The organism is Mammaliicoccus sp. B-M6, assembly GCF_022386965.1.
In the GTDB taxonomy this organism is placed as follows: Bacteria; Bacillota; Bacilli; order Staphylococcales; family Staphylococcaceae; genus Mammaliicoccus; species Mammaliicoccus sciuri_A.
Genome location: NZ_JAJNHJ010000021.1, coordinates 1 through 43,211, shown reverse-complemented (window position 1 = coordinate 43,211; position 43,211 = coordinate 1). Strand labels below are relative to the sequence as shown.

At 31.8% G+C, this 43,211-nt stretch carries 46 protein-coding genes and 3 pseudogenes; 33 read left to right on the top strand and 16 right to left on the bottom strand.

Annotation, left to right across the window (positions count from 1 at the left end; translation table 11 throughout):
- The 3 genes and pseudogenes from LQ693_RS09015 to LQ693_RS09005 all read left to right on the top strand — a co-directional run.
- Window positions 1–398: pseudogene (locus LQ693_RS09015) on the top strand (phospho-sugar mutase); the annotation flags it as partial.
- A gap of 236 nt (window positions 399–634) precedes the next feature.
- Window positions 635–988 carry a hypothetical protein gene (locus LQ693_RS09010; RefSeq protein WP_204170237.1) on the top strand — a complete coding sequence of 118 codons (354 nt, stop codon included), beginning with the start codon at window positions 635–637 and terminating at the stop codon, window positions 986–988.
- 73 nt (window positions 989–1,061) lie between these two features.
- Window positions 1,062–3,227, top strand: a complete 2,166-nt coding sequence (locus tag LQ693_RS09005) for a bifunctional glycosyltransferase/CDP-glycerol:glycerophosphate glycerophosphotransferase (protein WP_204170236.1) — start codon at window positions 1,062–1,064, stop codon at window positions 3,225–3,227.
- 235 nt (window positions 3,228–3,462) lie between these two features.
- On the opposite strand, the gene LQ693_RS09000 is transcribed toward LQ693_RS09005, so the two are convergent.
- Window positions 3,463–4,260 carry a glycerophosphodiester phosphodiesterase family protein gene (locus LQ693_RS09000; protein WP_204170235.1) on the bottom strand — a complete coding sequence of 266 codons (798 nt, stop codon included), beginning with the start codon at window positions 4,258–4,260 and terminating at the stop codon, window positions 3,463–3,465.
- A gap of 227 nt (window positions 4,261–4,487) precedes the next feature.
- Between LQ693_RS09000 and LQ693_RS08995 the strand changes: the two genes are divergently transcribed.
- Together LQ693_RS08995 and LQ693_RS08990 are read left to right on the top strand one after the other, a co-directional pair.
- A complete protein-coding gene (locus tag LQ693_RS08995; RefSeq protein ID WP_239703170.1) occupies window positions 4,488–4,643 on the top strand; it encodes a hypothetical protein in 156 nt (51 codons plus the stop codon).
- Between the two features lie 15 nt (window positions 4,644–4,658).
- Window positions 4,659–5,489 (top strand): annotated as a pseudogene (locus LQ693_RS08990) (accessory Sec system protein Asp2); the annotation flags it as partial.
- 38 nt (window positions 5,490–5,527) lie between these two features.
- Here LQ693_RS08990 and LQ693_RS08985 read toward each other — a convergent pair.
- Complete coding sequence (locus LQ693_RS08985) at window positions 5,528–6,427, bottom strand: macrolide 2'-phosphotransferase (protein ID WP_204170234.1); 900 nt, start codon at window positions 6,425–6,427, stop codon at window positions 5,528–5,530.
- 41 nt (window positions 6,428–6,468) lie between these two features.
- A complete protein-coding gene (locus LQ693_RS08980; protein WP_204170233.1) occupies window positions 6,469–7,071 on the bottom strand; it encodes a DJ-1/PfpI family protein in 603 nt (200 codons plus the stop codon).
- Between the two features lie 157 nt (window positions 7,072–7,228).
- Here LQ693_RS08980 and LQ693_RS08975 point away from each other — a divergent pair, with 157 nt between their 5' ends.
- From LQ693_RS08975 to LQ693_RS08955, 5 genes are all read left to right on the top strand, one after another.
- A complete protein-coding gene (locus LQ693_RS08975) occupies window positions 7,229–7,930 on the top strand; it encodes an alpha/beta hydrolase (protein ID WP_204170232.1) in 702 nt (233 codons plus the stop codon).
- Between the two features lie 218 nt (window positions 7,931–8,148).
- A complete protein-coding gene (locus tag LQ693_RS08970) occupies window positions 8,149–8,520 on the top strand; it encodes a GntR family transcriptional regulator (RefSeq protein WP_025905784.1) in 372 nt (123 codons plus the stop codon).
- Complete coding sequence (locus LQ693_RS08965; protein WP_107572838.1) at window positions 8,507–9,388, top strand: ATP-binding cassette domain-containing protein; 882 nt, start codon at window positions 8,507–8,509, stop codon at window positions 9,386–9,388. The genes LQ693_RS08970 and LQ693_RS08965 overlap by 14 nt, the downstream gene beginning before the upstream one ends.
- Window positions 9,381–10,064, top strand: a complete 684-nt coding sequence (locus tag LQ693_RS08960) for a hypothetical protein (RefSeq protein WP_107566004.1) — start codon at window positions 9,381–9,383, stop codon at window positions 10,062–10,064. The genes LQ693_RS08965 and LQ693_RS08960 overlap by 8 nt, the downstream gene beginning before the upstream one ends.
- A 133-nt stretch (window positions 10,065–10,197) precedes the next feature.
- Entirely contained in the window at window positions 10,198–11,217 is a 1,020-nt protein-coding gene (locus tag LQ693_RS08955; RefSeq protein ID WP_198471549.1) for a DUF418 domain-containing protein, read from the top strand.
- Between the two features lie 43 nt (window positions 11,218–11,260).
- Here the strand turns inward: LQ693_RS08955 and LQ693_RS08950 are convergent, their stop codons facing one another.
- Complete coding sequence (locus tag LQ693_RS08950) at window positions 11,261–12,076, bottom strand: MerR family transcriptional regulator (protein ID WP_107572836.1); 816 nt, start codon at window positions 12,074–12,076, stop codon at window positions 11,261–11,263.
- 153 nt (window positions 12,077–12,229) lie between these two features.
- Between LQ693_RS08950 and norA the strand changes: the two genes are divergently transcribed.
- Window positions 12,230–13,375: a multidrug efflux MFS transporter NorA gene (gene norA / locus LQ693_RS08945; RefSeq protein WP_103361931.1), complete on the top strand. Its 1,146-nt coding sequence runs from the start codon at window positions 12,230–12,232 to the stop codon at window positions 13,373–13,375.
- Window positions 13,376–13,831: 456 nt separating this feature from the next.
- Here norA and LQ693_RS08940 read toward each other — a convergent pair whose 3' ends face one another.
- Together LQ693_RS08940 and LQ693_RS08935 are read right to left on the bottom strand one after the other, a co-directional pair.
- Window positions 13,832–14,977 carry an aminotransferase class I/II-fold pyridoxal phosphate-dependent enzyme gene (locus LQ693_RS08940; RefSeq protein ID WP_107565296.1) on the bottom strand — a complete coding sequence of 382 codons (1,146 nt, stop codon included), beginning with the start codon at window positions 14,975–14,977 and terminating at the stop codon, window positions 13,832–13,834.
- Window positions 14,970–15,875, bottom strand: coding sequence for a PLP-dependent cysteine synthase family protein (locus tag LQ693_RS08935; protein ID WP_103361933.1), 906 nt, complete (start codon window positions 15,873–15,875; stop codon window positions 14,970–14,972). Before LQ693_RS08935 ends, LQ693_RS08940 begins: the two co-directional genes overlap by 8 nt.
- Before the next feature lie 217 nt (window positions 15,876–16,092).
- Between LQ693_RS08935 and LQ693_RS08930 the strand changes: the two genes are divergently transcribed.
- The 4 genes from LQ693_RS08930 to mhqD all read left to right on the top strand — a co-directional run bounded on the left by LQ693_RS08930 (window position 16,093) and on the right by mhqD (window position 18,797).
- On the top strand, window positions 16,093–16,524 hold the full coding sequence (locus LQ693_RS08930) for a MarR family winged helix-turn-helix transcriptional regulator (RefSeq protein ID WP_103361934.1): 432 nt from the start codon (window positions 16,093–16,095) through the stop codon (window positions 16,522–16,524).
- A gap of 72 nt (window positions 16,525–16,596) precedes the next feature.
- Complete coding sequence (mhqE, locus tag LQ693_RS08925; RefSeq protein WP_239732974.1) at window positions 16,597–17,559, top strand: ring-cleaving dioxygenase MhqE; 963 nt, start codon at window positions 16,597–16,599, stop codon at window positions 17,557–17,559.
- 21 nt (window positions 17,560–17,580) lie between these two features.
- Window positions 17,581–18,186 (top strand): flavin reductase family protein, encoded by a 606-nt coding sequence (locus tag LQ693_RS08920; protein ID WP_239703167.1) that lies wholly within the window; start codon window positions 17,581–17,583, stop codon window positions 18,184–18,186.
- Between the two features lie 20 nt (window positions 18,187–18,206).
- Complete coding sequence (gene mhqD, locus LQ693_RS08915) at window positions 18,207–18,797, top strand: methylhydroquinone degradation carboxylesterase MhqD (protein WP_107565295.1); 591 nt, start codon at window positions 18,207–18,209, stop codon at window positions 18,795–18,797.
- A 184-nt stretch (window positions 18,798–18,981) separates the two neighbouring features.
- On the opposite strand, the gene LQ693_RS08910 is transcribed toward mhqD, so the two are convergent.
- Entirely contained in the window at window positions 18,982–20,277 is a 1,296-nt protein-coding gene (locus LQ693_RS08910) for a YhgE/Pip domain-containing protein (protein ID WP_239703166.1), read from the bottom strand.
- A 158-nt stretch (window positions 20,278–20,435) separates the two neighbouring features.
- On the opposite strand from LQ693_RS08910, the gene LQ693_RS08905 reads away from it, so the two are divergent.
- Window positions 20,436–21,050: a TetR/AcrR family transcriptional regulator gene (locus tag LQ693_RS08905; protein ID WP_103361939.1), complete on the top strand. Its 615-nt coding sequence runs from the start codon at window positions 20,436–20,438 to the stop codon at window positions 21,048–21,050.
- A gap of 49 nt (window positions 21,051–21,099) precedes the next feature.
- On the opposite strand, the gene LQ693_RS08900 is transcribed toward LQ693_RS08905, so the two are convergent.
- Window positions 21,100–21,666, bottom strand: a complete 567-nt coding sequence (locus LQ693_RS08900; protein ID WP_037589350.1) for an ATP-dependent Clp protease proteolytic subunit — start codon at window positions 21,664–21,666, stop codon at window positions 21,100–21,102.
- Window positions 21,667–21,749: 83 nt separating this feature from the next.
- Window positions 21,750–23,072, bottom strand: a complete 1,323-nt coding sequence (gene merA, locus LQ693_RS08895) for a hypothiocyanous acid reductase MerA (RefSeq protein ID WP_103361940.1) — start codon at window positions 23,070–23,072, stop codon at window positions 21,750–21,752.
- Window positions 23,073–23,269: 197 nt separating this feature from the next.
- On the opposite strand from merA, the gene LQ693_RS08890 reads away from it, so the two are divergent.
- From LQ693_RS08890 to LQ693_RS08860, 7 genes are all read left to right on the top strand, one after another.
- Window positions 23,270–24,067 (top strand): SDR family oxidoreductase, encoded by a 798-nt coding sequence (locus LQ693_RS08890; RefSeq protein ID WP_037589348.1) that lies wholly within the window; start codon window positions 23,270–23,272, stop codon window positions 24,065–24,067.
- Between the two features lie 27 nt (window positions 24,068–24,094).
- On the top strand, window positions 24,095–25,978 hold the full coding sequence (locus LQ693_RS08885; protein ID WP_103361941.1) for a BglG family transcription antiterminator: 1,884 nt from the start codon (window positions 24,095–24,097) through the stop codon (window positions 25,976–25,978).
- 2 nt (window positions 25,979–25,980) lie between these two features.
- Entirely contained in the window at window positions 25,981–26,451 is a 471-nt protein-coding gene (locus LQ693_RS08880) for a transcriptional regulator GutM (RefSeq protein ID WP_049319612.1), read from the top strand.
- Window positions 26,439–26,990, top strand: coding sequence for a PTS glucitol/sorbitol transporter subunit IIC (srlA, locus tag LQ693_RS08875; RefSeq protein WP_025905738.1), 552 nt, complete (start codon window positions 26,439–26,441; stop codon window positions 26,988–26,990). Before LQ693_RS08880 ends, srlA begins: the two co-directional genes overlap by 13 nt.
- An 11-nt stretch (window positions 26,991–27,001) precedes the next feature.
- Window positions 27,002–28,012, top strand: coding sequence for a PTS glucitol/sorbitol transporter subunit IIB (gene srlE / locus LQ693_RS08870; RefSeq protein ID WP_025905737.1), 1,011 nt, complete (start codon window positions 27,002–27,004; stop codon window positions 28,010–28,012).
- 18 nt (window positions 28,013–28,030) lie between these two features.
- Window positions 28,031–28,381, top strand: a complete 351-nt coding sequence (locus tag LQ693_RS08865) for a PTS glucitol/sorbitol transporter subunit IIA (RefSeq protein WP_025905736.1) — start codon at window positions 28,031–28,033, stop codon at window positions 28,379–28,381.
- 235 nt (window positions 28,382–28,616) lie between these two features.
- Window positions 28,617–30,035, top strand: coding sequence for an MFS transporter (locus LQ693_RS08860; RefSeq protein ID WP_037589343.1), 1,419 nt, complete (start codon window positions 28,617–28,619; stop codon window positions 30,033–30,035).
- Between the two features lie 44 nt (window positions 30,036–30,079).
- On the opposite strand, the gene LQ693_RS08855 is transcribed toward LQ693_RS08860, so the two are convergent.
- The 3 genes from LQ693_RS08855 to LQ693_RS08845 all read right to left on the bottom strand — a co-directional run bounded on the left by LQ693_RS08855 (window position 30,080) and on the right by LQ693_RS08845 (window position 32,891).
- Window positions 30,080–31,483, bottom strand: a complete 1,404-nt coding sequence (locus tag LQ693_RS08855; RefSeq protein ID WP_275584180.1) for a DHA2 family efflux MFS transporter permease subunit — start codon at window positions 31,481–31,483, stop codon at window positions 30,080–30,082.
- 174 nt (window positions 31,484–31,657) lie between these two features.
- Window positions 31,658–32,095, bottom strand: coding sequence for a MarR family winged helix-turn-helix transcriptional regulator (locus LQ693_RS08850; protein WP_232173647.1), 438 nt, complete (start codon window positions 32,093–32,095; stop codon window positions 31,658–31,660).
- A 10-nt stretch (window positions 32,096–32,105) separates the two neighbouring features.
- A complete protein-coding gene (locus LQ693_RS08845) occupies window positions 32,106–32,891 on the bottom strand; it encodes an arylamine N-acetyltransferase family protein (protein WP_119651205.1) in 786 nt (261 codons plus the stop codon).
- Window positions 32,892–33,001: 110 nt separating this feature from the next.
- Between LQ693_RS08845 and LQ693_RS08840 the strand changes: the two genes are divergently transcribed.
- From LQ693_RS08840 to LQ693_RS08805, 8 genes are all read left to right on the top strand, one after another.
- A complete protein-coding gene (locus tag LQ693_RS08840; RefSeq protein WP_119651220.1) occupies window positions 33,002–33,817 on the top strand; it encodes a metallophosphoesterase in 816 nt (271 codons plus the stop codon).
- 43 nt (window positions 33,818–33,860) lie between these two features.
- Window positions 33,861–34,295: a DUF3995 domain-containing protein gene (locus tag LQ693_RS08835; protein WP_119651204.1), complete on the top strand. Its 435-nt coding sequence runs from the start codon at window positions 33,861–33,863 to the stop codon at window positions 34,293–34,295.
- Window positions 34,296–34,452: 157 nt separating this feature from the next.
- Window positions 34,453–35,925 (top strand): BglG family transcription antiterminator, encoded by a 1,473-nt coding sequence (locus LQ693_RS08830; RefSeq protein ID WP_119651203.1) that lies wholly within the window; start codon window positions 34,453–34,455, stop codon window positions 35,923–35,925.
- A complete protein-coding gene (locus LQ693_RS08825) occupies window positions 35,926–36,390 on the top strand; it encodes a PTS sugar transporter subunit IIA (protein ID WP_119651202.1) in 465 nt (154 codons plus the stop codon). It begins immediately after the preceding gene.
- A 12-nt stretch (window positions 36,391–36,402) separates the two neighbouring features.
- Window positions 36,403–37,269, top strand: coding sequence for a ketose-bisphosphate aldolase (locus LQ693_RS08820; RefSeq protein WP_119651201.1), 867 nt, complete (start codon window positions 36,403–36,405; stop codon window positions 37,267–37,269).
- Window positions 37,270–37,281: 12 nt separating this feature from the next.
- Complete coding sequence (locus tag LQ693_RS08815) at window positions 37,282–37,590, top strand: PTS fructose transporter subunit IIB (protein ID WP_049319624.1); 309 nt, start codon at window positions 37,282–37,284, stop codon at window positions 37,588–37,590.
- 23 nt (window positions 37,591–37,613) lie between these two features.
- Window positions 37,614–38,708 (top strand): PTS fructose transporter subunit IIC, encoded by a 1,095-nt coding sequence (locus LQ693_RS08810; RefSeq protein WP_239703165.1) that lies wholly within the window; start codon window positions 37,614–37,616, stop codon window positions 38,706–38,708.
- A 14-nt stretch (window positions 38,709–38,722) separates the two neighbouring features.
- Complete coding sequence (locus LQ693_RS08805; RefSeq protein ID WP_049319626.1) at window positions 38,723–39,238, top strand: D-lyxose/D-mannose family sugar isomerase; 516 nt, start codon at window positions 38,723–38,725, stop codon at window positions 39,236–39,238.
- A 228-nt stretch (window positions 39,239–39,466) separates the two neighbouring features.
- Here LQ693_RS08805 and LQ693_RS08800 read toward each other — a convergent pair.
- The 4 genes and pseudogenes from LQ693_RS08800 to LQ693_RS08785 all read right to left on the bottom strand — a co-directional run bounded on the left by LQ693_RS08800 (window position 39,467) and on the right by LQ693_RS08785 (window position 41,205).
- Window positions 39,467–40,093: pseudogene (locus LQ693_RS08800) on the bottom strand (ABC transporter substrate-binding protein).
- Between the two features lie 13 nt (window positions 40,094–40,106).
- A complete protein-coding gene (locus LQ693_RS08795; RefSeq protein WP_233670660.1) occupies window positions 40,107–40,487 on the bottom strand; it encodes a substrate-binding domain-containing protein in 381 nt (126 codons plus the stop codon).
- Between the two features lie 13 nt (window positions 40,488–40,500).
- Window positions 40,501–41,043, bottom strand: coding sequence for a DUF5694 domain-containing protein (locus LQ693_RS08790; RefSeq protein ID WP_345772880.1), 543 nt, complete (start codon window positions 41,041–41,043; stop codon window positions 40,501–40,503).
- Between the two features lie 3 nt (window positions 41,044–41,046).
- Window positions 41,047–41,205 (bottom strand): hypothetical protein, encoded by a 159-nt coding sequence (locus LQ693_RS08785; protein WP_160166431.1) that lies wholly within the window; start codon window positions 41,203–41,205, stop codon window positions 41,047–41,049.
- Between the two features lie 143 nt (window positions 41,206–41,348).
- On the opposite strand from LQ693_RS08785, the gene LQ693_RS08780 reads away from it, so the two are divergent.
- Together LQ693_RS08780 and LQ693_RS08775 are read left to right on the top strand one after the other, a co-directional pair.
- Window positions 41,349–42,398 carry an ABC transporter permease gene (locus tag LQ693_RS08780; RefSeq protein ID WP_119651198.1) on the top strand — a complete coding sequence of 350 codons (1,050 nt, stop codon included), beginning with the start codon at window positions 41,349–41,351 and terminating at the stop codon, window positions 42,396–42,398.
- Window positions 42,399–42,409: 11 nt separating this feature from the next.
- The gene (locus LQ693_RS08775) at window positions 42,410–43,075 is read left to right on the top strand and encodes an ABC transporter ATP-binding protein (protein ID WP_107577397.1); all 666 of its coding nucleotides are present in this window, start codon (window positions 42,410–42,412) and stop codon (window positions 43,073–43,075) included.
- Window positions 43,076–43,211: the final 136 nt, after the last annotated feature.

Sequence of the window (43,211 nt, the reverse complement as noted above, 5' to 3'; positions counted from 1 at the left end):
ATAATCAAACTTTCAAAGATGTTTTAGACAATATTTATCAAGAACTAGGTCAATATAAAGATAAGACACTCTCACCAACATTTGCAGGTGCGGAAGGACGTAGTAAGATCCAACAAATTATGAATGACTTTAAACAGTTAGAAACAATTGAGATAGAGAATCTAACACCATTGTATATAGAAAACTACATCACACAAGAATCTCGAGATATACAAAGTGGTGAGAAAAGCACTATTCAGTTACCTCAAACAGATCTTATCAAATTTGTTTTTGAAGAAGGATTTATAGCAGTCAGACCATCAGGAACAGAACCAAAAATGAAACTGTATTTCTCATTGAATGTAGAGAAGTTGAACGATGTGATAGAGTTATTTAGGGAAAAGTTTAATTTAAAATAATTCATTATGTAAAAAAGCAACCTTCAATAAGTAGGTTGTTTTTTGTATACTATTAAATTTTGCAAAACTAGATTTGTAATTATTATACTTTTTTAGTAGTTAAGATGAATAGTTTAATTGATTTAAAAGCGTTGAATTGTAATATTAAAAATAAAATGTTGAAAATCAAATTTACAAATGTAATATTTTGTAGTTTAATAATAATATTGATGTTTACAAAGGGGAGAGGTCGAGCATTGAAGAATATAGTTCTGGTAGTGGTTGTTTTTTGTCTCACAATAATGTCTGCAGTCTTAATGATAACAACAGACAATGAAGCTAAAGATAGTAAAAAGACAAAACAAGAAAAAACAGAACAGACGACTAAGAAAAAAGAACAACAGCCGAAGAAACAAGATAAAGCAATCAATATAAAGAATCAAGAAGAACTAGCTGAAATTATTTACAGTAAACAAGATGAGCAAACAAAGATGAACGCATATAATGAAGTAATCAAAAAAGGGATATTACCACGAAGTCATAATTATCAAGAAGCGATTTATGCATATGAAGAATCAGTATGGTTGAAGAAAAATTCTGGAGATAATTAGTACACTAAAATAGTTATTAGCTAATAGAAATAAATGTATTGTTGTGCAATTAGTATAGATAAGGAGATATATAATGAATGAATTAACAGTTATTGTCACATATTATAATGAGGAAGAGTATATTCGAGAATGTATTAGAAGTCTTAAAAATCAAAGAAACCAAGACTTTAATGTGATTATTGTTAATGATGGCTCAGAAGATAAAACGACTGAAATATTATTAGAAGAGTTAGAAACTTATGATAAAGAAGTACAAATTATTAATTTTGAAAAAAACCAAGGTCATGCAAAAGCAAGAAATAAAGCAATTGAGAATGTAAATACTGATTACTTTATGTTTTTAGATGCTGATGATCAACTTGCCTCTTATGCAATTGGTTATTACTTAAAGAATATTGATGGACTAGATGCTTTAATTGCACCAATTTATAAATTTACACTTCGAAAGCCACAATTCATTAACCAGAATATAGTTAAAGTGAGAAGACTGAATTATGAAACAAATGCTAATTCGTTCTTGAGAAAGAATTCAGCTTGTAACATTTTATTTAAAACAAGTATTGCTAAAAAATATAATGTCAAATTTAATGAAGAACTAGAAATTTATACTGATAATTCATTCCTTATCGACTATGCTTCTCATGTAGATGAATTCGTGAGAGTATTTAACTTCCCATTTTATTATCGTGGTGAAGTTTATGATCCGTTTAAAACACAAGTATTAACTGAACAAGAATTTGATAAATTATTTGTTGATTATGCGAAAAGTTTCTTTGATTCATTGAAGAGAAATAAAAATAAAATTCATAGAAAATTTTTATTAGATAAAATGAAAATAAAGATTATAAAAGAGTTTAATCCTGGTCAAAGGGACATTCAATCTCGATATCAAAAACATGGAGAACTTCTAAGTAGAATAGCAAAAGAATTGAAATCACCTAATTTAAATGAGGGTAAATACTTATTCCAAATAGAAATGTTCTTATTACGTATGAAAAAACCAGAACTTGCTTTGAAAGTTAATAAATTCAGAAAGTATTCAAGACATTTTAAAAGTATCCTTCTTAGAACAAAAAATAAAAATAAAGCTATTTATTCCTTATTTGATAATGAATCAAATGTTGATGATAATGTAGTTGTATTTGAAGCCTTTGGAGGTAAAAACTATAGTGATAGCCCGAAATATATCTATGAATATATGCTAGAAAATTATCCGGAAAATCAGTATGTTTGGATACTAAAAAATCCAAGTCAATCTGATATACCAGGAAACCCATTAAAAATTAAAAAGGGTTCTTTAGAATACTATAAAGCATATTCTAAAGCTAAAGTTTGGGTTAATAATGCCAGATTGCCACTAACTTTAAATAAAAAAGAGAATCAAAAATATATTCAAACTTGGCATGGTACACCACTAAAAAAATTAGCTAACGATATGAAGGTTGTAAGAATGCCAAGTACAACAACACCACAATATAAAAGGAATTTCCATATGGAAACTTCTAGATGGGATTATTTAGTTTCACCTAATCGTTATTCTTCAGAAATCTTTGAATCAGCCTTTTGGATGGATGAAGAAAGAGTGCTTGAAATCGGTTATCCAAGAAATGACATTCTAGTTACACATGCAAATGATGAAGAATTCATTTCTAAAATAAGAGAAAATGTGAATATACCAGAAGGTAAGAAAGTCTTAATGTATGCACCAACTTGGAGAGATGATGAGTTTATTAAGAAAGGTCAATATTTATTTGAGTTAAAAATCAACTTGCAAAACCTTTATGAAAGTATTGGTGAAGAATATGTTATCTTGTTAAGAATGCATTACTTAATATCAAATGCTATAGATTTATCTGGATATGAAAACTTTGCTATAGATGTTTCAGATTATGATGATATTTCAGAATTATATCTTATTACGGATGCCTTAATAACAGATTATTCATCAGTAATGTTTGATTATGGCGTTTTAAAAAGACCACAATTCTTCTTTGCATATGATATTGAAAAATATGATAAAGATTTAAGAGGATTTTACTTAGATTATGTTAATGACTTGCCAGGACCGATTTTTGAGGATCCATTTGATTTAGCTGATAGTTTGAAAGATATAGATTTAATTAAAGAATCTTATCAAGATAAAATTGATGAATTCTATGAAAGATTCTGTAGCTTAGAACAAGGGGAATCATCTAAGTATATTGGTGAATTAATTAATAAAGAAATAAATAATAAATAATGATCTTATAATAAAGAATTTACAATTTTATTAACTATCCATCGTAAAGTTTGGATTAATATTATAATTACACAACCAGTAATAGCCCAACCACATATGTGATTGGGCTATTACTTTTCTTCCAATGTGAGATATGATTACATTTGGAAGAGGAATTAAATCTATAAATATTACAACACTAAGTAGTCCTATTAATTAAAGTAATTATAGTTGTATATATTTAAATCAAAACTTATTAAGGATTATTATTAAAAGCACCGTCAACATTAATATCTTTCATTTCTTTAACTTCTTTTTCATTATTTAGAGTAAATACATGAACTTTTAATCCGTGTTCATGTATTTTTTCTACTAATTCTTCATTAATTATATCTTTATTAAAACCAAGTCCATATGCAAATTCAGATAGTCTTTCCATTTTTTTGTCGTTTAATTTTTTTACATCTTTATCATCTATCAAATAAATTAACGGTATATTTTCGTTTAAATTATGTATATTTTGTAGACTAGTCTCAGAGAATGATTGAATAATTAAGTTGCCTTTTTTCAAACTTTCTTTTTTAAGCAAACCATTATTTTCTAAATCTTTTATTAGTTTTTCATCCATTCCTGGATACATATCTGGATGTTTAGTTTCAATATAAAAATTAGTTTTATCTTTATACTTATTCAAAATATCATTTAATTCTGGTACTTTTTCATTTTTATATTTTATATCAAACCATGATCCAGCATCTAAGCTTTTTATTTCTTTTAAAGTTTTGTCTTTAACTAATCCAGTCCCATTAGTAGTTCTATCTACTTTATTATCGTGCATTGCGATTAACTTTTTGTCTTTAGTCATTTGTAAATCTAACTCTATATAATCTGCATTTTGTTTTATGGCTTTATCATAAGATGCATATGTATGTTCTGGTTTTGAACCACTTGCGCCTCTGTGCGCTATGTTTAAATAGTCTTTATCTAAAGTGCTGTTCCCACACCCAACTAATAATATACAATTTAATATACTAATACCTATTAATTTCTTCATGTTCTTCACCTACAAGTTTATTATCTATTTATTATAGTATCATTTATTTACATAAAGATACCTTGTTTATTAAGTTTAGTCACTTATAATTATAGAGCTAATTGCACGCTTTTTATATAATTCTTTCTATAAGAATTCCCCAATATGTTAAGCTATAACAAACATTTCTTTTTTAGTACGACATGATAGATATAATACATAATACTAAATAGAGGGTTGGGATATTTATGGCTTATTTGTTTGATAAGGGGAGGTTTGTTTCGAAAGCTCGTAATAAACCTAAAGAAATCTATGCGCTTCATGAGCCTATTGATTTTATGAATCAAAAGCGTATTCAAATTGATACGGGTAGTGATTCGAATTTTATTCAGTTAGCTAGATAGGATCGTAAACTACACGAAATGTATAAAGAAATTTTGGCTAATGATTATATTTTATATTTTCATCAAAAGACGATTTCTAAGTTCTATAAAAGAACACATGTACAAGAATTGTTCCAGAGAAAAGATTTAATCAGACATAAGGATATATTCTATACGTTAGATGAGCCGGCTGGTAGAAAGGTAAATGATGAAGTACCTAAGAAGTTGCTTGTTATTTTCACTTGTATGCCAGATGCTAAGCGATATGATAGTTCGTTGATTCCGAACAGGATGTTCCCTAAGTTCTTTGATGGTATTGAGAGAAGTCTTGTGAAGAATGTGTATACTTTAAGAATAATGGATTTAAATGTATCACATGGCTCTCATTATATTAGTACGACGAATTATCCTGAATATGAGGAGGAAATTCAGAGTACGATTTTAAAGGTGATGGATGAACTTAATATTGATAAAGAGCATGTTGTACTTTACGGTGGTTCTAAAGGCGGTACGGGTGCGATTTATCACGGTACGGCGCTGGATATGAATACTTTAGCAGTAGATCCAATTGTGAATATTGGTGGTGGGTTAGAACAGAAGGATAGAAGGTTCTTAAAGGATTTGAGAAATGACGATTTAGTCCCTCAAATTAATCAGCATTTATATGATAGCAATGAATATACGAAATACGTGATATGTAGTGAAAATGTTGAATTGTATTATAAACAGACAGATCGTATTGATGCATCTAAGATATACAAAATCAACTTAGCAGATAAACATATTACGTCACATCCTGAAGTTTCAAGAAACAGTGTGCCGGAACAATTAACCATCTTAAATAATTTCTTTGCGACACACATATAAAGGTTAGCTCACACGAGCTAACCTTTTTTGATGCTATCTTATTCATCAACACCTAATTCTTTCTTTGCCATCTTCTCATATGCCGCTTCTCCTGAAGCAAGCGCAAATTCAGCGATAAACATTGGAAACACAGCATTTAATTCAATAATATGTTCTTTCATATGTGGCCATGTAATGCCACCTGCATTATCATAAGCTGCAATTAGCTCATCTAGCCCTTCATCGCCAAATACACGATGATGCCCCATAAAATCATTGGACGGGTCTGCATGACTTGCTTCTGTCCAATCGATAAGACCTGTCACATTTGCTTCTTTATCCACCATAATATGTCCTGGATGCAAGTCTCCGTGTATCATCGTGACATGGTTTGGCCAGAGTTCATCATTCTCTATCCATGCTTGCCATCTATTCCATAAATCAGAAGAGACACCATACATTTCTTTCACTTTATGCATACGTTCTTGATAATCTTCTTTCACTTGTTGAATCGTTGTCGTCTTAATGTCACTTGAAGCGACTGCTTCATCTGTTATACGATGCAAATCAACGAGTACTTCTGCCAATGTATCAATAAAATTCTGAGGCACGGGTTTATGTTCAATTTCCCATACGTATTGTTGTAATTCAGGATCAATTGTAGCTGCAGGTACGCCTGTTAGTTTAGGATACGCAATTAATGTTTCTTTATGAATTTGCCAGTTAGGTACTTCAAATGATACATGTTGTTGTACGAAGTCTACGGTTTCTTTTTCTGAATCTGTCCGTTCATACACTTCTGGTCTTCTAGGTATGCGTAATACCCATTCAACACCATGTCTATCTCCAGCAAATGCTACTTGAAAATCAAGTCCTGATTCGTTTATTGTAATGGATTCAGGTTGAATATCTAAACCACATTCTGCGGCAATCGTGACAATGTTTTCATGTTGTGTCATATTGAGCGCTCCTTAAAGGTTATTTTTATATTTCTTAGCTTTTATCCAATTTCTCCGTATTTCATCTTATAAGATACATAACCTGATTTATAAAAGTATTTTTGTTTTTCAGCTTCTTTGTAATCCAGAAGTCCTAATGCACGAATCACATTAAAAGCAAAGTCTACTGCACTGGATCCGTTTGCTGTGACGAGGTTCTTATCAACGACACTATCTTCATTTATAAAGTCTAATGCGTTTGTATAGGCTTTGTATTTCTCTTCAGTCGTCCATTGGTTTAAATCATTTCCCGTATGTTTATATCCCGTAAGTAATCCATTTCGTGCAAAGAAGTCAACAGCTGCACATATTGCACCTACAACGATATTGTTGTCTAATGATGTCTTAATGAGTTGAGCGAGTTGTTCATTTTCAATTTGTGACCAATTGTTACCGCCAATGATAATTAAAGCATCGTAAGGATCTTTAATGTCATCTATTGTATAGTCAACGATTGTCTTTAATTGGCCGATAGATGTAACAGTTGATTCACCTAATGATACTGTATCGATTTTAAATCCGTGTGACATAGCGAGTTCTGCAGCAACGTAACTGACTTCCCAATCTGCATATGCTTCTGTAAGAACGATTAGCGCTTTTTTCATAAAAATAACACCCCTTGTTAAATTTATTTAAAGATTATTTTAATCATGATACAAAGGCATCTCATATGCAAATGATAACTAACGGTATTTGTGGTATGATGTAATAAATGATAACACTTCTCAATTATTGAAGGGAATATAACGGGAGTGAAAAGTTATGCAAGTTGTACAAAAATTTTTATGGAATGATCGTTTCGTAACGGTAGCAATGCCAGTTGGTTATGATGAACAAAATCCTAAACCATTCAAGACAGTAATCGTTCAAGATGGGGATTATATATTTAATCAACTGATTGAAGATAAGCCACGAGATATTATGTATGTCGGTATTGAACCGGTTGATAGAAATAGGGAATATACGCCATGGGAAGAGCAAGTTGATCAAGCACATTATGCGGGAGAAGCTGATCAATATTTAGATATGTTGGAATTTGAATTAATACCATTTCTTAAAGAACATTATCATATCTTTGACGAAGCGGAATATTTAGCAATCGGTGGTGGGTCATTCGGGGCGTTAGTTTCATTATATGCTTTATTAACACGTCCACACTTATTTGGTAGCTATATTTTAATGTCTGCTTCTATGTGGTATCCGAACTTTTTAGACTTCATTAAAAATAGTAAACCAATAGAGTATCCACGTCATATTTATTGGTATGTAGGAGAGCAAGAAGGGGTAGAATATCCTAATATTTTAAAATGGATGGTACCGAATACGTATGAAGCGGTTGAGTTGGTGAAAGGTAAGCTGGTTCATGATGATTCGACTTTAACGTTTATAACAGATAAAGAAGGCATTCATAGACATGAATACTTTGAAAAATATTTCGACAAAGCGATTCATACGTTGTTTTAGATGTAATTATTATAAGTGACTTAGACATGATGAGGTGTCTAAGTCTTTTTTGTTTTAATAAATTAAATTTAACGTATGTGAATTGCTGATATAATAAGGGTTAACATCGTTTAGGACGAATGAAATAAATGAAGAATGTTTGACAAATAACATGAATGATATTATAGTTGATTACACAACTAATCAACCAATCATGTTATAGGATAAGGAGAATGAAAATGAAACCTACTTTAAATGAAGATACACCTATATTTTTGCAAATTGCAGATATGATTAAAGATGATTTAGTTGAAGGACTTTTGTCAGAAGGCGAACAAATACCTTCCACAACGGAACTTTCAAACTTTTACAATATTAATAGAGCGACGGCTCAAAAAGGTATTGCACTGTTGATGGATGAAGGCATTGTAGCTAAGAAGAGAGGGATTGGTGTATTTATAGCTGAAGATGCGCGCGACAAGCTCGTAAATACAAGAATGCAAGACTTCTCAAACTCTTATATCCAAAACATGGTTAAAGAAGCTAAGAGACTTAATATAAGTAAGGAAGAACTCATAAGAAGGGTGGAACAAGACTATGACAATCATTGATATTCAGAACATGTCGTTTAAGTACAAAGATGAATATGTACTTCAAGATTTAACACTTCAAGATGATGAACCAATGATTATTGGTTTATGGGGACGAAATGGGTCTGGTAAGACGACGTTAATGAAACTCATGTCAGGTCAAGAAAAACAAAATTCAGGTGACATAGCGATATTAAACTATAAACCTTATAACAATGCAGAAGCTTCAAAGCAAATTACGTATTTAAGAGAGAATCACTTCTTTGGAAAGTCATGGAATGTTAATGACGCGATGAAATTTGCAGCGATGTTCAATGACAATTGGAATCAAGAAGAAGCGGATTATTTAATAGATTTATTTGAACTACCACGAAAGAAGAAGATTCGAAACTTTTCTAAAGGTATGAAGTCAATGGTTCAAAGTGTGATTGGGCTCGCAAGTCATGCACCAGTGACGATGTTAGATGAACCGACAAACGGATTAGATGCTTATATGAGAAAGTTGTTTACACAAGCATTGAGAGAATCGTTCGAAGCGGATCCGAGATATATCATGATTGCTTCTCATCATATTAAAGAAATTGAGAAGATATGTGAAAAGCTCATCGTGATATCTGATCATCGTGTGAAGTTACATGAGCCAATAGAATACTTTCAATCTAGAGGTGCGATTTTAGTTGGTAAATTAGAAGACATCCATCAAATTACTTCGAGTGATACGATTATCGAGCAATCAACGATTATGAGTCAGCATAAAGTGATGGCGGATATTCCATATGATGCAGCGTTACAAGAACAGTGTAGAGCGTTGAATGTGAAAGTTGATAAAGCAAGTATTCAAGATTATTTAGTGAATATGACGATGACAAAGGAGGCTAATCATGGGTGATTTAAAAGGATCTTTCTCGATTATCTTTAAAGAACTAAAAGTACAATTATATACGTTTAGTATCGTACTTGTTGTTTTAGCCGCGATATACTTTGTAATTGGATTTTATATTGGACCATCAGATTCATTTAATCCTTTATTATCTGGACCGGTATACGGTATCTTAGGTTTCTTACCATTATTCATGTTTGGTGATCCACTTAAATCATCAATTGAACTTGGTGCGACAAGAAGACAGTATATCGTAAGTTTATGGCTAAGTTACATTATATTTATAGTTATGATGCTTATCATTCAAGAAGTGATCAGCTTTATATTAGAGCGTGTAGCAAGTGCGGCAAATAGTGATGTAACACTTATGAGAATATCAGATATACTGCCTAATGCTAGTGGATTGGATAGTATGTGGGTGGATTTCCTAGCTATATTGTTTATCGCAGGAATTTGTTTCTTACTCGGTGCGATTATGTACCGAATAGGTATTATCCCAACAATGATTGGTGTACTATTTCTAGGTGTCATCGTATTTATCTGGTTTGTACTCGGTGATTTCACACCATTATTCAAATGGGTATATCAACATATTTATGAAATGCTCCATATATTAGGGGCAGTTGGAATCATATCAGCATTATGTATCTATCCAATTATGATTCAAGCAAGATTGAAGGCATAGTATTATATTGAGGCTAGGGCTAGTTGTCCTAGTCTTTTTTGATGTGATGTGACAGGGCATGTGACAATATTGTTCGTTGTATTTCTTTGTATAAATGATAAATTATAACAAGGAATTAAAGGAGGCATATGTCATGAATCCGACTGCATCGAATCATCGTATTTATGAATTAGATTATATTAGAGGATTTGCTTTATTAGGTATTATTTTTCTTAATGTTTCGAGCATTATACAAGTACCATTTGATTTTTCAATAGTAGAAGTTCGTTATCAGAAGTTTTTAGATATATTTATTGAATCAAAGTTTATGTCGATTTTTTCATTTTTGTTTGGTGTTGGTTTTTATATTTTTATTAATCGTGCAAAAGCGAAAAGTGAACATCCATATGTGATTTATTTGAGGAGAATTTTGATATTGGCGCTGTTAGGATTAGGGCATATGCAACTCCAACCGGGAGAGGTATTGCTTGTGTACGCCATATTTGGTTTAGTGCTACTACCACTGTTTAAAGTGAATAAGTGGGTGAATTTCGTAATCGGTATCGTACTCTTATGCGTAGCGATTGGCTTAGGTGGAAAAATATTAATGCCGCTTCCACTGTTCACTTTAGGTTTAACATTTGCTCAATTTGGTCTACATCAAAAAATGTTTCAGCATAGAAAGTATTATGCCATTATTGCGGTAATTTTGATGATTATTTCGGTAATCGGCATCTATTACTTGAATCAAATCTACGTTGGCGCTTCTTATCAAGCGATTAAATATACAGGTATTACTGAAGCACAATATTTGAAACAATACGCTTTAACAAATCAATTTATTTTAATTTTGAGTCCTATCATGACGATCTGTTACTTTAGTGTACTCGTCACGTTATTACAATATAAAGTTGTGCAACAATTATTGAAACCGTTAAGAACTTATGGGCAAATGGCACTTACGAATTATATCGGGCAGACGTTGTTGATACTATTATTTAGCTACGGATTAGGATTATCAGATTGTCGTTTAATTCATACGGCGAATCTTTGTTTAATCATTCTTGTGATACAGCTAATATTCTCAAGTTTATGGTTAAGTTACTTTAAATATGGTCCGTTAGAATACTTATGGAAAATCGGTACGTATTTCAAGATGTTTCCAATAAAATAAAAGCATAGATTCTGGGAATTGATATCCCAGAGGCTATGCTTTTTTATATGATTTCAATCATAATTTTAGTGATATATTCATTCTCATTATTTTTAATAACTGAATCAAATACGTATTCTTCATATACATAGTCACCCATTGTTAAATTCAATTCATCGATTTTATTTAGCATTTTGTTATACGCTTCTTCAACATGTTCATCAATTCCTATATAATAACCGACTAAATATTTACCTTTTAACGTAACGATATTTTTATAGTGCTTTTTAGAATTTGGGATATTCACGTATAGATAACTATAATGAAGATAATTGCCACTCAGAATATCATTTTTATGCGTTACGACACCGATTGGCTGACTAGAAAAAATCTCGTGTGATTTCAGCTCATCAATAAACTGGTTAATCGATATTAAGAAATCGAGTTCTGAAGCATTCGCGATGTTGTCACTGATATAGAAAGTCATTTCATCATATTCTTCAATTTCAATTTTATCAAAGGAAGTTTCCATAGCGTCTCTAATGAGTTGAATTTTACTATCAATGATCATTTCATTGTATTCTAAATGCTTCTTCTGTTCTTGAATCGTTTTCTTCTGTTGCGTCATCAAATTTAAAAAGTGCTCAGGTGATTTATTTTGCGTATATTCTTTAATTTCTTTCAATGGCATGCCTAGTTCTTTTAATAATGTAATTACACTTATAAGTTCAATTTGTTTAATGGAGTAATATCGGTACCCAATTTCGTTCTTATAATCTGGTTTAAAAAGATTGATTTTATCATAGTATATGAGTGTCTGACGGCTAACATTTGTTAAGCTTGCAAACTCACTTATAGGTATTTGATTAATTTTTTGCATAAATTAAGTTCCTCCTATTGACTGTATAGTTACTATACACTATAAATTGTATATATTAAAGATTGCATTATGTTATGCAAATCAAAATAAATAGATTAGAATATAGTGAAAATCACTTAATATTTGTAAAAGTAATGAAGAAGGAGGTCTAAAATGAATAATAAGTTAAACGTTTTATATTTTAATATATTTTTAATGTTTTTAGGTATTAGTATTGTCATACCAGTATTACCTACAATTTTGCATGATTTAGATTTAAATGGAAGTGATTTAGGCATGCTGGTCGCAGTATTTGCAATGTTCCAAATGATCGCTTCACCGTTTGGAGGACGATTTGCAGATAAGTTTGGTAAAAAAATTATTATCATTATCGGCCTGCTATTATTCTCCATTTCAGAATTTATTTTCGCAGTGGGTAATACATTTTCAATACTTTTAGTTTCAAGAGTATTAGGTGGCATTAGTGCAGCGTTTGTCATGCCTGGTGTAAACGGTATGATTGGTGATTTATCCACTTCAGAAAATAGAGCAAAGAACTTTAGTTATATGTCAGCCGTTATTAATACAGGGTTCATAGTTGGACCGGGTGTAGGAGGATTCTTAGCAGAAATTTCGCATAGAATGCCTTTTTATTTTGCTGGTGCACTTGGCATCATCGCTTTGTTATTCTCAGTATTCCTTTTAAAAGAAGCAAGTGACGATGATTCAAATGAAACAGCACGTCCAAAAGTCAAAGAGCCATTTCCATATAAATTATTTGTCGTACCGGTCATCATTATGTTGATATTGTCTTACGGTTTAGCATCTACAGAAACAATGTTCTCATTATATACAGCAGAGAAAGTAGGCTTTGAACCGAAAGATATTTCTATCGCGATTACAGGTGGCGCTATAGTAGGGGTTATATTCCAATTATTCTTATTCGAGAAACTTGTCGGTAAGATTGGTGAAATTAAATTAACGCTATTCTCATTAATCTACTCAGTGTTAATTCTAGGAGCCTTTGTATATGCTTCTCACTACATTACAGTGATGTTAGTCAGTTTCGTAATATTTATAGGATTTGATTTGATCAGACCATCTATGACGAACTATTTCTCTAAATTAGCAGGTAATAACCAAGGAACAGCAGGGGGCTTGAACTCAGCAGCCACTAGCGTTGGTAACTTGATAGGACCATTAGTAGCCGGAGCAGCATTCGATATTAAAATCGACTTCCCGTTATTTATAGCCATGGCATTCTTTATCATCGCTTCAATTATCATCGCATTTTATAGACCAGATAAATTAAAATTCTAATAAAAAGTCAGGGACACCTCGCATGATGTCCCTGACTTTCTTTTTTGGGAGAAGTAAATGGGGGGAGGAGTAAGTTGGGGAAAGTGAGATGGATGGAGAGGTATGTATTTATAGAAATGGGGGCGACAAGAAAATTAGGAGGTCTGTATTTATCAAGACTGGCCAAACAAGATAAATAGAGGCGCTGTATTTATCAAGACTGACTAAACAAGATAAATAGAAGCGTTGTATTTATCAAGACTGACCAAACAAGCAACATAGAGCCGCCGTATATTGCAAGACTATCTAAACAAGCAACATAGCTCGCTCGTATATTGCAAGACTGACTAAACAAGCAACATACGATCCTCGCACTCCTCACATACCGCCATCGCTCACAAAATATACCCATCCACTAAACCTCTAATATGAAAAAGCTGAGGCAGCGGTTAAATTCCGCTACCTCAGCTTTTCTTTTTATGATATTTGGTTTAATGCTTGGTTTAAGTCTTCTACTAAGTCTTCTGTATCTTCTATACCGATAGATAAACGGATCATGCCGTCTGCGATACCTTCTTTATGACGAATTTCTGCTGGTATTGATGCATGTGTCATAAGACTTGGTACTGAAATTAAGCTTTCTACTGCGCCTAAGCTTTCTGCTAATGTGAATAATTTTGTATGTTTAATGACTTCTTTTGCTTTTTCTACATCAGCAACTTCAAATGAAATGATACCTGGGTATCCTGAAGCTTGTTCGAAGTGAATGTCACGATTCACATGGTCTTCATTTAATGGATGAATTGTTTTAACAACATTTTCATGTTTGTTTAATAATGCTACGACTTCTTTAACGTTTCTATTAATTTGTTCTACTCTTAAACCTAATGTTTTGATACCACGTGTTAATAAATAACTATCTTGAGGTCCTAAAATACCACCAGTTGAATTTTGGATGAAACCAATTCTTTCTCCAAGGATTTCGTTAGCTGTTACGACTAATCCTGAAACAACATCACTATGTCCGCCTAAGTATTTAGTAGCTGAGTGAAGAACAATATCAGCACCTAGGTCTAATGGGTTTTGGTAATAAGGTGTCATAAATGTATTATCTACAACAGTTAACATGTCATGTTTTTTAGCGATGTCACTTGCTGCTTTAATATCTGTTACTTGAAGTAACGGATTTGATGGTGTTTCAATAAATAACATTTTAGTTGTGTCTTTAATAGAAGATTCTATATTGCTCACATCAGTTGTATTGATAAAATCAAATTCAATACCGAAGCGAGAGAATACTTTTGTTAATGCACGGTAAGTACCACCGTATACATCTGAATTAATTAAAATATGGTCACCTTTGTCTAATAACATGATGACTGCTGAGATTGCTGCCATACCTGAACCGAACGCATAACCATTTGTACCGTGTTCTAAATCCGCGATTAATGTTTCTAATGCTGTACGAGTAGGGTTAGCTGTTCTAGAATATTCATAACCTTGTCTTAAATTTCCGATACCGTCTTGCTCATAAGTACTTGTTTGATAAATTGGTGTTGTTACCGCACCTGTATATGCATCTGTTGTTTTACCGCCATGGATGAGTAATGTTTTTTTATTCATAATCTTTTCCTCCATAATTAAATATATTTTTAGACATATATCTATCACTGCCATCAGGGAAAATGACGACAATATGTCCTTGTTCGATTTGTTTTGAAACGTCTATTGCTGCTTGTAATGCTGCGCCTGATGAACTACCAGCAAGAATACCTTCATTTAATGCAAGACCTGATACATTTGTAAATGCATCTTGATCCGAAATGACTTTAATATCATCGATTAAATCTCGCTTTAGAAATGGTGGCCACTTTTCAACGCCAATTCCTTCAGTATCGTGAGCATGCGCTTCGCCACCAGCAAGAATGCTTCCTTCAGGTTCTACAATGATATTACGTACTTGATGTTCTTTCATGACTGTAGCCATTCCTGTAAAAGTTCCGCCAGAACCAGCACCAGCAATCAAATGTGTGGTGTCTGGACATTGTTCAAGAATTTCTGTCGCTAAAGTATGAACATATGCTTGTGGATTCTGTTCATTTTCAAATTGATTGATGTAATAAGCGCCGTATTGTTCAGCGTAAGACTGTGCTTGTTGACGTGCACCTAACATACCTTCAGAACGTGGTGTTCTTCTTACTTCAGCTCCTAAAGCTTTCATGATGTTCATCTTTTCTTCCGAGAATCCTTCAGGTGCAAAGATAACGCAGTTCATATTGTAATGGTTCGCTACGATAGCAAGTCCAATACCTGTGTTTCCGGCAGTGGCTTCAACTATCGTATCTCCAGAACGAATATTACCTTCAGCTAGTGCATGTTCTATCAGATGCTTGCCTAGTCGATCTTTAATGCTGCCACCTAAATTATAACTTTCTAATTTCGCAAATATTTTCACATTGTCTGTACTGTAATGTTCCAATAAGACAAGTGGCGTATTCCCGATTAAATCAAATGCTTTCATCCCATTACCCCAATTTAAATTAATAAATATCTTAGTTTTTCAATAAGAATTATAGGTTAAACATTATTAAAAATCAACTAAATTAAATTTGTTAGAATATTGAAAATATAATAAAAACAAAGTTAGTATATTTTTTATACTCAAAAGTGTTGACATTTATTTGGAAGAGCGTTACAATTATCTCGAAATCGAAATAATATTTTAATAGGTGATGAACATGGATAGAACGAAAGAATCATTAAAAGCGCTAGTAGGTATAAAACGTACCAATGATACGTTAGATCGTATTGTTAAACAAGATATGAAGAACTACGGTTTAAATATTACTGAATTTGCTGTAATGGAACTTTTGTATCATAAAGGTGATCAACCTATTCAAAAAGTAAAACAACGCATCTTAATTGCAAGCAGTAGTACAACTTATGTCATCGATCAACTTGTTAAGAAAGGATATGTAACACGTCGACAAGATGAGCAAGATAAACGTATTACGTATGCTGTTCTGACTGAAAGTGGCCATGAATTGATGGAACGTATTTTTCCACAACATGCCGAAACAATTGAAAAAGCATTTTCTATATTAGATGACGAAGAGCTAGCGATTTTTCGTAGAGCACTTAAAAAAATAAGCGCAAATTCTACTAAGTAGTGGATAGCGCAAATTTTTTTACAACTTATTATTTCGAATTCGAAATAAAAATAAAGAAAGAAGGAAACTATAATGAGTAATCCAGAACTTATCGGTATCCATCACGTAACTGCAATGACAAATGATGCAGTAAGAAACTATGAATTTTTCACACAAGTACTAGGTATGCGTTTAGTTAAGAAAACAGTAAACCAAGATGATATATATACGTACCATACATTTTTCGCAGATGATCAAGGGTCTCCTGGTACAGACATGACATTCTTTGACTTTCCAAATAACCCGAAAGGTAGTCGTGGTACAAATTCAATTAGTCGTGCAGCATTTAGAGTGCCAAACGATGCTGCGCTTGAATATTATTTAAATCGCTTTGAAGAATTTGGCGTTAAACATGACGGTATTCAAGATCTATTCGGTAAAAAGGTATTACCTTTTGAAGAAGAAGACGGTCAAAGATATCAATTAATTTCAGATGAATTAAATGAAGGTGTTAAACCAGGTATTCCTTGGAAAAATGGTCCAGTACCTGAAGATAAAGCAATTTATGGATTGGGACCAATTGAAATTACAGTGAGCTATTATGAAGACTTCAAATCTGTATTGAAACAAGTTTATGGTATGAAACCAATTATTGAAGAAGAGAACGTGACATTGTTAGAAGTTGGAGAAGGCGGTAACGGTGGTCAAGTTATTTTGAGAAAAGACGACCAAGGTCCTGAAGCAAGACAAGGTTACGGTGAAGTACACCACGTATCATTCAGATTAAAAGACCATGAAGCGATTAAAGCATGGGAAGAAAAATATAATGAACTTCGCATTGGTAACTCAGGTAATGTCGATAGATATTATTTTGAAGCGCTATACGCAAGAATTGGTCATATTCTTATAGAAGTATCTACTGATGGACCAGGATTTATGGGAGATGAACCTTATGAAACATTAGGTGAAAGTCTTGCATTACCGCCATTCTTAGAAGCAAAACGTGACTACATTGAATCTGAAATTAAAGCTTTTGATACTAGTAAAGAACATTAATAAGAAAAGGTGTGGTTTAAGATGAAGGAGATACGACCAGAAGTCTTATCGCAGAAAGAAAACTATAAATTGTTAATAGGGTCTATTATTCCTAGACCAATTGCATTAGTCACAACAGAATCAGATGATAACGTACTGAATATAGCACCGTTTAGCTTTTTCAATGTTGTATCTTCAGACCCACCGATTCTTTCTATCGCAGTACAAAGAGTGAATGGTGAAATGAAAGATACTGCACGAAATATCATTCAGAATAAAGAAGCGGTCGTGCATATTGTAGATACAGATAATGTACGTGATGCGAATCAAGCAGCGGCTTTGTTAAGTCATGAAGAAAGTGAACTCGAACGTACGAATTTTGAAACAGTAGATTCAGTTGAAGTATCTGTGAAAGGCTTGAAGCAAAGTAAGGTTCGATTTGAAGCGGTTCTATATGATGATATTGTAATTGAAAAAGACGGACAACCTATTTCAGATTTATTGCTGTTAGAAGTGAAGTATTATCACTTTGACGAAGGTATTTATGATGATGGCTATATTAATAAAGAAAAGCTCAAAGCGGTAAGCAGACTAGCCGGGAATGATTATGCTGAAATTGGACACACATTCACAATCGAAAGACCATAATATGATGGGAGATAGTAAATATGAAACATATATTTAAACAAGGTGCACAAGGTAAACCAGTATTTCTATTACTTCACGGAACAGGTGGAGATGAAAGGGATTTATTACCATTAGCAGAAATGCTTGATCCGACTTATAGTATTTTGAGTGTTAAAGGTGAAGTATCTGAGAATGGTATGGCTAGATATTTCAAAAGACTCGGAGAAGGGCAATATGATTTAGAAGATTTAGAATATAGAGGACAAGAACTGTATCAATTTATAGAAGAATCCTCTAAAGAATATGGGTTTAACTTAGAAGATGTTATACCAGTAGGATTCTCTAATGGTTCTAATATGGCGATTAATCTCATATTAAGAGAACAAACACCATTCCAAAAAGCACTGCTCTTTGCACCTCTTTATCCATTAGATTTAGAAAATAATCATAAAGATTTATCTTATTTTAAAGTCTTTTTATCAATGGGTGCAAGAGATCCAATCGTTACAAACGCACAAAGCGAGCGCGTGATAGAAATATTTAAAGAACGTAACGCAACCGTGACAGAAGCATGGGTTAACAGTCATGAAATTACGCAAGAAGCGGTACTAAAAGCAAGAGAAATATTATAAAAAGAAGACCAGCTCGGGTGAGCTGGTCTTTTCTTGTGTGAGGGAGAGTGGGGAGTGGCTAACGATCAAGAAAACGAAACAAGATCGTTAGCACACCATATCGCAAGGATTCAAAGAGAAAAAATAACATAATAAAAAATCTCATGTGGCACTGAATAATTCAGTCACATGAGATTTTTATATTTTATGATGGTACTTCTGTTCTTTTTCCGCTATGTTTTCTAAGGATAGCTGCTGATATAGCTGATACCCCACCGAAGATGATAAAGCCTATAAACATCCACATTGTACTATTAAGTTCGATATCGAGGTGTAAATACAATAGTCCTCGTAATGTTTCTGCATAATGTCTAAATGGATTCCATCCAATCATATACTCTTGATAAAATTGTGGCAACATTTGTGTTGGTAACATGATGAGTTGCAAACTAAAGAATAACAATACCATAAATAATGGAATAGCTTTGACACCTAACCATGTCATAAATCCTAAGATTAGACTGATGAATGCAAGAATCGCGATTGAAATGTATAAACCGATTTTAGTTGGTTCGTTAATTGTTACATCTAATACTTGCGTCATAAAGTAAATATATCCAAATCCACCGATTAATGCTGTAACGATTGCACTGCCTAATTGGCCAAGTGAAGCGATAATACGGTCTTTAATAGTGATATTATTACTTGTTCTGAATGAGAAGAATAGAACAACTGAGCCAACTAATGATGCTAACCATACTGGTGTGAACATTAAGAGTGGTAGGTTACCGTTAGCTTGATGTGATTTAACAGCGTTCATGTTTGTTTTATCCACTTTAATTGGATTTGTGATACTTTGAATATCTGAAGCTGAAACGTCGACATCCATTTTATCTAAAGTTTGGATAGCTTGTTTAGAAATTTGTGTATTCAGTTGATCACCGATAGTCGTTAACATTGTATTCGCAAGTTGTGCACCTTGCATGCTTGAACCTTCGTTAACGATGATTTCAACTTGTCCTTGTTTAACTTTAACAGGTTCAACTTTGTTTTGTTCTTGCATTTTTTTAGCTTGTTCAGGTGGAATTTGTCCACTTTCGATTTTTTCTTTCATTTGTGACTGCATTTCTTTAATTTTTGCGTCTTGAACAGTCTTTTGAACTTTACTTATTGAATCTTTCGAAAGATTTTCATCTAAAATTAAGGCGCCATAATATTTGTTGTCTTTGAAGCCTTGTTTTAAATCTTTCTTATTATCTACATCTATCCATTCAACTTTATCTGATAAATCTTTATTATCTTTAATTTTATCTGCAAAAGTTTTCCCGATATTGACATCTTTGTCTTGCATTGTTGTACCCTTATCTTGATTCACAATTGCAATTGGTACTGATTTAGGTTCTGGATTATATGCTGGAATAAAAGCAATCGCTAATAATAAAAGTATGACGATTACTAGAATAGGTGTCATCCAAAAAAGTTTCTTTTTGAAAATATTCATATTTTTTCCTCCTTATTAATGAACATTGTGTTGATTATTAATAACATTGTTTATTATAATAGAATTTAAGATAGTTACAATCGTCAATTACTTACGATACGTTTATTAATCAACAAATATATGAAAATTGTTCATTAAAATAAGGAGAATGGTTAAAAATGGCAGAAGATCGACGCGTAAGAAAAAGTAAAAGAGCAATTAAACAAGCATTTATCCAGTTATTAAAAGAAAATAACCTTGATCGTATTACGATACAACAAATTTCAGATTTAGCAGATGTAAATAGAGGAACCTTTTATTTAAATTATGAAGATAAATATGCTTTGTTAGATGAAATGGAAAATGAACAAATTGAGAAAATCAAAGGATTTGTAGATATTAGAAAGATGGATTTATCCACTAAGAATAGTGATCGTTTTATTGAAGACTTTGCGAATAAAATTATTAAAAATGTCATTACACATATTGAGCATAATATTGAATTTTATCAAGTGATTCTCAACTTAGAACGTAAAAGTCAAATCGAAGAACAATTAGCAGATATTGTGAGAAGTAATATTAAACATTTAATAGGTAATAAGGATAATGTATTCGGCATTCCAGAAAATTATTACTTAAGTTATGTAGTAGGTTCAATGATGTCGATGATCAAATACTGGGTATCAGATGAAAATCGAGTATCCGTAGAAGAACTCGTAAATTATGTCTCAACAATCGCATCAACAGGACCATTGTCTATTATGAAACGTATGATAGATGAGAATATTAAGTAATATAGATAAGGCAAGGGCAACTATCGCAGCCCCTGCCTTTCATGTTACGTTATTTTATTTCATCACGAGATTTAATGATTTTGTTAATAAATCCGTAGTCTTTTGCTTCTTGTGTGCTTAACCAGTAGTCACGGCCAGTGTCTTTTTCTACTTTTTCAATATCTTGGCCAGTTTCTCTTGCGATTAATTCATTAATTTTTTGTCTTGTACGAATAATTTCTTTAGCTGTAATTTCCATTTCAACAGATTGACCTTGTACACCGCCAGAAGGCTGATGAATCATGAATCTTGTATTAGGTAAACTGTAGCGGTTTTCTTTTTTACCAGCTAAATAAATAATAACGCCTGCACTTACTACCCAACCAGAACCGATAATATTAACTTCTGGTTTAATGAAATTAATCATATCATGAATGTAATAACCTGAATCTACATGACCACCTTGGCTTGAAATAAATAGATTGATAGGTTCATCGCTCATTGCTTCTAATAGTAATAGTTGATTACCGACTTCTTTTGCAACTTTATCATTGATTTCCCCGGTAATAATAACCGTACGTGTTTCTAATAACTTTTCAGTAAGTATATCTTTTTCGTTATGTTTTTCTTCAGACATGAAATCACTCCTATAATGATTGATACTACTATTGTGAACGAGTGCGATTTTGATTTCAAATAATTTGACCTATTTTGACTAAATTAAATATTAAATAAATCGTTAAATGATTCAGCCATCGTAGGGTGCGTATAAATGTTATCTCTTAAAACGGTATATGGAATTTGTTGATCCATTGCAAGTTTCAGAATGTTAATCAATTCTTCAGATTCTTTACCGTAAAGACTTGCACCTAGAATGAGTTTACTATCTACATCTACAACAACTTTAAATAAACCTCTGTCATCATGATTGATTTTGTGACGAGGGATATTCTTCACTTCAATTTTGCCCTCTAAAATATTGTGACCATTTTTCTTAGCTTTACTTGCAGTGTAGCCAATTCTTGAAAGTGGAGGATCTAGAAATACGGTATAAGGCACATAACCTCTATTTTCCGTTGTGCGATGTTGTTCACCAACTAAATGATCTTTAACAATACGGTAATCGTCTAATGAAATGTAAGTAAATTGAGGACCACCTTTAACATCTCCAACTGCATAAATATGATCTACAGAAGTTTGTAGATGTTCATTAACTTTAATTTCACCTTTATCTCCAAGTTCGATATTTGTATTTTCTAAAGCTAAATCCGTATTAGGCACACGACCAGTCGCTAGTAATACCGCATCCCCAGTTATATCACCTTGAGAAGTATGCACAACAGGACGATTATTTTCGGTAGAGAAGGCTGTTACTTCAGCTTCATCAATAAATTCAATATCCTGACTAATGATTTCATCATAAATAAGAGAAGCAATATCTTTATCTTCAGTTACTAATACATGCTTACGAGGATGTACGATTTTAATTTTACTGCCTAATTTTGAAAAGATTGTCGCGAATTCTAAAGCAATATAACCAGCGCCAATAATAACAAGCGTTTCAGGTAAGTGATCTAATGCCATAATCCCTTTAGAATCATAAATATTTTCAGTTGTCTTAATACCATCTATATCAGGAATATTTGAACGCGTACCCGTATTAATCACAATCTTATCCGCTTGAATCGTTTCAACCGTTTCATTCTGATCATTTAAAAGTACCACTGTTTGGTTATCTTTAAAATGCGCTTTATAAGTGTACACTTCGATATTGTCATCAGAATTAAGATTGTTGAAATTCTTCTTATTTAAAGCAGCAACAACATCTTTCTTACGATCCATCGCTTCAGAAAATGAATGATGTTCTAGACTTTCATGGAGCAATGTCTTACTCGGAATACAACCAACATTTATACAAGTTCCGCCATACATTTTTGAATCTTGCTCAATAACCGCGACCTTTTGACCTTGCCCTGCAAAATCTTTAGCAAGCGTCTTACCAGCCTTACCAAAACCAATAATCAACATATCAAATCGTTTCATTTACAAAACCTCCAATTGTGATGATTTATATTTAGTATAACGCTTTTTGAGGTGTAAATCTGTGTAGGATGCTTCAATATCAGTTAGCAAGTTTTCTATTATTTTACCGTTTTCAAGTTTATGCATAAAAATCTAAATTAATTATGAAAGCGTTTAATACTATAATGAATTTACAAATTACATAGGAGGCAATAGATATGTCTAATAATTGGTTAGAGATAGAACGTAAAGTAATAATTGTTACAGGTGGAACATCTGGAATCGGTAGACAGATTGTGAATTCACTATTAGAAAATGGTGCAATTGTATATAATGTAGATTTAAAAGATAATCCAATTGATAATGAACATTATCATTTTATTCAAACGGATGTTACAGATGAAGAAGCGGTTCAAAGTACAGTTAGTCAAATTTTAGAAGAGCAATCTCAAATTGATGTACTTGTTAATAATGCAGGCATAAACTTACCTAGATTATTAGTGGATGTTAAAGGTGAAAAACCAGAATACGAAATTAATATGAAAGATTTAGATTTAATGTTTGGCGTGAATTTAAAAGGACCTATATTATTTAGCCAAGAAGTAAGTAGACAATTCGTCAAAAATAATAAAGGTATTATTGTTAATATTGCGAGTGAAGCTGGTCAAGAAGGCTCAGAAGGTCAAAGTATATATTCTGCTACAAAAGCTGCATTAATTGGATTTACAAGAAGTTGGGCTAAAGAATTAGGTAAATATAATATTAAAGTTGTAGCAATTGCTCCAGGAATATTAGAAGAGACTGGGTTACGCACAAAACAATATGAGGAAGCATTAGCTTATAGTAGAAATACAACTGTCGATAAACTTAATGGTGATTATTCAAAATCTATACCATTAGGAAGAGTAGGAGAATTAAAAGAAGTAGCTGATTTAGTTTGTTATTTAAGCTCAGACAAATCAAGCTATATTACGGGGACAACAATTAACATTTCTGGTGGTAAATCAAGAGGTTAAATTAAGAGATAGAAAGGTGGGGAAGTTATGTTATTGAATAAAAAACATTTATTAATAATAGAAGTATTGCAGAAAGAACACATATCAACTGATAAACTTGCCCACCAACTTTCTATATCTCAAAGAACGTTATCTAACTATATTAATCAACTACTTACACATTTTGGTGGTTCAATCAGTATTATTAAAGATCATCATGAAATATCGATGATTGTATTAGATGAATCAGTATTCTTTAATATTTTACAAAAACTGAAAAATAATATAAGTAAAAGCATTCATGAAGTCGAAGCTAGAGAAGAAAGTGTCTTTTACTATTTATTGAATAATGGTGTTTGTACAATCGATGACATTGCTGAAGAACTATATATAAGTAAAAGTATCGTTAATAATACGTTGATAGAAATAAAAAACATATTAAAAAATTACAAAGTTGAAATTAAAGGTACTCAAAACGTTGGTCTCAGAATCGAAGGTAGTGAAATTGAAGTAAGGAAAGTATTGATTGAATGTTTTCCGAATCAATATAAAAGTGCTATATTACCCGACCATATAAATGAAACTTTAAAAAATATTCAAGATAAGTTTAACTTAGATGCTACTAGTTATAGAAGATTAAGACTTTCTACACAGGTCATATTAACTAGATTGGACGAAGGATTTAATATTCAACAAAATGTTCAAATAGACGAGAGAGTGTATGAATCGGAAGACTTCAAAGTTGTCAGTGGCATTAAGGATTATATTAAGAAACATTATGAAGTTGTATTTCCTAACTTAGAAATTCTATTAATCGTCTTTCAAATTATTGGTAGGAGAGCTTCGATTATAGATGAAATGATAAATGAACAAGATCAGACAATACTTAATAGTATTATTGAAAATACTATTAAAGACATTAACTTTTACTACACTATAAAAATAGATGAGCAACTGTTCAGTAATGATATAAAACTTCATATCAAATATCTCATAAATAGACTCATATTCGAGATTAATATTCATAATGATTTAATAGATGAGGTTAAAAAGAGATACCCATTTGCTTATGAATTATCAAAGGTACTTGCAGAAAATATTGAAAAAGAATTAGATATAGAAGTTCCTTTAAATGAACTTGGATTTTTATCTATATATTTTAGTGTTTACTTGCAGCAATTAGAACAAAAGTTAAAAGAAATAAAGTCGATTGCGTTTATAACAGATCAGGGATTAAGTAGTGGAAAATTGGTAACAGTGCAGTTAGAAAGAATTTTTGGTAAAGATATTCAAGTGAAAGTAATAAATGAAAATCAAATTCAATTGAATGATATAGATCAATATGATCTAGTAGTTTCAACAATAAAAAGTAATAGATTATTTAATAAAATTATTTATGTAGATAATATTTTAGATGAACAAGCTTTGAAGCTTAAAATAGAGCAGTTTCTAATATATAAAGATGTTAATAATCGCCAATTATTTAATAATAGTATTTTAGTTGATTTTATCAACGAGTCTGATGTTTATCATATTAGTAAAAGAATGAATTACAAAGATGTTATTAAGTATTTATCACTTGAAATGATTGATGAAGAGAAAGTAGATTCTGGCTTTTCGAATAGAATACTAGAAAGAGAAGATAATAAATCTACAATAACTGGTTTATTAGGCTTCCCTCATACTAGCCACAGTCTAAATGATATATGGGTGAAGTTTTGTATATTAGATGAACCTCTATTAGATTATGAAAATGTAAAAATTATTGTAATGGTAGCAACACCAGAAAATGAAGGTAATGAAGCGGTACTAATTCGATTATATGAAGAAATATTAGCAATTACAGCTAACAGTTATATCATTGAAAAAATCAATCATGATACGGATTATATATCGCTTGCACATATACTAAATAAAGAAATCGGAGGTTAGTTATGTTTTTTATTATATTGATTATCATGTTAGCTGTTGGATTTGTAATTCAGTATTTATTAGGACTACTTCAAATTAAAAATTTTACAAAGCATTATACGAGCATGCGTGAAAATGGTCGTGTAGCAATAGGGAGAAGACCAGCAATTTTTAAAGCTGGGACACTCGTTTTACTACAAATAAATAATCGGAATGAAATCGAAGAAGCAAGATATATGCAAGGGGTAACCGTATTTTCTAAATTTAAAAAATTAAAAGGTTTAGATGGTTATAAAATCAATAAATTAAGAGATACAGATTTGAAAAAATATAACAAATTGTTAATTAAAGCAATATTGGACGCACAACATACATTTAACGTCATTCAATCAGGTGGAGAAATTGAGAAGATTCCATCTCCAATGATGAAGGCAGTTAAAAAAATAAATGGAATGTTTAAAAAAGAAGGGAGTAAATCATCATGGACTTCATAGTTAAGTTAGCTGAAGGATTTATTAAGTTATTTCAAACAGGTGCAGATACATTTATAGACTGGATGACAACAATTGTACCACTCGTTTTAATGTTATTAATTGCAATGAATACTTTAATTCAATTAATAGGAGAACACCGTATTAATATTATTGCTCAAAAATCATCCAAAAACCCATTATTAAGATATTTAGTATTACCATTCTTAGGATCGTTTATGTTAGCAAATCCAATGGTACATTCGCTCGGTAGATTTATGCCTGAAAAATATAAACCAAGTTATTTTGCATCAGCTGCACAATTTGCACATACAAGTAATGGTATTTTCCCACATATAAACCCAGCAGAGTTATTTATTTTTATGGGTATTGCAAATGGTATTCAACAGTTGGGATTACCAATGACAGATTTAGCAGTTAGATATTTACTAGTTGGTCTTGTTATGAACTTTATTGGTGGATGGGTAACAGACTTTACAACAAGTTATGTTGAGAAACAACAAAAAGTTAAATTAAGTACTGAAGTTAAACTTGAAGGGTGAGGTGACATAAAATGAGTCAAAAAGCTAAAATTGTAAAAGGTTCAGGTGGATTTGGTGGACCATTAGAAATAGGTATTGAAGGTAAAAAAGATAAAGTTATGTATGTTACTGGTGGTCATAAACCAGATATCGTTGATAAAATTTGTGAAATAACTGGAGGAACACCAGTTAATGGTTTTGAAACATCAGTACCTGAAGATGAAATCATGGTTGCTGTTATTGATTGTGGTGGAACTTTGAGATGTGGTATATATCCTCAAAAAGGTATCCCTACAATAAATATAATGGCAACTGGTAAAAGTGGTCCATTAAGACAATATATTACTGAAGAAATTTATGTTTCTAATGTGGATGTTGATCAAGTGACAGTAGCTGGAGAAAGTAATTCTACTGGTAATGATACTGACTCTAACAATTCTGCAGATACTTCAGAAGAAAAAACGACTTATTCTAAGAATAAAAAAATTATGGAAACAAGAGCAGAGCAAGAGAATAAATCACTTTTAACTAAAATAGGTTTAGGTGCAGGTAAAGTAATCAATACTTTCTACCAAGCTGCTCGTGATGCAGTAGAAACGATGTTGCATACAATCATTCCATTTATGGGATTTGTTGCATTACTAATTGGTATTATTCAAGGATCAGGAATTGGTGATTTATTTGCTAAATTTATGTCACCATTAGCAGGTAATATTTGGGGATTATTAGCTATTGGACTTATATGTTCATTACCATTCTTAAGTCCATTATTAGGACCTGGAGGCGTTATTGGTCAAGTATTAGGAACACTTATTGGTGTTGAAATTGGTAAAGGTAACATCCCACCTCATTTAGCATTACCAGCATTATTTGCAATAAATACACAAAATGCTGCAGACTTTATTCCGGTTGGATTAGGTTTAGCAGAAGCAGAAACTAAAACGATTGAAGTTGGTGTGCCATCTGTTCTATATTCACGGTTCTTAAACGGTGTTCCTAGGGTATTCGTCGCCTGGTTAGCAAGCTTCGGTCTATATAAATAATTAAGGAGAGTAAATGACATGTATCAAACAGAGATTAAAAAAATAGGAAAAGATGCTAATGCATTTGAAGCAGAAAAGATGATTATATTATTTGGTGATAACGCACCAAATGAATTAGTAGATTTTTGTTACATTATTGATATTAATCCAGTTGAAAATGAGATTACTGAATCAAATAAATTATTCATTGATGGAACAGAATATAAAATTACAAAAGTAGGTTCTGCAGTAAATAAAAATTTAAATGATTTAGGTCATATTACTTTAAAATTTGATGGAAGTACAAATGCAGAACAATCTGGATCATTATATTTAGAAGACAAAGAAATCGTGACACTTCAAGAAGGTTCAAAGATTGAAATAATTTAAAATAATTAGAACAGAAAAAAGCTTTGAAAGAGCTTTTTTCTGTTTTTTTTATAAAATCACCCAAGAAATATAAGTAATTTTACAACATTGGTCGACCACTTATGAGGCTAATAAGGTTATATACTTGTGGTGTTTTTCACAAAAGTGGATGCTTAACAAAGTGTAAAATTACAGTTGTGCTTATTTTTCAATATGGTAGTATACATAACTATATTGAAAGGGTGTTTATAAAAACATGAAATTCAACAAGAATAAAATAAATGTTGTAGATATGAAACAAACTAAAAAAAGTGTTTATGCTACAGGTATTGGTAATGCTATGGAATGGTTTGACTTTGGTCTTTATTCTTATTTAGCAATTATCATTAGTAAGAATTTCTTTACATCAGTTGAAAATGATGAACTGAAATTAGTATTTACTTTCGCTACATTTGCGATTGCGTTCTTAATGAGACCACTTGGAGGTATTATATTTGGTAAAATCGGCGATAAACTTGGCCGAAAAACCGTTCTTACAACTACTATCGTATTGATGGCAGCTTCAACGTTATTAATTGGATTATTGCCTACTTATGATCAAATAGGTATTTGGGCACCAGTCTTATTATTACTAGCGAGAATTATTCAAGGGTTCTCAACTGGTGGGGAATATGCAGGTGCAATGGTATATATTGCAGAATCTTCTCCAGACAATAGAAGAAGTGCTTTAGGTAGTGGATTAGAAATTGGTACTTTAGGTGGTTATATTTTAGCTTCGTTATTAGCAAGTGGATTATTTATTGGTTTATCAGATGCACAAATGCAAGCATGGGGTTGGAGAATTCCATTCATTCTAGGTGCACCTCTTGGTTTAGTTGGACTTTATTTAAGAAGACATTTAGACGAAACACCAATTTTTGAAAATGATATTTCTGAGAATGATGAAAAACCAGAACCATTCATTTCAATTATTCAAAATCATAAAAAAGATATTATCGTTTGCTTTATAGCAGTTGCGTTCTTTAATATTACAAACTATATGTTACTTTCTTATATGCCGTCATACTTAGACGAAGTAATTGGTATTTCAACTACAGTTAGTACTGTATTGATTACAAGTGTAATGGTTATTATGGTGCCATTAGCATTTATATTCGGTCGTTTAAGTGACAAAATCGGTAACAAAAAAGTTGTGTTATTCGGTACATTTGGTTTAACAGCATTTTCAATGCTAGCGTTCTATTTCATAGGACTTAACCAATTAATGTTTATATCATTAGGTATCTTTATTCTTGGTTTCTTCTTATCAACATATGAAGGTGCAATGCCAAGTTTATTACCAAGTATTTTCTATACAGATGTTCGTTACCGTACATTAGCCGTTACATTTAACGTATCTGTTTCAATATTTGGTGGTACAACACCATTAGTTTCAACATGGTTAGTACATGTCACACAAAATCCATTAGCACCAGCTTATTATTTAACAGCTGTAAGTGTTATAGGATTTGTAACGATACTATTCCTGTTTGAAACAACTTCAGGTAAAGCATTAAAAGGATCATATCCAACAGTATCTTCTAAAAAAGATTTCGAACATGCCGTTAAAAATCCTGAAGATGCACTATGGTGGACAGAACAAGAATTACAAAAAGGTAAAGTAAAAACAGATTAATATATGTAGAAAGCCGGAGACGTTTATGAGGTCTCCGGCTTTTTTTATTGTTTGCTTTTAACAAATAATGATGTGATGAGTCCTAATGCTGCAACTGTACTTATAAAATAAAATACAAATTGTACAGCATGTGCGATTATTTCTCTTCCATTTAAATCACTTGAGTTACCTGTTACTTGTTGTTGTCCGATAGTATAAAGTGTTATAGCTAGTGCTGTACCAGCAGAACCTGCAACTTGCATTAATGTATTCATAGCGGCTGAACCATCTGCATACAAGTTTGGTGGTAGTTGGTTAAGGCCATTCGTTTGAGCTGGCATCATAACCATCGTTACACCTAGAAATAGTACGATGAATAAACAAATGATCACCCAGACAGGTGTAGATGATGAGAGTACGATTGTAAATCCAATACTCGAAATTAATATTAATAAAAATCCAGCTATACAAAAATATCTTGCGCCATATTTATCAAACATTGTTCCGATAATAGGAGATAAAACAAAGTTTGTTGCATTTCCTGGTAATAAGACTAAACCAGCGAGTGCAGCTGATAAAAGTAGGCTACCTTTTAAATAAATAGGTAATAAAATAGCTGTTGATAATATAACCAACATTAATAAGAAAATCATTATGACACCTAACGTAAACATCGGATGTTTAAAGACCGATAGATTTAACATTGGTTCTTTCATTTTTAATTGTCTCATACAGAAAAGTATTAACGCTATTATCGCAACGATAAGTGGTAGCCATACGACAGGAGAACTAATCGAAACTTCTGCCATCGTACTTAATGCGTAAATTAATCCTGCAAATCCAACGGTAGATAAAATGATAGAGATAAAGTCGATTTTTGGTTTTGTAATTTCTGAAACATTACTAATTTTAGCGTATGCGAAAATGGATAAAACGATATAAAATAATGCGCTAAACCAAAAAATAAAATGCCAACTTAATGTTGATATAATAATCCCAGAAAGTGTTGGTCCGATAGCTGGTGCGAGCGTAATGACTAATCCCATTATACCCATTACGATACCACGTTTATTGATTGGGAATATTGTGAGCATAACGGTCATCATAACAGGCAGGATAATACCTGTTCCAATAGCTTGAATGAGACGCCCAATCATCAATATGGCAAAGACAGGTGAATAGGCTGCAAACAAAGTACCGATTAATGAAATAATAAATCCACCTAAAACAAGCTGACGTGTTGTAAACCAACGTGTTAAATAGGCGGAAATTGGAACGAGTATAGCAAGGACTAATAGATAACCAGTTGTTAACCATTGTGCCAGTGGTGCACTTATATGATAATCTTCCATAACATTTGTTAAACCCATGTTTAATGCTGTTTCTCCAAATAAGCCTATAAATGCACCTAACATTAATATTAAGGCCATTGCTTTTGGACTTTTAACTTCTCCTTCTGCTTTGATCATGAATTCTTTAATCTCCTTCTACTAGTGAATACACGATTAATGTGTATTAATATTTTGCTGAGAGCGTATGCAACTAGCAAAAGCATAGTTTGAATTATTAGTATTATTATTAAAATAATAACTCATTTATTTTAGCAGAAATTTCGTTATATTGTCAACTAGGTTTACAAAAAGTTATTCTATTTTCCAATCCATTTTCATAATTTCTATTAATTTATGAACGTTATCTTCACCAATTGTTTCTATAATTTGTTGTTCTAACAACGCTTTATGTTGTTTACTTTCAAGATAACAAGATTCACCGAGAGCAGTTAATTGTATGGACTTTTCTTTCTTGTTACCTTCAACATCTTGTATATCGACTAGGCCTTTGTTGTTTAATTGTTTTACAAATTTATGAACGGCTTGTCTAGAGATATTAACGTGCTTGTTAATATATGCCATCGTTCTTTTATGTTTATAAATTTTAGCCATAATGTACCATTCAGATCCTGAAATATGCATGTCATGTGTTTCGTTCCACATATTTTCTATTCTTGAACGTACAAGTCCATGACGTTCACTGATTAAATCAAATAAATCTAGTTCTTGTAATTCACTATTTGATATCACACTTAAAACCTCAACTTTCCAGCGTATGAATTGTTTCATCTATTCCGAAATATTTTTTTAATATGGCTTTATATTGATCACGTTTGAAGCTTTCTTTTTGTTTATCATTTTTAGACGTAATGGTTAAATGATCATAAGACATGCTTACTCTACCATATTCTTTAGCCATTGTAATAATAAGTTTCTGAACAAATATTGAATCAGGATTGTGTTCATTATAATCTAAATGTTCTATAAAGAAGTCCCACGGCCTACTGATTTCATTTGTTAAATAAGATGTTCGCCATGATTGGTCATCTAACTGTTTTTGAAGGTGAATGACACTATCTTCGTCTAAAATAGCACGATAATGACCGTTAACATCATCAATGACTTGAATATTATCTGGTTGAGAAATTGGAATAGCTTTTGTTGGTAAATCCCCAAATCCTACGTCTGCAATATATGTTTGATCTAAATGTACGAGTGTTGACATATGTGAACCGTCTCTACTCCAATTGTCATCTGGTGTATGAATCGTTCCTGACACACGATCAACGTTAAAACCTTTTTCTTTTAAATAATATTGAAAAATCGTATTTAATTCATAACAAAATCCACCACGATGGCGTTGTACAATTTTGTTAAATAAATCATCAATGTTCACTGAAATTGGTTCATTATTTTGAACGCTAATATTTTCGAAAGGTACAGTGTACATGAATCTTTCGATATAGTGGTTCAAAGTGCGCAAATCTACTTGATTAAAAGATTCTGTATCTATTTTTAAGTAGTCTTCAAATTGTAAAATATTCAACTTAAAACCTCCTATTTAAATCTTAATTCTATTATAAAGGATACATGGATAGAATATGTTAATATAAAATTGATATACAACGTTATTTTAAAGAAAGCTAGGTCATGCATATGAGAATTGGTACCATTTCAGATTTGCATATAGATAGAAGTAAAGATTACTACCCTCAAGATTTTGAATATATTTTAGCTCAAGAAATTACTCACTTGAATTTAGACCTTTTATTAATAGCAGGTGATGTTTCAAATCATTATTTACAGACGATGCAGTTTGTTCAAAATGTTAAGCGTCATTCTAAAGTTGAAGTGCTGTTTATACCAGGCAATCATGATTATTGGAAAAAAGATCAAGAAGAAAAAAGTTCTTATGAAATTTTTGAATATTATAAAGCGCAGCCTGAAAGTATTATAGCAAGTCCATATATTGTGAATGAAGATTGGGCAATTGTCGGGCATAGTGGCTGGTATGATTATAGCTTTGCAGATCAAAACAAATTTAGTATGGAAAGATTAGAACGTAGAAAATATTACGGCTCTACATGGTTAGATAAAGAACATATCGATTGGGGTAAGTCAGACTTAGAGATGTCGCGATTAGCTGCAGAATCCGTGAGAAATGATTTAGAACAGGTGAAAGATAAAAATATTATATTAATGACGCATATTGTGACCAATCGTAAATTTGCAGTTCCAATGCCACATAGAATATTTGATTATTTTAATGCGTTTATAGGTACATCAGACTTTGACAAGTTCTATGAAGCATATCCAATCAAGTACAGCATTATGGGGCATGTGCATTTTCGTAATATAATAGAAGAAAGTGGTATTCAATATATATGTCCATGTCTCGGTTATCAAAGAGAATGGCGAACGACTGATTTAGCAACTGAAATTAAAAATACAATACAAGTTATCGAAATATAAAAATATATATCGCAGAAAATTTATGATTATAATAGGTGATTGAATGAAAAAGTATATATCATTATTTATCATAGCAGGAAGTGTGCATGCACTATTTTCATTGTATTGGGGACTTGGTGGAGAAGCGGGTCTCATAACAGTTGGCTCATGGATCTTCACGTTAAGTGCACAGTTTGGAATATGGATTAATATCGCGCTATTGCTAATAGGTGTATTTAAATTTTTAGCGACCATCGTGCCATTAACATTAACAAATCATTATGATAAGAAAATATATATCATATCTTTAATAGGAAGTATATTTCTGATGATATATGGCGGATTAAACATGATAATTGGCATATTGAAAATGTGTAAAATAATCGAGAACCATAACTATTTTACTGCCTTCGGACAAGCATTCGTGTGGGATCCACTATTTTTATTATGGGGAATCGGATTGTTCGGATATATTATGAAAGTGAAACAGAAAAGATAATGGAAAACGCCACTGGCAGGAGCCAGTGGCGTTTTTTGATGCGATTGAATACTCAATAAATTATTAGTGAATAATAAATTGTCCATAGTTAAGGACAGATATTGAAGTGTAAACGTTTACAATTAAAGTATAATGACACTTAACAGGAGGTGATGACATGTTATTCAGCTCTAAGGAAGAGCAACTCATCAATCAGTTAAACTTTTACGATTTTATCTCTTCCAATGATGTATCTAATAAATTATTAGTCTCATCTAAAACAATCTATAGACTTGTTAAGAAAATTAATGAAGTCACAGAAGAACAATATGGTGAGAAGATGATAGAGTCTGAAACTGGCAAAGGTTATAAAATCAATAAATTTTATATTGATAAGAACATTTATTCAATTGTGACAATCAAGGAAGAAAATTTCTTGTTAGAGATTATGATGAATTTGTTATTTCAACATCCTAAAAAGTTAAGAAAAAATCATATTTTTAGTCAAAGTTATTTTAGTGAGAGTACTGAAGAAAGAAGAATTAGAAGTATCATCGAATATTTAAATGACTTTGATATTAATGTATACAATATGCATAACGTCATTTATGTAAAAGGTGATGAAGTTGATATAAGACGCGCTATTAATGCGATACTACTTTCAATAAATAAAAATCAAGTGCTAGATGATATGGGCTTGGATATTAATGCATCAGATAAACACTTTCTAGATCATCAAATACTTCTTATAGAAGAAAAGTTAAACGTAAATTTATATTACCCATATGACGTCAGCATATTTACTCATTTATATATGGTGTTGAAACGTTATAGAGAAGGTAGAGTCAATCAATTACAAAACCAAGATGCTTTAGATGATGAAGAAAAGGATAAAATGCAACTAAATAAAAATATAAAAGAAACAGCAGATATTCTTTCACATAATTTAAGTAAACATCTTTGTTGCGAATTACATGAATTAGAAGCATTCTTCATTTTTCAAAACTTGTATTCGTTAAATATCGAGAAAAAAGAGTATATGAAAAAGGATAAATTTAATGCAAATGAAATAACCCTTGAATTTGTATCACAATTTTTCGGTATAGAAAAAAGTGATGTAAATGAGAAAGAAAAATTATATCAAGATTTATATAACCATATATTGCCCATGATAGGAAGGCTAAGAATGGGGATAAAGCTTGAAAATAATATGTTGAAAGAATTGATTTTAGAATATCAAGAAACTTTTATTAAACTGTTAGAAATATCTGAAGGTATTAACAAACATTTAAATGAATATGCAGATATTGATGAAGCGGAAGTAGGATATATTTCATTGTATTTTGAAAAATTTAAACTAGAAAAAGAACATAGAAAGAAAGTATTGCTTGTTTGCTCAACTGGTATTGGGACTTCTGAACTGCTTCAAATTAGATTGAAAAATAGTTTTCCAAATTTAAAAATAATATCGACTATGAGTCATAGACAAATGCAGAAAAACAGTAAGTTCATTGAGGAAGAAGTAGATATTATATTTTCAACAATAAGAGTAGATAACAAACATTTTGAAAAACCAGTTATTTGCATCAGTCCAGTGCTTTCTGACAAGGATATAGATCTGATTGATTATTCATTAAAGGAGTTGAGTTAAATGGAAGATACGATCAATTTACAAACAATTATCAACAAAGACTTAATGATTATAAACAGCGATGCAAATAGTAAAGAAGCTATTTTAGAAGATTTATGTAGTTTATTAAAAAATAAACAATATATTGAAAATCAACAGCAATTTTTAGAGGATATATATTTACGAGAAAGTGAAGGCATAACGGGTATTGGAGACGGTATTGCAATACCACATGGGAAGTCTGAATCTGTAAGTGAAACAACTGTCGCAATAGCGACATTAAAAAATAAAATCGCTTGGGAAACGCTAGATGAAGAACCTGTTGAAGTTGTCATATTATTTGCAGTAAAAGATACAGATGCGACGACAACACATATCATCTTATTGCAAAAAGTAGCGACATTATTAGCTAGAGAATCATTCATTAGTGCAATAAAACAAATCAATAATAAAGAAGAATTATACGATTTAATTATAAATGCATAAGGGGAGATTAATATGTTAATCAGTGGTAAAGAAATTTTAAGAGTAGCTAATGAAAATAAATTCGCAGTACCAGCATTTAATGCAGGTTCTGGACAGTTATTAGATGCAGTAATGCAAGCTTGTGAAGAAACTGAATCACCAGTTATGATTGCGATTCATCCAGATGAGTTAAAGTTTTTAACAGATAGTTTCGTTGCTCAAGTTAAATATTTTGCAAATCATAGTAAAGTGCCTGTGTGTATTCATTTAGATCATGGTGCTAGCTATGAACAAGTTATACATGCTATTAAATTAGGTTTTACTTCAGTTATGATTGATGCATCTCATTTACCATTTGAAGAAAATGTCGCGGTTACTAAGAAAGTGGTTGATATTGCTCATCCTGTTGGTGTATCGGTAGAAGCGGAATTAGGAACGATTGGCGATACGGGTAACACGGTTGAAGGTGGTGTGTCTGAAGTAATCTATACAGATCCATCGACTGCACAAGAATTTCTTGAAAGAACGGGTGTTGATAGTTTAGCAATTGCTATAGGAACTGCGCATGGTATATATCCTAAAAACATGAAACCAGAATTAAAGTTAGATATTTTGAAAGAAACAAGTCATCTGACAGATATACCATTAGTACTTCATGGAGGATCAAGTAATCCGGATAATGAAATTCAAGAGGCAGTTAAACTCGGAATTAATAAAATTAACATTTCAAGTGATATTAAAATTGCATTTACGAATAAACTACGTGATGTTTTAGACAATCAAGATAGTGAAGCGAGAGAACCTAATGTGCTCTTCCCATCTTGTATTGAAGAAACTAAGAAAGTTGCTGTAGAAAAAATAAACTTATTTAATTCAGTTAATAAAGCAAATTTATATTAAGGGGTGGATGTTATGAATATAGTAGGTATTGCAGCATGTACTGCAGGTATTGCACACACATATATAGCAAAAGAAAAGTTAACAAATGTAGCAAAAGATAGAGGGCATGAAATTAGTTTAGAAACTCAAGGGTTATCAGGAACACAAGATGAACTTAAACAAGAAGATATTAATAATGCAGATGTGGTATTAATTGCAGCGGATATAAAAATAGGTGGACGTGAAAGATTTGAAGGGAAGAAGGTTGTAGAAGTTCCAACGAGTTTAGTTGTTAAATCACCAACAAAATTAGTTGAAAAGTTAGAAGAGTTGACGATTTAAATCAAAAAGGGGTTTGATAAATAATGATACTCAAAGAAATTGGATTTAAACGACATTTAATGACGGCAATTTCATTCTTTTTACCAATCATTGTTGCATCGGGGTTTTTGTTAGCAATTGGGAACTTAACAGGTGGTCAAGAAATAGAGAATTTTAAAGAAGGATTTAAGTTTTCTGATGCCATGACTACAATGGGTGGATATGGTTTGAGTCTATTGCCCATGATTGTATCAACAGCTATTGCGTACTCTATTGCAGATAAACCGGGAATTGCACCGGGATTAATTGTAGGGATGGTTGCATCTGGTATTGAAGCGGGATTTCTTGGAGGACTCGTAAGTGGTTATATTGTTGGAATAGTTGTTGTCTTATTAACGACTTACATTAAAGTTCCATCATGGATAGAAGGACTCATGCCAACGCTTGTATTTCCTTTTTTAAGTACTTTTATTGCTGGTGTTATTATGTATTATGTTGTTGGTACACCGATCACTTGGTTTACTGAATTGATTACAACATATTTAGGTAACTTAAATACATCTTCACTATTTTTATATGGTGCAATAATAGGTATATTATCTTCTATAGATTATGGAGGACCAATTAATAAAGTTGTGTTTGCATTTGTATTCGCATTATTTTCAGAAGGTATCTATGAACCAGTTACTGTACTTATACTCGCATCTATGGTGACACCATTTGGTTTAACGATGGCATATTTTATAGGAAAAGTAGTTAACAAAAATATTTTTAATAAACAAGAAATTACAACTTTAAAAACTGCCTTTCCGATGGGTGTATGCCAAATTACTGAAGGGTGCTTTCCAATTATTTTAAATGACTTAGGAAAAAATATTATCGCTACGGGAATAGGTGGAGCTATTGGTGGAGGTCTCAGTATGCTATGGGGAGCAGATAGTCATATTCCAGCATCAGGTATGTTTGCATTACCAACTATGACTAATCCTCTTAGTTTTATTTTCGCATTACTGATTGGCTCTTTAGCAACAGCAGTTACAATATTAATATTGAAAAAACGAGTAGATGTAAATGCTGAAGTAGTCGTTAAAGAAAAACAAGAAGAAGAGATTTCATGGGACGATCTTAAAATATCATAATAAAGGTGATAGTTATGAATAGTCATTATAAGAATAAAGTGAAAGAATATTTTTTGTCATCGAATATAAATTTTACAGATTATGAAATTGAAAATATAGAATATGCTGACTTTGGACTCAATCATATTGAAACAGAAGGCCTTAACTTAATTGTTTACGTTAATGATAATGGCTATTGCGCTAAAGAAATGGTGTTGTTGCCACGTCAAACATGCCCAGAACATATACATCCAGACAAACTAGGGAAGAAAGGTAAAATAGAAACTTTTAGGTGTAGAAAAGGAGAAGTATATTTATATGTAGAAGGTGAAAGAAATGTTGGTGAATTATCAGCGAAGATACCAGAAGGAAAGGCTGAATATTATACAGTATTTCATGAAGTACAATTATTGCCAGGAGAACAATATACCATCCCATCACATACAAAACATTGGTTTCAAGCAGGAGAAGAAGGTGCCGTTATATCTGAATTCTCAACAACTAGTTATGATGAACTAGATGAATTTACAGATATTCATGTAGTTAGGTAATTAGCACATATTAAATAGAGAAACGCCACTGGCAGGAGCTAGTGGCGTTTTTCGTCATATAAGATGATAAAGTTTGAATGTCGTAATGGACAGAATTCTGAGAAATCTCCGTAAGAGAGCGCCCATCTAAATACCAGAATTCCGAATAATGATAGTTAGGGCATTCTAATTACCAGAATTCCGAATAATGATAGTTAGCCAAACATTCAACATCACCATCCACACACATTATTTCTGTGATTGTAATTTCTTCGCGATTTGTTGTATTTCTTGTATTTGTTTCGTTGTAGATTTGATTCCACCTGATGAGAAGTACCATGATTTTGCGTCTAAGTTAATGATGTTATTATTTTTTATGGCATCTACGTCTTTAAGTACGTCATTTCCTAGTACTTTCTTACTTGTTCCTTTTCCATCTGTTGCTTTGTCTCTATCCATAGCGAATATGACTTCTGGATCTTTTGAAGCGACGTATTCAAAGCTGACGGGTTGGCCGTGTGGATTTGGTTTCACTTTTTTATCTGCTGGTTTAAATCCAAGTTGATCGTAGAGTAGGCCACCGAATCTTCAGCCTGGTCCGTATGTTGATAATTCACCTTGACTTGTAAGCATCAGCATGACACTGTTATCTATATTTTTAACTGATTTCTTAGCTTTTTGTTCTTCATTTTTAAGTTGATCTGTAAGTTCTTTAGCTTTCTTTTCTTCTCCAAAAATCTTTCCGAGTTTCGTCGTATTATCTGAAACGGATTTTACGACGGCATTATCATCTGAACCTATATAAAGAAGTGATGCGTTAGGGGCAGCTTTTTTAAATTCTTTTAATGTTTCTGTACGATTTGAAAAGATAATCAAATCTGGATCGATTTCAGCTATTTTTTTCAAAATTTGGTTTTCCTAATTCACCGACATTTGTATATTTATCTTTCGTAAAAGATTTTAATTCTTTAGGTAGCATAGAATCACTTGAACCTATTGAAATACCGGCTACATTATTTTCTTTACCGAGTGCTTTAATGATGTCTGTTGCTCCGTAATCAAATGTAACGACTTTTTTAGGATCTTTCGTGATTTTAACTTTTTCGTCTTTCTGTTCTGCATCTCTACCGTCTTTATATTTACCACGTAATTCATATTTTTGGTTAACTGTGACTGTTTCTTTCTTGCTGTCTGAATCACTTGTTCCTTTTGTTTGACCACATGCTGCTAATATAAGTGTGATGACCATTAATAAAAGTAACTTTTTCATTATGTATGCTCCTTTATTCTAATATATTTATTGATGGAACGACTTTAAATAAATCTGTTGATTCTATCATGAATTTTAAAATTCTGACATGACTCATACCTGTAAAGACAACGGTTCTATCATGGTTGAGCGCATTTTTCATGATGTGGTTGGCCATAAATTGATTACGTTCTAACCATTCAAGTGAAAAGGCGATACCTGGACTATCTGCAAGTGAACGAATAGCAAAAACTTGTTCTAAAGGAATGACTGAATCTTGATATTCCGTTAACTGTTCATATAATGATAAATCTTGTCCCTTTTTATTTTGATGACTTTGTTTTGCTTCGTTTAAATGTTGGTATAGTATAGGGTTATCATTTTCAAGGTATTCATCTGCAAATGCTGCACGAATCTTACGTGTTTGCATTTGATTGTTGTCCATTGGTATAACAGTTGGTAAATTTAATTTTAATGCGAGTGGTATCGCTAAAAAATGATGTTCGTTGAGTTGAAGCGGCAAATGTTTACGGGATAATTGATTAAAGTCTTTATCTAATTGATTTTTATTTTTAATATCTCATTCAATTGCGATTAAATCTGGATTGTATTGCTGTAATTTATTCAAAATGACTTTAGCGTCTTCTAAGTATCGTTGATAAGTTTCTAAAAAATATTGATTGCTTTGGTCTAACCGAATATGTGGCGTACCAATGATGCAAATTTCTTTTTGTGACAATTTGACACCTCCTTAATTGATAATCGTTATCAATTATACATGAACGTTTTTATAAATACAATGTTGCTATTATTTTAAGATAATTAAATAATAATGTTATAATTAAATAATAGAAAATTTGGATTCAAGAAAGGGCTGGAAGTATGTTTTTAGCTTGGAATGAAATGAGACGAAATAAGACGAAGTTTGGTCTAATCATTGGCGTATTAGTTATGATTAGCTATCTTTTATTCTTATTATCAGGATTAGCAAATGGTTTGATGAATATGAATAGGGAAGCAGTCGATTTATGGAAAGCAGATGCGATTGTATTGAATAAAGATGCCAATCAAACAGTTGCACAATCATCTATTAATACAGATGATGTTAAAGGCAAATTTGATAAAAGCGAAGGCTTAAAGCAAACAGCTGTTATTGCTTCAGACGGTAAAAATAAAGAGAATGCGACGGTCTTTGGTATCGATGGAGAAGGTTTCTTAATGCCTAAAATAGAAGACGGTAAACTTTTTGAGAAGAATAATGAAGTCGTTGCAGATTATACTTTAAAAACAAAAGGCTTCAAAATCGGGGACACATTAACACTTTCAAATAGTGATGAAGAATTAAAAATTGTCGGTTTCTCAGTGAGTTCTAAATTTAATGCATCACCTGTTTTATTTACAAATAATGAAACGATTGGGAAATTAAATCCGATGTTAAAAGACGATAAGATCAATGCGCTAGTCGTTAAAGATAAAAATTGGAAAGATGTTGAATTAAACAAAGATTTAGAAGTTGATGACATTGAATCATTTATTACGAAGTTACCAGGCTATCAAGCGCAAAATTTAACATTAAACTTTATGATTGTGTTCTTATTTGCGATTTCAGCAATGGTTATTGGTATATTCTTATACATTATTACGTTACAAAAGAGAAATTTATTTGGTGTCTTAAAAGCACAAGGATTAACGAATGGCTTTTTAGCACGTTCAGTCATGAGCCAAACGATTATTATCGCTTTAATCGGTACATTGATTGGCTTTGGATTAACGGTGTTAACAGGTTCGTTCTTACCAGAAGCAGTGCCTATTAAATTTGATTATTTAACAATGTTGTTATACGGTATCGTGCTTATTATCGTCGCAATTTTAGGTAGTTTATTCTCAGTATTAAGTATACGAAAAGTAGAACCATTGAAAGTCATTAGTTAGGAGGCGGAATCATGTTAGCATTTGAGAATGTCACAAAGTCATTTAAAGACGGTAATAGAACGATAGAAGCAGTAAAATCAACCAACTTTAAATTAGAAAAAGGCGAACTAGTTGCCATTATTGGACCATCAGGATCAGGGAAAAGTACATTGTTAACAATGGCAGGTGCCTTGCAATTACCATCAGAAGGTACTGTGTCTTTAAACGGTCAAAATATCAATCAATTTAATGAAAAACAATTATCTAAACTACGATTAAAAGAAATCGGATTTATACTTCAAACAAGTAATTTAATACCGTTTTTAACCGTACAACAACAATTTGAATTACTTAAAAAAGTGAAAAAAGACGTCATGAATGAAGAAGAACATACAAGGTTATTGAAACAACTCGGTTTGGATAAAATTTTATCTCAATTACCAAGTGAAATATCAGGTGGGCAAAAACAAAGAGTGGCTATCGCTAAAGCACTTTACACAAATCCATCGGTTATATTAGCAGACGAACCGACTGCATCATTAGATACAGAAAATGCAATAGAAGTTATGGAAATATTGAGAAGAGAAACAAAAGAATTAAATAAATTATGTATTATCGTAACGCACGATCAAAGACTGACATCATACTGTGATAAAGTATTTAAAATGGTAGATGGTGAGTTGAAAGAAGAAGCATAACGAGGTTGATTAAATAGAAGAATATATAAAAGGCTAGGATATTAAGGCACTGCACCCTTACTAAGGGAGCTCAATAAAAACACTATTTTCTAGGCTGCTAATTCCCTATATTCTATAGGGGATAAGTAGCCTAGTT

What these genes read in the sequence shown, in the direction of transcription:
- LQ693_RS08905 (WP_103361939.1), top strand. Translation starts at nt 20,436, where the DNA reads ATGGCAGAAGATCGACGCGTAAGAAAAAGTAAAAGAGCAATTAAACAA.
- LQ693_RS08830 (WP_119651203.1), top strand. Translation starts at nt 34,453, where the DNA reads ATGTTATTCAGCTCTAAGGAAGAGCAACTCATCAATCAGTTAAACTTT.
- LQ693_RS08805 (WP_049319626.1), top strand. Translation starts at nt 38,723, where the DNA reads ATGAATAGTCATTATAAGAATAAAGTGAAAGAATATTTTTTGTCATCG.
- mhqE (WP_239732974.1), top strand. Translation starts at nt 16,597, where the DNA reads ATGAGTAATCCAGAACTTATCGGTATCCATCACGTAACTGCAATGACA.
- LQ693_RS08840 (WP_119651220.1), top strand. Translation starts at nt 33,002, where the DNA reads ATGAGAATTGGTACCATTTCAGATTTGCATATAGATAGAAGTAAAGAT.
- merA (WP_103361940.1), bottom strand. Translation starts at nt 23,072, where the DNA reads ATGAAACGATTTGATATGTTGATTATTGGTTTTGGTAAGGCTGGTAAG.
- LQ693_RS08815 (WP_049319624.1), top strand. Translation starts at nt 37,282, where the DNA reads ATGAATATAGTAGGTATTGCAGCATGTACTGCAGGTATTGCACACACA.
- LQ693_RS08910 (WP_239703166.1), bottom strand. Translation starts at nt 20,277, where the DNA reads ATGAATATTTTCAAAAAGAAACTTTTTTGGATGACACCTATTCTAGTA.
- LQ693_RS08920 (WP_239703167.1), top strand. Translation starts at nt 17,581, where the DNA reads ATGAAGGAGATACGACCAGAAGTCTTATCGCAGAAAGAAAACTATAAA.
- srlA (WP_025905738.1), top strand. Translation starts at nt 26,439, where the DNA reads ATGGACTTCATAGTTAAGTTAGCTGAAGGATTTATTAAGTTATTTCAA.
- LQ693_RS08970 (WP_025905784.1), top strand. Translation starts at nt 8,149, where the DNA reads ATGAAACCTACTTTAAATGAAGATACACCTATATTTTTGCAAATTGCA.
- LQ693_RS08865 (WP_025905736.1), top strand. Translation starts at nt 28,031, where the DNA reads ATGTATCAAACAGAGATTAAAAAAATAGGAAAAGATGCTAATGCATTT.
- LQ693_RS08890 (WP_037589348.1), top strand. Translation starts at nt 23,270, where the DNA reads ATGTCTAATAATTGGTTAGAGATAGAACGTAAAGTAATAATTGTTACA.
- LQ693_RS08795 (WP_233670660.1), bottom strand. Translation starts at nt 40,487, where the DNA reads ATGAAAAAGTTACTTTTATTAATGGTCATCACACTTATATTAGCAGCA.
- LQ693_RS08820 (WP_119651201.1), top strand. Translation starts at nt 36,403, where the DNA reads ATGTTAATCAGTGGTAAAGAAATTTTAAGAGTAGCTAATGAAAATAAA.
- LQ693_RS08965 (WP_107572838.1), top strand. Translation starts at nt 8,507, where the DNA reads ATGACAATCATTGATATTCAGAACATGTCGTTTAAGTACAAAGATGAA.
- LQ693_RS08940 (WP_107565296.1), bottom strand. Translation starts at nt 14,977, where the DNA reads ATGAATAAAAAAACATTACTCATCCATGGCGGTAAAACAACAGATGCA.
- LQ693_RS08960 (WP_107566004.1), top strand. Translation starts at nt 9,381, where the DNA reads ATGGGTGATTTAAAAGGATCTTTCTCGATTATCTTTAAAGAACTAAAA.
- LQ693_RS08955 (WP_198471549.1), top strand. Translation starts at nt 10,198, where the DNA reads ATGAATCCGACTGCATCGAATCATCGTATTTATGAATTAGATTATATT.
- LQ693_RS08880 (WP_049319612.1), top strand. Translation starts at nt 25,981, where the DNA reads ATGTTTTTTATTATATTGATTATCATGTTAGCTGTTGGATTTGTAATT.
- LQ693_RS08980 (WP_204170233.1), bottom strand. Translation starts at nt 7,071, where the DNA reads ATGAAAAAAGCGCTAATCGTTCTTACAGAAGCATATGCAGATTGGGAA.
- LQ693_RS08995 (WP_239703170.1), top strand. Translation starts at nt 4,488, where the DNA reads ATGGCTTATTTGTTTGATAAGGGGAGGTTTGTTTCGAAAGCTCGTAAT.
- LQ693_RS08930 (WP_103361934.1), top strand. Translation starts at nt 16,093, where the DNA reads ATGGATAGAACGAAAGAATCATTAAAAGCGCTAGTAGGTATAAAACGT.
- LQ693_RS08775 (WP_107577397.1), top strand. Translation starts at nt 42,410, where the DNA reads ATGTTAGCATTTGAGAATGTCACAAAGTCATTTAAAGACGGTAATAGA.
- LQ693_RS08885 (WP_103361941.1), top strand. Translation starts at nt 24,095, where the DNA reads ATGTTATTGAATAAAAAACATTTATTAATAATAGAAGTATTGCAGAAA.
- mhqD (WP_107565295.1), top strand. Translation starts at nt 18,207, where the DNA reads ATGAAACATATATTTAAACAAGGTGCACAAGGTAAACCAGTATTTCTA.
- LQ693_RS08835 (WP_119651204.1), top strand. Translation starts at nt 33,861, where the DNA reads ATGAAAAAGTATATATCATTATTTATCATAGCAGGAAGTGTGCATGCA.
- LQ693_RS08950 (WP_107572836.1), bottom strand. Translation starts at nt 12,076, where the DNA reads ATGCAAAAAATTAATCAAATACCTATAAGTGAGTTTGCAAGCTTAACA.
- LQ693_RS08825 (WP_119651202.1), top strand. Translation starts at nt 35,926, where the DNA reads ATGGAAGATACGATCAATTTACAAACAATTATCAACAAAGACTTAATG.
- srlE (WP_025905737.1), top strand. Translation starts at nt 27,002, where the DNA reads ATGAGTCAAAAAGCTAAAATTGTAAAAGGTTCAGGTGGATTTGGTGGA.
- norA (WP_103361931.1), top strand. Translation starts at nt 12,230, where the DNA reads ATGAATAATAAGTTAAACGTTTTATATTTTAATATATTTTTAATGTTT.
- LQ693_RS08985 (WP_204170234.1), bottom strand. Translation starts at nt 6,427, where the DNA reads ATGACACAACATGAAAACATTGTCACGATTGCCGCAGAATGTGGTTTA.
- LQ693_RS08810 (WP_239703165.1), top strand. Translation starts at nt 37,614, where the DNA reads ATGATACTCAAAGAAATTGGATTTAAACGACATTTAATGACGGCAATT.
- LQ693_RS08855 (WP_275584180.1), bottom strand. Translation starts at nt 31,483, where the DNA reads ATGATCAAAGCAGAAGGAGAAGTTAAAAGTCCAAAAGCAATGGCCTTA.
- LQ693_RS08935 (WP_103361933.1), bottom strand. Translation starts at nt 15,875, where the DNA reads ATGAAAGCATTTGATTTAATCGGGAATACGCCACTTGTCTTATTGGAA.
- LQ693_RS08860 (WP_037589343.1), top strand. Translation starts at nt 28,617, where the DNA reads ATGAAATTCAACAAGAATAAAATAAATGTTGTAGATATGAAACAAACT.
- LQ693_RS08780 (WP_119651198.1), top strand. Translation starts at nt 41,349, where the DNA reads ATGTTTTTAGCTTGGAATGAAATGAGACGAAATAAGACGAAGTTTGGT.
- LQ693_RS08975 (WP_204170232.1), top strand. Translation starts at nt 7,229, where the DNA reads ATGCAAGTTGTACAAAAATTTTTATGGAATGATCGTTTCGTAACGGTA.
- LQ693_RS08900 (WP_037589350.1), bottom strand. Translation starts at nt 21,666, where the DNA reads ATGTCTGAAGAAAAACATAACGAAAAAGATATACTTACTGAAAAGTTA.
- LQ693_RS09000 (WP_204170235.1), bottom strand. Translation starts at nt 4,260, where the DNA reads ATGAAGAAATTAATAGGTATTAGTATATTAAATTGTATATTATTAGTT.
- LQ693_RS09005 (WP_204170236.1), top strand. Translation starts at nt 1,062, where the DNA reads ATGAATGAATTAACAGTTATTGTCACATATTATAATGAGGAAGAGTAT.